44 protein-coding genes and 5 tRNA genes (1 of these 49 only partly in view) are annotated in these 52,560 nt (G+C 54.5%); 35 read left to right on the top strand and 14 right to left on the bottom strand.

Annotated elements, in window-relative coordinates:
- The first annotated feature begins 128 nt into the window (after window positions 1–128).
- The 6 genes from K7B04_RS24480 to K7B04_RS24455 all read left to right on the top strand — a co-directional run bounded on the left by K7B04_RS24480 (window position 129) and on the right by K7B04_RS24455 (window position 7,626).
- Entirely contained in the window at window positions 129–1,601 is a 1,473-nt protein-coding gene (locus K7B04_RS24480; protein WP_223803240.1) for a hypothetical protein, read from the top strand.
- A gap of 136 nt (window positions 1,602–1,737) precedes the next feature.
- Entirely contained in the window at window positions 1,738–3,273 is a 1,536-nt protein-coding gene (locus tag K7B04_RS24475; protein WP_223803239.1) for an N-6 DNA methylase, read from the top strand.
- Complete coding sequence (locus K7B04_RS24470; protein ID WP_223803238.1) at window positions 3,273–4,835, top strand: restriction endonuclease subunit S; 1,563 nt, start codon at window positions 3,273–3,275, stop codon at window positions 4,833–4,835. Before K7B04_RS24475 ends, K7B04_RS24470 begins: the two co-directional genes overlap by 1 nt.
- Window positions 4,836–4,837: 2 nt before the next feature.
- Complete coding sequence (locus K7B04_RS24465; RefSeq protein ID WP_193401947.1) at window positions 4,838–6,586, top strand: AAA family ATPase; 1,749 nt, start codon at window positions 4,838–4,840, stop codon at window positions 6,584–6,586.
- Entirely contained in the window at window positions 6,583–7,389 is an 807-nt protein-coding gene (locus K7B04_RS24460) for a hypothetical protein (RefSeq protein WP_223803237.1), read from the top strand. The genes K7B04_RS24465 and K7B04_RS24460 overlap by 4 nt, the downstream gene beginning before the upstream one ends.
- A gap of 66 nt (window positions 7,390–7,455) precedes the next feature.
- Window positions 7,456–7,626, top strand: a complete 171-nt coding sequence (locus K7B04_RS24455) for a hypothetical protein (protein WP_168733709.1) — start codon at window positions 7,456–7,458, stop codon at window positions 7,624–7,626.
- On the opposite strand, the gene K7B04_RS24450 is transcribed toward K7B04_RS24455, so the two are convergent.
- From K7B04_RS24450 to K7B04_RS24410, 8 genes are all read right to left on the bottom strand, one after another.
- The gene (locus K7B04_RS24450; RefSeq protein ID WP_223803236.1) at window positions 7,623–8,240 is read right to left on the bottom strand and encodes a Fic family protein; all 618 of its coding nucleotides are present in this window, start codon (window positions 8,238–8,240) and stop codon (window positions 7,623–7,625) included. The two genes, K7B04_RS24455 and K7B04_RS24450, sit on opposite strands and share 4 nt — an antisense overlap.
- A 412-nt stretch (window positions 8,241–8,652) precedes the next feature.
- Window positions 8,653–9,900 (bottom strand): low affinity tryptophan permease TnaB, encoded by a 1,248-nt coding sequence (gene tnaB, locus K7B04_RS24445; RefSeq protein ID WP_167575146.1) that lies wholly within the window; start codon window positions 9,898–9,900, stop codon window positions 8,653–8,655.
- Window positions 9,901–10,014: 114 nt separating this feature from the next.
- Window positions 10,015–11,430 carry a tryptophanase gene (gene tnaA, locus K7B04_RS24440; protein ID WP_223803235.1) on the bottom strand — a complete coding sequence of 472 codons (1,416 nt, stop codon included), beginning with the start codon at window positions 11,428–11,430 and terminating at the stop codon, window positions 10,015–10,017.
- Between the two features lie 521 nt (window positions 11,431–11,951).
- Entirely contained in the window at window positions 11,952–12,731 is a 780-nt protein-coding gene (locus tag K7B04_RS24430) for a heme ABC transporter ATP-binding protein (RefSeq protein ID WP_223803234.1), read from the bottom strand.
- Window positions 12,724–13,719: an iron ABC transporter permease gene (locus tag K7B04_RS24425; protein ID WP_223803233.1), complete on the bottom strand. Its 996-nt coding sequence runs from the start codon at window positions 13,717–13,719 to the stop codon at window positions 12,724–12,726. Before K7B04_RS24425 ends, K7B04_RS24430 begins: the two co-directional genes overlap by 8 nt.
- Entirely contained in the window at window positions 13,719–14,534 is an 816-nt protein-coding gene (locus tag K7B04_RS24420; RefSeq protein WP_223803232.1) for a hemin ABC transporter substrate-binding protein, read from the bottom strand. Before K7B04_RS24420 ends, K7B04_RS24425 begins: the two co-directional genes overlap by 1 nt.
- Window positions 14,531–15,562, bottom strand: a complete 1,032-nt coding sequence (locus K7B04_RS24415; RefSeq protein ID WP_223803231.1) for a ChuX/HutX family heme-like substrate-binding protein — start codon at window positions 15,560–15,562, stop codon at window positions 14,531–14,533. Before K7B04_RS24415 ends, K7B04_RS24420 begins: the two co-directional genes overlap by 4 nt.
- A 61-nt stretch (window positions 15,563–15,623) precedes the next feature.
- Window positions 15,624–17,978: a TonB-dependent receptor gene (locus K7B04_RS24410; protein WP_223804220.1), complete on the bottom strand. Its 2,355-nt coding sequence runs from the start codon at window positions 17,976–17,978 to the stop codon at window positions 15,624–15,626.
- A 205-nt stretch (window positions 17,979–18,183) separates the two neighbouring features.
- Here K7B04_RS24410 and K7B04_RS24405 point away from each other — a divergent pair, with 205 nt between their 5' ends.
- Complete coding sequence (locus tag K7B04_RS24405) at window positions 18,184–18,471, top strand: SelT/SelW/SelH family protein (RefSeq protein ID WP_167575153.1); 288 nt, start codon at window positions 18,184–18,186, stop codon at window positions 18,469–18,471.
- A gap of 64 nt (window positions 18,472–18,535) precedes the next feature.
- Window positions 18,536–18,880 carry a nitrous oxide-stimulated promoter family protein gene (locus K7B04_RS24400; RefSeq protein ID WP_223803230.1) on the top strand — a complete coding sequence of 115 codons (345 nt, stop codon included), beginning with the start codon at window positions 18,536–18,538 and terminating at the stop codon, window positions 18,878–18,880.
- 2 nt (window positions 18,881–18,882) lie between these two features.
- On the opposite strand, the gene K7B04_RS24395 is transcribed toward K7B04_RS24400, so the two are convergent.
- Window positions 18,883–19,704 (bottom strand): AraC family transcriptional regulator, encoded by an 822-nt coding sequence (locus K7B04_RS24395; protein ID WP_223803229.1) that lies wholly within the window; start codon window positions 19,702–19,704, stop codon window positions 18,883–18,885.
- Window positions 19,705–19,863: 159 nt separating this feature from the next.
- Between K7B04_RS24395 and K7B04_RS24390 the strand changes: the two genes are divergently transcribed.
- The gene (locus K7B04_RS24390; protein ID WP_223803228.1) at window positions 19,864–20,631 is read left to right on the top strand and encodes a phytanoyl-CoA dioxygenase family protein; all 768 of its coding nucleotides are present in this window, start codon (window positions 19,864–19,866) and stop codon (window positions 20,629–20,631) included.
- Between the two features lie 659 nt (window positions 20,632–21,290).
- Here K7B04_RS24390 and K7B04_RS24385 read toward each other — a convergent pair.
- Complete coding sequence (locus K7B04_RS24385) at window positions 21,291–22,715, bottom strand: 6-phospho-beta-glucosidase (RefSeq protein WP_223803227.1); 1,425 nt, start codon at window positions 22,713–22,715, stop codon at window positions 21,291–21,293.
- A 20-nt stretch (window positions 22,716–22,735) separates the two neighbouring features.
- Window positions 22,736–24,193: a PTS cellobiose/arbutin/salicin transporter subunit IIBC gene (gene ascF / locus K7B04_RS24380; protein ID WP_223803226.1), complete on the bottom strand. Its 1,458-nt coding sequence runs from the start codon at window positions 24,191–24,193 to the stop codon at window positions 22,736–22,738.
- 261 nt (window positions 24,194–24,454) lie between these two features.
- Here ascF and K7B04_RS24375 point away from each other — a divergent pair, with 261 nt between their 5' ends.
- The 5 genes from K7B04_RS24375 (at window position 24,455) to K7B04_RS24355 (ending at window position 31,602) form a co-directional block, all read left to right on the top strand.
- The gene (locus K7B04_RS24375) at window positions 24,455–25,468 is read left to right on the top strand and encodes a LacI family DNA-binding transcriptional regulator (protein ID WP_163446273.1); all 1,014 of its coding nucleotides are present in this window, start codon (window positions 24,455–24,457) and stop codon (window positions 25,466–25,468) included.
- A 144-nt stretch (window positions 25,469–25,612) separates the two neighbouring features.
- The gene (gene hydN / locus K7B04_RS24370; protein ID WP_064543184.1) at window positions 25,613–26,158 is read left to right on the top strand and encodes an electron transport protein HydN; all 546 of its coding nucleotides are present in this window, start codon (window positions 25,613–25,615) and stop codon (window positions 26,156–26,158) included.
- Between the two features lie 35 nt (window positions 26,159–26,193).
- Complete coding sequence (gene fdhF, locus K7B04_RS24365; protein ID WP_223803225.1) at window positions 26,194–28,344, top strand: formate dehydrogenase subunit alpha; 2,151 nt, start codon at window positions 26,194–26,196, stop codon at window positions 28,342–28,344.
- 4 nt (window positions 28,345–28,348) lie between these two features.
- Window positions 28,349–30,574, top strand: coding sequence for a carbamoyltransferase HypF (hypF, locus tag K7B04_RS24360; protein WP_223803224.1), 2,226 nt, complete (start codon window positions 28,349–28,351; stop codon window positions 30,572–30,574).
- An 11-nt stretch (window positions 30,575–30,585) separates the two neighbouring features.
- Window positions 30,586–31,602, top strand: a complete 1,017-nt coding sequence (locus K7B04_RS24355; RefSeq protein ID WP_223803223.1) for a HoxN/HupN/NixA family nickel/cobalt transporter — start codon at window positions 30,586–30,588, stop codon at window positions 31,600–31,602.
- Between the two features lie 118 nt (window positions 31,603–31,720).
- Here the strand turns inward: K7B04_RS24355 and norW are convergent, their stop codons facing one another.
- The gene (norW, locus tag K7B04_RS24350) at window positions 31,721–32,854 is read right to left on the bottom strand and encodes an NADH:flavorubredoxin reductase NorW (RefSeq protein WP_223803222.1); all 1,134 of its coding nucleotides are present in this window, start codon (window positions 32,852–32,854) and stop codon (window positions 31,721–31,723) included.
- A complete protein-coding gene (gene norV / locus K7B04_RS24345) occupies window positions 32,851–34,299 on the bottom strand; it encodes an anaerobic nitric oxide reductase flavorubredoxin (RefSeq protein WP_223803221.1) in 1,449 nt (482 codons plus the stop codon). The genes norW and norV overlap by 4 nt, the downstream gene beginning before the upstream one ends.
- 188 nt (window positions 34,300–34,487) lie before the next feature.
- Here norV and norR point away from each other — a divergent pair, with 188 nt between their 5' ends.
- A complete protein-coding gene (norR, locus tag K7B04_RS24340; protein ID WP_223803220.1) occupies window positions 34,488–36,005 on the top strand; it encodes a nitric oxide reductase transcriptional regulator NorR in 1,518 nt (505 codons plus the stop codon).
- Here the strand turns inward: norR and gutQ are convergent.
- On the bottom strand, window positions 36,002–36,967 hold the full coding sequence (gene gutQ, locus K7B04_RS24335) for an arabinose-5-phosphate isomerase GutQ (protein ID WP_163446265.1): 966 nt from the start codon (window positions 36,965–36,967) through the stop codon (window positions 36,002–36,004). The genes norR and gutQ overlap by 4 nt on opposite strands.
- A 203-nt stretch (window positions 36,968–37,170) precedes the next feature.
- Here gutQ and mltB point away from each other — a divergent pair, with 203 nt between their 5' ends.
- From mltB to K7B04_RS24235, 20 genes are all read left to right on the top strand, one after another.
- Complete coding sequence (gene mltB, locus K7B04_RS24330) at window positions 37,171–38,241, top strand: lytic murein transglycosylase B (protein ID WP_065358289.1); 1,071 nt, start codon at window positions 37,171–37,173, stop codon at window positions 38,239–38,241.
- Between the two features lie 194 nt (window positions 38,242–38,435).
- On the top strand, window positions 38,436–39,146 hold the full coding sequence (locus tag K7B04_RS24325; RefSeq protein WP_223803219.1) for an ATP-binding cassette domain-containing protein: 711 nt from the start codon (window positions 38,436–38,438) through the stop codon (window positions 39,144–39,146).
- A complete protein-coding gene (locus tag K7B04_RS24320) occupies window positions 39,143–40,006 on the top strand; it encodes a metal ABC transporter permease (RefSeq protein WP_167575167.1) in 864 nt (287 codons plus the stop codon). The genes K7B04_RS24325 and K7B04_RS24320 overlap by 4 nt, the downstream gene beginning before the upstream one ends.
- An 8-nt stretch (window positions 40,007–40,014) precedes the next feature.
- Window positions 40,015–40,893, top strand: coding sequence for a metal ABC transporter substrate-binding protein (locus K7B04_RS24315; protein WP_163446261.1), 879 nt, complete (start codon window positions 40,015–40,017; stop codon window positions 40,891–40,893).
- Between the two features lie 138 nt (window positions 40,894–41,031).
- Window positions 41,032–41,529, top strand: a complete 498-nt coding sequence (gene pncC / locus K7B04_RS24310; RefSeq protein ID WP_163446260.1) for a nicotinamide-nucleotide amidase — start codon at window positions 41,032–41,034, stop codon at window positions 41,527–41,529.
- A gap of 80 nt (window positions 41,530–41,609) precedes the next feature.
- Window positions 41,610–42,668, top strand: coding sequence for a recombinase RecA (gene recA / locus K7B04_RS24305; RefSeq protein WP_163446259.1), 1,059 nt, complete (start codon window positions 41,610–41,612; stop codon window positions 42,666–42,668).
- Between the two features lie 69 nt (window positions 42,669–42,737).
- Entirely contained in the window at window positions 42,738–43,238 is a 501-nt protein-coding gene (recX, locus tag K7B04_RS24300; protein ID WP_167575168.1) for a recombination regulator RecX, read from the top strand.
- 253 nt (window positions 43,239–43,491) lie between these two features.
- Window positions 43,492–46,119: an alanine--tRNA ligase gene (alaS, locus tag K7B04_RS24295; RefSeq protein ID WP_167575170.1), complete on the top strand. Its 2,628-nt coding sequence runs from the start codon at window positions 43,492–43,494 to the stop codon at window positions 46,117–46,119.
- Between the two features lie 242 nt (window positions 46,120–46,361).
- Window positions 46,362–46,547, top strand: coding sequence for a carbon storage regulator CsrA (gene csrA, locus K7B04_RS24290; protein ID WP_007370562.1), 186 nt, complete (start codon window positions 46,362–46,364; stop codon window positions 46,545–46,547).
- Between the two features lie 318 nt (window positions 46,548–46,865).
- Window positions 46,866–46,958 (top strand) — tRNA-Ser (locus tag K7B04_RS24285).
- A 3-nt stretch (window positions 46,959–46,961) separates the two neighbouring features.
- Window positions 46,962–47,038: transfer RNA gene (locus K7B04_RS24280), tRNA-Arg, on the top strand.
- A 90-nt stretch (window positions 47,039–47,128) separates the two neighbouring features.
- Window positions 47,129–47,205 (top strand) — tRNA-Arg (locus K7B04_RS24275).
- A 60-nt stretch (window positions 47,206–47,265) separates the two neighbouring features.
- Window positions 47,266–47,342 (top strand) — tRNA-Arg (locus K7B04_RS24270).
- Between the two features lie 34 nt (window positions 47,343–47,376).
- Window positions 47,377–47,453 (top strand) — tRNA-Arg (locus K7B04_RS24265).
- Window positions 47,454–47,613: 160 nt separating this feature from the next.
- Window positions 47,614–47,928, top strand: coding sequence for a BON domain-containing protein (locus K7B04_RS24260; RefSeq protein WP_064543215.1), 315 nt, complete (start codon window positions 47,614–47,616; stop codon window positions 47,926–47,928).
- A gap of 122 nt (window positions 47,929–48,050) precedes the next feature.
- On the top strand, window positions 48,051–48,617 hold the full coding sequence (gene yqaB / locus K7B04_RS24255) for a fructose-1-phosphate/6-phosphogluconate phosphatase (protein ID WP_223803218.1): 567 nt from the start codon (window positions 48,051–48,053) through the stop codon (window positions 48,615–48,617).
- The gene (locus K7B04_RS24250) at window positions 48,614–49,042 is read left to right on the top strand and encodes a YqaA family protein (RefSeq protein WP_064543219.1); all 429 of its coding nucleotides are present in this window, start codon (window positions 48,614–48,616) and stop codon (window positions 49,040–49,042) included. The genes yqaB and K7B04_RS24250 overlap by 4 nt, the downstream gene beginning before the upstream one ends.
- 81 nt (window positions 49,043–49,123) lie before the next feature.
- A complete protein-coding gene (gshA, locus tag K7B04_RS24245; RefSeq protein ID WP_163446254.1) occupies window positions 49,124–50,668 on the top strand; it encodes a glutamate--cysteine ligase in 1,545 nt (514 codons plus the stop codon).
- Window positions 50,669–50,928: 260 nt separating this feature from the next.
- Complete coding sequence (luxS, locus tag K7B04_RS24240; protein WP_064543222.1) at window positions 50,929–51,444, top strand: S-ribosylhomocysteine lyase; 516 nt, start codon at window positions 50,929–50,931, stop codon at window positions 51,442–51,444.
- A gap of 313 nt (window positions 51,445–51,757) precedes the next feature.
- Window positions 51,758–52,560 carry the 5' portion of a glycoside-pentoside-hexuronide (GPH):cation symporter gene (locus tag K7B04_RS24235; protein ID WP_167575172.1) on the top strand. It continues 565 nt past the right edge of the window, so only the first 803 of its 1,368 coding nucleotides appear in the window; its start codon is at window positions 51,758–51,760; its stop codon lies off the right edge, out of view.

Raw genomic sequence — 52,560 nt, 5'->3', positions numbered from 1 at the left:
GCCTCCAATATTATGATCATTATCCAGCATCTGAACCTTGTTGGGTTCACATATGATTTTGAGTAATTCAGTTGTAAATAAACGGGATCAGGGCATGGTGTCCTAGCCTTTATATATACAGGTGAATTATGAAACCATATATTACGCACAACAATATACTTGTGACAGATTCAACGCTGGATTATTTCAAGAGGATTATTTTCAGTATTCCTTATAATGGTGTGCCAAGTCTGCGGCGTCCCTTTTATCGTAATATAGCAGTATTCCTTCAGCATGTTATTTGTGTCGCTACCTGTAGTCGTAAGAACAAGAAGAAAGCAAAGATTAAGGCGAATAAAAAATGGTCTTATTCTGTGCCAGTACCATTTGAGCTGGGTAGAGAGAAATTTCCCGGAGTATTTAAGAAAAGCGGGCCGACCAATGAGCGTGCAATCGAGGCATTGGCAAGCGCGGGAATCATTAAACTAACCGGTTATTCCAATGTTCAGCACTCATGCCGGGAATATGCTGTTTCTCAACGTGTTCTGCGTAAGTTGTTTGGCAACGACCGCGAGGCATACCTTAGCCGTCAGGATCGCTACCATTATCTGACTGACATTTTCACCAAGCGTAAAAGCTACTCATTTGATGATCTGATTGGAGTTGCGATCGACCGTGGGCAGAATGCTAAACATCAGCAGTCTAAACGCGATATCCCCAACGCTGCTTTCAGGGAACGGGTTGTGAGTGTCTGGAACAACCTTGAGCCGCTTGAAATCAATCTGGATGCACTGTTGGATTTCTATAACGAGTATCCCACCAAGAAGAACAAAATATTCATTTTCAACTTCCTGTCGAGACTGGCTGAAACAGGGGGGGATTTGGTGAAGGAGTCACCGTTAACGGTTTCTTACAGACAATCTTATAAAACCGCGTACATTGGCGGGAGATCCTTTGAGGTTGGCACAGGCTTCCAGACTCTACCGTCTAAAATGAAGTGGGCGTGTCTGGCACGTGGTGTGAACTATGACATCAAGGGATGCCAGCTTGAGATACTGCGACATGAGCTGTTGAGTATTGGCATTTCGGCCACGTCGCTGGAGGTGCTGGAAACTCAATATATCTGCCGGGTATTGCGTATTGCTGAAGAACTGGTGAAACAATTCAGGTTTTCCAGCGTATTCAACGCCGGGTTCGTTACGCTATCGCTTAAATCCAGTACCCGACGCTTGTTGAATCATGAGCTAGGTAAGGTAGAAGCAAAGCGAGTACTGAAACGCTGGAAGCACCTTCTGAAACCCCTGAGGCGAGATCTGGCTTTACTGCTGGATCATTACGAAAGCACAGCATTGACCAATCGTTACGGTAAATGCGTTACCAACGCGGTAGGGCAATCTTTCAACATTACCTACAAAGATGTGGCAGCGCGTAAACGCAGGAAGTCAGATGTGATGCGCCGAAAGCTGTTGTCGCACATATTACAGGGTCTGGAAAGCCGGGCTGTCTACGATTACGTAGCCAGCCATAAGGGCGTTTGCGGACTGGAGCACGATGGGTTTGTTTCATATGAAGAGGTCACTGACTGGTCCCATCCATATCTTTTGATTGAGAAAAAGCATTGAAGCAAGTTAAACATTATCTAAATCTGAGAGCTCATAGACAGGGCTGTTGCTCGGTTAAATTATTGTATCTTTTCATTATGTTATAGTGTAGTCTCATTTAAAGTGAGCGCAACTATGTCCTGAGTTAATTGAAAATATGAAGCAAGAAACGATCGTTCAAAAAATTTGGAGTCTCTGCAACATACTAAGAGGTGATGGTATCACCTATTATCAGTATGTTTCTGAACTAAGTTATTTGCTTTTTCTGAAGATTGCTCAAGAGAATGGTTCAGAAAAGCTGATACCTCAAGGCTACCGCTGGGCTGATCTTGAATCCCATCCAGAAGCAGGATTATTAGGGTTTTATCAAGAGATGCTCACCCACTTGGGTGCGCATGTTAAAAATGAAGTCATAAGAGAGATTTACGCATTCCCTACAACCGTTTTCTCCCATTCTGAAAATTTAAAAGCTGTTGTAGATGGTATTTCGAAAATAGAGTGGCACCAAGTAGGAAAAGATGGATTTGGCGACCTCTATAGTGGTTTAATTGATAAAAGTGCTCAGGATACTCGTTCTGGAGCAGGGCAGTATTTCACTCCACGTTCTTTAGTCAATACTATAGTGAGATTAATACAGCCAGAGTGTGGCGAATTAATTCAAGACCCAGCGACTGGAAGTGGCGGCTTCTTAATTTCTGCTGACAGCTATATTCGGAATAAATATTCACGAGAAACTTACAGGTCTAATCCTCCTAAATATCAAGGAGTGGAAATAGAGAAAAATACTCGTCGAATTTGCTTAATGAATACTTTTTTACATAATTTAGACGCAAACATTATTTATGGCGATGCTCTGACTGATGACGTAACCGAGTTGGACAAAGCCGATATAATTGTAGCCAACCCTCCCTTTGGCAATAAGGCTGGGGGGCAACGTCCTTTGCGTAACGATATTCCATTCCCCAATACAAATAAGCAGCTCGCTTTTTTGCAGCATATTTATTTGGGGCTTAGAGCTGGCGGTCGGGCTGCTGTAGTGTTGCCAGATAACGTATTGTTTGAATCCGGTGTCGGTACTGATGTACGCCGCGACTTAATGAATAAGTGCAATTTGCATACAATTTTGCGCCTGCCCACCGGTATCTTTTACGCTCAAAGCGTTAAAACTAATGTCTTGTTCTTTACCAAAGGCTCCGCCAAAGACAAATCTCAGCAGGAGAACTGTACTAAAAACGTCTGGGTATACGACCTACGTACCAATATGCCCAGCTTTGGTAAACGCACACCCTTTGGTAATTCTGACATTGGCTTTGCACCAGAAGACTTTGGCACAGACCCACACCTTGGTGCATTTGAGAGAGTGTTTGGCGACAGCCCCGATGGAACCAGCAAGCGTACAGAAGGTGAATATAGCTTTGGCGCGCAAGAGATTGAAGTAGATAAAGATGCCATAGAAGAAAATAAGGATATTGATGAACAGCTCGCACATTCTCGCTGGCGCTGCTTTAACCGTGAGTGGATTGCTAGTACTAAAGGTGACTCACTGGATATCTCATGGCTGAAAGATAAAGACAGCGTCGATGCGGTTGATTTGCTAGAGCCTGGTGTATTAGCAATGGAAGCAAAAGAGGAATTGCAAGCCGCCTTGAGTGAGCTGGATGGATTATTAGCAGTATTGGAGGGAACGAATTGATGAGCGAAGTTCATTTACCACAAGGATGGTGTACTTCCAAAATCTCCGACATTTCCATAAAAGGCGAACAACGGAAGCCTTCAGGAGCAGAAGCATTTATTTATGTTGATATCGGGAGCATCAATAGAGATTTGAAATGCATCGAATCTCCCCAAAGGCTAATTGGAAAAGATGCTCCAAGCCGAGCCAGAAAAGTTATCAGTACAGGAGATGTCCTTGTATCTCTGACAAGACCTAACCTCAATGCCGTCGCACTGGTACCCAGTGAACTAGACAATCAGATATCGTCGACAGGCTTTGAAGTTATTAAACCGCTATTGGTTGATAGCCGTTATATTTTTTCATTAACTCGCTCAAAAAACTTTATTGACTCTATTAGCGGCGCTGTACAAGGTGCTTTATATCCAGCAGCAAAATCTTCGGATGTGCAGGCTTATACATTCCCGCTGCCTCCTCTTGCAGAACAGAAAGCTATCGCCGATAAACTCGACATCATGCTGACGCAGGTAGAAGCTACCAAAGTTCGTCTCAAACGAATCCCCGAAATACTAAAAGCTTTCCGCCAATCTGTGCTAGCCGCGGCTGTAAGCGGCAAGTTAACAGAGGAGTGGCGAGTCACCAATGCTAAAGTATTTGGTGAGATTAAACCTCTGGCATTTGCAGGGAAAGTAATTGCGGGACAATCACCTAGCAAATCAGAAGTTAATTCTGAAGGTAAAGGTGAGCCATATGTAACTGGCCCAGAACAGTGGGATGGTAGAAAAATATTGCATCACAAATGGACTGAGCATCCGAAGCGAATGGCTCCAGAAAGGTCAATATTTGTGACCGTTAAAGGTGCCGGAGTTGGCACTACATTTCCAGGTTGCTATGCTGCAATTGGGCGAGATGTATATGCATTCGTACCTAATGAAAATATGAACTACACCTATATTCTTTTTGCCATTCAGGCATCAGCAAAAGATGTTGTTTTAAAAGCAAAAGGGCTGATTCCTGGCTTAACTAAAAGCGATATAGTTGACCACGAAGTGTATTTGCCTTCAATCAATGAACAAACTGAAATTGTCCATCGTGTTGAAGAACTCTTCGCCTATTCCGATTCCATCGAGCAAAAAACTAATTCCGCATTGGCACGGGTGAATAACCTTACTCAATCAATTTTAGCCAAAGCTTTTCGTGGTGAGCTTACTACTGATTGGCGAGCAATTCACCCAGATTTAATCAGTGGTGAAAATAGCGCTGAAGCTTTACTTAAAAAAATAAAAATTGAACGAGAGACAATAAAAAAACAGCCGCGTTCTCGTATAGTCAAGAAAAAAAAGGAGAGTTCTACTAATATGGCGAATAAACTTATTAGTGTGCTTGAAGAAACCGGAGATTGGATAGCTGCACAAGAAGCTTTTCGTCTGTGTGGAGTGGCAGATGGAACACCGACTGAGCGAATAGAAGAACTATACTCTGAATTGCGTGATTTAGACAAAGCTGGTCGCTTGAAAATTGATCCCGTGACTGATGAGCAAGGTCGTAAGCTTTATGACCGCTTGAAATTGGTAGGAGTCTAAATATGCGTCTGGACAAACTAACAATTGGAAGTCTTAAAGATAGCCCATCGCATCAGTTTAAAAATCTGAAGAATGTTACTATCGATTTTGCTCAAGGACGTTGGGTGACAGTAGTAATTGGTTGGAATGGCACAGGCAAGTCTAATGTTCTAGAGGCTTTAGCTATTATATTTCGTGACTTAATTGCTAAGAAACGCACTCCAGAATTTGCCTTTCAACTTTCCTACTGCATGGGAGCGGGTAATGACAAGCAAAGAATACGCATTGATGCCGACCCTGACCGTAAGAAAGACGCATTTTTAATTTACGTTACTAACCTAAAAGAAAATGAATCAAATAATAATATCCTTGACGCTCAAGATCTTGACGTTGATGATACAAAACTATCTGAAAAACCGATAAAACTGACTGCGTTCCTTAACTCTGATACACAGTATCTGCCTCATTATGTATTCAGCTATTACTCTGGCGAAAGCTCACGAATGCATGAAGTATTTCGTCCTTATCTAGAAAGTTATGATAGTAAACTGCGTAACGGTGTAGACCCTGGGCTAAAACGCCTATTCTATGCGATGCCAGTACATAGCCAGTTTGTCTTACTAGCCTTTATGATCCAACAATCAGACGATGTACGTGAATTACTTGAAAAAGACATGGGCATTGATCCAGATGAGGGTATTGAATCAGTCCTCTTTGTTCTAAAGCAGCCAGGATGGAGTAAAAGAAGAGGAAATAAAAAAAATAACTCGGACGGAGATGATAGATTTTGGGGTTCAAAAGGTGTCGTTCAAACCTTTTTAGATCGTCTGCAAAATATAGCTATGGCACCGATTAAAGTAAAACGAGACAAGCAAATTACTCTTTGGAATAAGGAATCTACTGAGTTTCAATATCTTTTTATTAAGGATATACAAGCTCTCCGAAGTCTTGTTGATAATCAGTCCCCTGCACAATTTTTCCGTGACTTAGAAAGTACTTATGTTTCTGAGTTAATTGAAGAAGTTCGTATTCGTGTACGCTTAAAGAAAAATGATGGAAGTGTAACTTTTCGTGAGTTAAGTGAAGGAGAGCAACAGTTACTCACCGTATTAGGTTTGCTACGTTTCACTGCCGAAGAAGAAAGTCTTTTTTTGCTTGATGAGCCAGATACACATCTAAATCCTCGTTGGAGTGTGGATTATATCTCTTATCTAAAGAAATTTATCATAGATGGTGCTCAACAAACAGAAACCAGTCATATCCTAATGACAACGCATAATCCACTTGCCATTGCCGAATTAGAGCGCGAACAGGTACAGATTTTATGTATGTCAAAACAAGAGGATCGCCGTCAAATTGTCGCATGCTATCCAGAAATAGCACCTCGAGGAATGGGATATGCTGCGATCGTAACGAGTGACATGTTTGGTATCGCTTCTACATTAGATCAGCCAACCCAGCTTCTACTCGAAGAGCAGAGAGCTTTTGCTGCCAAAGAAACGTTAACTTTAGATGAGCAACACGAATTAGATTCAATTAATGCCAAGCTTGACAGGCTTGGATTTAGATTTTTCCATCCAGATGATGAATATTCACGTTATCTACGATTAAGAAATTCACTTTTGGTTGATCGATTTAATACTGAACTACCTCAAGAATTAGCAAAGCAAGTGGTTGAAATGCCTCGTGCAGAGCGTGAGGAATTAGCTAAGCACTTAATTGCAGAGCTCCTATCGAAACATCCAAATAAGGATGAAGGAGAAAACTCTTGAGATATGTAAGTCGGCTAAAATTATCTATGCCTACAGGTTGGTTACAGCGAGCTCAAAGAGCTACACAAGCGGTTGCCTCTGGGGCAGCCCCTAATGATTACGACCATATTTGGCGTGAATTAAAAGATGGATTAGCAGAATTACTGCACGACAAGTGTTGGTACTGTGAGTCTCCCATAACCCGTTCTGATAATGCGGTAGATCATTTTCGTCCTAAAAATTGTGTTAGTGATGCAATAAATCAACATGATGGCTATAAATGGTTAGCTTTCGATCGATTTAATTTTCGCTATGCTTGTACTTACTGTAATAGCAGGCGCTTAGGTGTTAATACAGCAGGAGGAAAAGCAGATCGTTTTCCTCTAATCGATGAAACTTCACGTGTATATAGCGAAGGTCCCACAGATCAAGAATATCCAATGCTCTTAGATCCTTGTGAACTTACAGATTGGAAATTACTGGGTTGTCATCAGGAAAATGGGCAGCCTTGTGCAACTAGTACAGATCCTATATCCAAACAGCGTGCAGAAGTTTCTATAGAAGTTTACCATTTGAACTATGAGCCTACTTGTAAGCATAGACATACTGTTGCAGTTCAACTTATGGCTGATCTTGATGAAGCTAAACGACTTTTTGAGCTGTCTACCCATGATCAGAGTAGACGAAGTGATTTCATAAGAGTAGCTGAACGTTTACGACGAGCAATAGACCGAGACGCTCCATTTAGTGGTGATATGCATTTTCTCATGCGTGGGCAACGCAGTGCTGCGCACTCATGGATACAAGATCTATTAGAGGCATAATCTGATAATTTTGGTATAATGTTTGAGTGATGTTTTCAGCCCAGATTCCGTTTTTCAGGAGTGATTATGAGCAACAACAAAAAAACGCAGGCAGCCTACGCTAAGCCGTCTCGTGCTGACATCGTTCGCTCGGTAGCAACGTCTACGGCTGTTGAAACAGGGCAGTCCTCCGCGAAGATCGAAGCTTCACTTGAAGCCACGCGCAAAAAATTTGCTCATTTGCGTCTTGCGGTTTAACCCCTTCTTAATGCCTCACTGACCCAGTGTTTCATCGGCTCGTAGTCCATTGATACACCTGCATGGATAGCCGAGATATACTGGGTTTTGTTTCGCTCCCAGCTTTGATAATCCAGCGGTTTGTATCCTCCCTGAACGGCCATCACGTCGGCTAGCAGTCGCGACAGGAGTCCGTTTCCCTCTCTGAATGGATGGATAAGTATCAGCTCGATATGGGTGATGGCGATGGCGGTGATGAGTTGTTCTTCGTCCATACCGCTACACGGCGTGTATTGAGCCAGATACTTGTTGTCGAATTCGCTCAGCAGTTTTGGTAATTGTGCTGAAGGGGCAAACATAAAGCCGCCTTTGCTGATATTGACCGCTCTTTCTTGTCCAGCCCACTCGTAGATGTTACCTAACCAGCGGCGATGCCAGCTTTTTAGCATGGCTACGCTGAGCTGTCCTTCCGGGAACTGTTCTTCAAAAACAGACTGGTAGAGTTGTTCTAACAGGACAAGTTCCGCTTCATCCATCTCATCGGAAGCAGCGATACCCAGTTTATTAGCCAAAACTTGTTCGCCAGAGTCTTTCTCATACTGGCCTTCACTGCTGGATACATGGTATCGGCTCATGGCGATGCCCTGTGTTATTAGAGGGATGGGAAAACAACGGGAGTATAACGCTGGATGAGTACAGCAAACAATATTTTTAAAATCAGATAGTTACAAAAGCGTAGGTTAAAATGTAGTTTTTATTCTATGTTGGAAAATAATCGTTAATAATCAGTATTAACACACCAATGCATCATGGGGGTGTGAGCGTCGAGATTGTCGATTTTACTCATGGGGTGTAATCCAGGTCCCTGGTTAAAAGTGGAAAGCGAACTTTTTCATTTTCGTTTTTGTCGCAGTGGGTGGCTATGATAACGGAGATAGGTATTTCAGGGAAAGCGGTGAAGACGAAAGTGGGAGAGTTGTTCCACCAGGATGTTCGAGATTCGGCGGCAGGCTGAACCGGGCAATTCAGCCTGCCGCCGGAGCGGTGTTAACCGAACCTTGGCAGCAGGTTAAAGGTGCTGCCGAACCAGCACAGAATGACCATCACGCCAAACAGAATCACCACCGCGGGAATCGCTTTGCCGCCCCAGACGGTGAACATTTTGTCCGGGAAGCGCTCGCGCGATTTTAGCGCCAGGAATGCCGGTACGATGACAGCCCAGATGGTTGCGCAGAGCCCCGCGCCGCCGATGGCGTAGATAAACCCGTTAGGGAAAATCAGGTACAGGGCAGCGGGCGGTAAAAAGGTGAGTAGCAGCGTCTTAAATCGCCCGGACGGCGAATTATCCATTTTGAACAAATCCGCCAGATAGTCGAATAGCCCCAGCGTCACGCCAAAGAAAGAGCTCGCAACCGCCAGGTTGGAGAAGATCAGCAGGAAAAATTCAATAATGCCGTGCTGATTGGTACCTAAAAATGACTTCACCAGCGAGTCGACGTTGCCGCCTGAGGCGATGATCTCTTTAAAGTTGCTGCGATGGATATTGCCCATCGTGCAGTACAGCCAGAACAGATAAATGACCAGGGCCAGCAGCGAACCAAAGACGATGCTTTTAATCAACTTATCTTTGCGTTTGCCGTAGCAGATAATCAGGCTGGGAATATTGCCATGGAAACCGAACGAGGCCAGGCAAACCGGCACGGCCATCAGAATATAGGGGAGGTAGGTTTTATTGGCTTCCGGTGCGGCGAGATCGCGCAGGATCGTGTAGTCAACCTGGAAGAAAAACGATCCAAATACCACGATAAAGGCGATGATCTTGATACCAAGAAATAAAGAGGTAATACGGCTGGCAGCCAGCGAACTGACCCACAGAATACACGCGACAAACACCGCGCTGCCGATACCGACGATTCGCGGATTAACGTGCGTTCCGGAATTGATCGCGATAGTTTCGCTGATAATGGCGCCGTTTGCCGAAATATAGGCATAGGTGAGAATATACAGTACGAATGCGACGGTGATTCCGCTTATTATATTCCACTTCGCGCCAATTAAATCTTTGGTAATGGTATTAAAACTGGAACCCACCGGATAGTTCAGATTGGCTTCCAGTAATAATAGCCCGGAGTGCAGCATGGAAAACCAGGCGATAATAAGAATAAACGCGCCCCAAAAAAACCAGGCACCGGCAAGGTCAACCGGTAAAGCAAACATCCCGCCACCGATCACGGTGCCGGCAATCACCATAATTCCCCAGAATGAGGAATGTTTTGTATTTGAATCTTCTTCCATGGCTTTCCCTTATTGATAACGGCGAATGCGTTGTTGTTGTCAGGAATATCGTAATGCCAGGCATGAATAAGCCAGTGGCTATATCCGGGATATAACCACTGGCGCTTAGGTTAATTACACTTCAGTCAGTTTGGCGGTAAAGTGGCGCAGCACTTTAGGCTCGTAGGTAAAGGTTAATCCTTTAATATTGTGGGCATTCTCTTTGACATGTTCGAAGGCCTCAATAATAAAGTCCATATGCGTTTGGGTGTAGGTCGCGCGCGGAATGGTTAAGCGCAGCAACTCTGCCGGACACGGCAGCTGCTTGCCAGTTTTCGGGTCGCGGCCCAGCAGGAATGAACCAATCTCTACCGCACGGATCCCCGCGACTTTATACAGCTCGCAGGCCAGCGCCTGAGCCGGGAACTGGTCAGCCGGAATATGCGGCAGCAGCTTACCGGCATCGACAAACGCTGCGTGTCCGCCAGCCTGCTGACAGGTCACTCCAATGGCTTCCAGCCCGTCGACCAGATACTGAATCTGGGTGATGCGGTAGGCTAACCAGTCCTGATTCATCCCGTCGTACAGGCCCACGGCCAGACGCTCCATCGCGCCGCCTTCCAGCCCGCCATAGGTTGGGAAGCCTTCCTGCACGACGCAGAGGGTACGGCATTCGGTGTACACGTCGAAGAAGCTGTCGTCCTTGATGCACAGCAGGCCGCCCATGGGCACCATGGCATCTTTTTTCGCCGACATCGCGAGCATATCCGCGTACTTATAGGTTTCGCGGGTAATTTCTTCGATACTCCAGTCCTGATAGCCCGGTTCGCGTTGCTGAATAAAGTAAGCGTTTTCCGCAAAGCGCGCCGAATCCATCACCACCGGAATATCGTATTTCTTCGCAATGGCGTACATCGCCTTCAGGTTCGCCAGCGAAACCGGTTGGCCGCCCGCCGAGTTACAGGTAATGGTTGCGACAATATACGGCACGTTATTCGGACCAACGGTTTCAATGCCGTGCTCTAAACCCTGCAGGTCGAAATCACCTTTAAAGTCGTTACGCGCGGTGGTGTCGAACGCCTCTTTAATATAAACGTTGCGCACGGTACAGCCGTTAATCTGGCTATGACCCTGGGTGGTGTCGAAGAAATAGTTGGAGAACGCCACCATTTTGCTGCGGTCGAGGCCTTTTTCCTGCTCGCGTTTTTTGATCAGCACCGGAATATAAATTTGCTCGGCGCCGCGCCCCTGGTGCGTCGGAATAGTGTGCTGATAGCCAAAAATATCTTTTACAGCATTGCACAGCGCATAGTAGCTACGGCTGCCGCTATAGGCTTCATCGCCACGCAGCATCGCCGCCTGCATATTTTGCGTGACCGCGCCGGTGCCGCTGTCGGTGAGCAGGTCAATAAACACGTCTTCGCTGTCGAGCAGGAAGGGGTTCATCCCGGCCTGAATAATGGCGTTTTCGCGGTGTTCGCGGGTGGTGCGTTTTACAGGCTCAATGACGCGAATACGGAACGGTTCTGGCAGATGTTTAAAGTTATTCATGGTGTCATCCTTAAATCTTTATTTTTAGCGCGCGGCTCCCCGCTGGTTATTCATGAAATATGAAAAACCACTTTTTGGCGCAATACGAATACCATCTCTGCTCTCGGTATATTACGGCATCAATCTACACGGCTCGTTAAAAAGGCGTGCAGCGTCGCTGTAATAAAACAGAAAGGCATAGATTTTTATTGGATATCAGAAATAGCGGTTACACCACTATTTACAATGATACAGGCGTGGAGTCGTTCGAGGAGTTAAGGACGGTGATTGACGATGACGTTGTCAATATTAAACCACTTCGAAATTTTATACGTTCTATTCAGGATGTTCATAATGTATGTTCTCCATCAGACACGCCCATACATTATGATAATTTATTTTTTTGTCTATTAACTGTGCATTCAATTGTGAATCTGGTCACGATTGATTATATCTACGCGCTAAAGCAGGGTTATGTTTCCTGAGCTTAATAAATGACAGAATAATCACCTACGCAATCATCCTGTCGCAAGGCCCCATCGCTAGGGGGCCAGATAGACCTGCGGTACCGCCGCGTCAGGGTGTTGGTTCATGCTGATATCGGCACCGTACCAGCGGTGAATCACTGACTGCTGAATCACCTCCTGTGGCGTGCCCTGGGCGACCAGCTTGCCCTGATGCAACAACAGAATAGTGTCGGCCCACAGGGCGGCGAGGTTGAGATCGTGCAGCACAATGCACACGTGCAGCTCGCCGCGGTGGGTCAGCTTCTTCAGCAGTCGCAGCAGGTGCTGTTGATAGAACAGGTCCAGCGCCGAGGTCGGTTCGTCAAGAAACAGCCAGCCCTGCGGACCATCGTCGCGCCACAGTTGCGCCAGACTGCGCGCCAGCTGCACGCGCTGCTGTTCGCCGCCGGAGAGCGACGGATAGAGACGGCCCGCCAGATGGGTACAGCCGGTTTCGGCCATCACCCGCTGGATAAGCGTCGGGTCCACTTCCGCTCCCCACGGCGCGCGCCCCATGGCGATCACCGTTTCCACCGGCCAACTGGCGTTCAGCTGCGTGCGTTGCAGCATCACCGCCCGGCGTCGGGAGAGGGCGGAGGCGGACCACTCGGCAAGCGGTTTGCCTTCAATGTTCTGCTCGCCGCTGTCGGCGTTGAGAAAGCCGGTAAGCAGCCGCAGCAGGGTCGATTTTCCCGCGCCGTTGGGGCCAATCAGCGCGGTGACTTCGCCGCGCCGCAGCTCCAGCGATATGTCATCAATCACCTGACGTTTGCCCAGACGCAGCGACAGCGCGCGGGCAGAATAGTGTTTATCCATGGGGAGATCTCTCCTGACGGAAAATAAGCCACAGGAACCACGGCGCGCCGAGCAGGCTGGTCAGCAGCCCGACGGGCATTTCGGCCGGCGCGGCAATCGTGCGGGCGAGCGTGTCGGCAATCAACAGCAGAATGGCACCCGCGAGCAGCGAGCCGGGGATCAGCCCGCGGTGATCCGGCCCGAGCCACATGCGCATCAGATGCGGGACGACCAGACCGATAAAGCCGATCACCCCACTTATCGCCACCGATGCCGCCACCAGCACCGCGCTACACAGCAATAGCACGCGCTGCAGCACCCGGACGTTCACGCCGAGATAGTGTGCCTCTTCATCGCCCAGTTGAAGCAGATTGAGACGCGCGGCCATCCACCACATCACCAGCGATGATGGGATAATCAGCGTGGCAGAGACCAGTAGCGTCGGCCACTCCGCCTGCCCCAGGCTGCCCATCCCCCACAGCGACAGCTGGCGTAGCTGCGCATCGTTGCTGATCCACGACAGCATCCCCACCAGCGCGCCACACAGGGCGTTAATCGCAATACCGACCAGCAGCAGGCGCGAGAGCGAACCGTCCCCAGCCTTACTGAGCACAAAAATTACCGCCATCACCGCCAGGCTGCCGATAAACGCCGCCAGCATCGGCGCGTACAGCGCCACCAGCACCGGTACGGAAATCGGCAGTACCAGCCAGAATGCTACTGCCAGCGCCGCGCCGCTGCTGATACCGAGCAGCCCAGGGTCGGCCAGCGGATTGCGGAACAGCCCCTGCATTACGCAGCCGGAGAGCGCCAGCGCGCTACCCACCAGCAGCGCCAGCAGCACGCGCGGTAAGCGGATAATGAGCCAGATATGGCGCAGTACCTCATCGCCCGACGGCCAGATACTCGCCAGCGGCAGGCGCATCGCGCCGAGCGTGGTGGCAAACAGCGTCAGGGCCACGAGCAGCAGCACCATCAGCCACAGCGGGCGTGAGGCGGTCGCGTTCATCAGTGCGTCTGCTCCGCTTTCTGACGCAGCGCCATCAGCGCCTGCGGCGTGCGCGGGCCAAAGCCGAGCAGCGCCATATCGTCAATCACCAACACCTGCTTATTGCGCCCGGCGGGCGTTTGCGCCAGACCTGGCAGCTTCCACAGCGAGGCTTCACCGCCCATGCCTTTCAGGCCGTCGGCGGAGATCACCACCAGATCCGGCTCACTGGCAATAACCCCTTCCTGCGACATGGTGCGATAGTGGTCAAAGCCCTGCATCGCGTTTTGCAAACCGGCGAGCCTAATCGCGCCGTCCGCCGCCGTCTGCTGTCCGGCCACCAGCGCCCCGGAGCCGCCGTGGCTGAGGATAAACAGCACGCGCTTGTTCAGCGGGCGCGCCGGGATTTTCGCCATATCGTCATGCAGCGTTTTACGCAGCGCCTCGCCCTGTGTCTGCTTGCCCAGCGCGTCGGCAATCACCTGGACTTTGTTGTCCATCGCCGCCGCATCGTAGCCGCCCGGCACATTCACCACCTTCACCTTGCTGCCTTCCACCTTTTGCAGCGCCAGCGACGGCTGCGCCTGGCTGCTGGCCAGCACCAGCGTCGGGCGCAGGGAGAGAATACCTTCCGCATTGAGCTGGCGCAGGTAGCCAACGTCCGGCAGCGATTGTGACGCCGCCGGCCAGGTGCTGGTGCTGTCGCGCGCCACCAGCTGCGACTGGGCATCCAGCGCATAGACGATTTCCGTCACGTCGCCGCCGAGGGTAATAATGCGCTCGGCGGCGTTAGCCAACAGCGGCAGCGCCGCCAGCAGAATCAGCAGCCGTTTCATACGGTCTGGCCTTCCGCCGTCAGGCTGTCGACCTGAGTGCGCCATTGTTGCTGCTCCGGATGGCCTTCGCTACGCTGCCCGTACAGCTGGGCAATCTGGGTGCCGTCTTTGGCAAATAGCTCTACGCTGGTGACGTGACCGTCAACGGTCGGCTTACGCGTCACCCACACTTCGTCGATGGTCTCTTCGCGCAGGTGCAGGGTGAAGGCGCTATTGAAAATGTTGATCCAGCCGCGCATCGGCGTCAGCTTCTCCAGCACGCCGGTGAAGATTTGCACGCAGCCGCGGTTGCCAACGAAAATCATAAATTCATTGCCGTCCTGTTGCAGGGCCTGCAGCAGGCGCGGCAGGGCATCTGTATTGATGCGACAGGCCAGGTCGTCGTTGACCAGGCGGAAAGCCTGCTGGCGCGAGAGGTTGTATTTGCGCAGCAGCGCGAAGAACTGGTGGACGTCGGTCATTGCGCGCCACTCTTTTTCCAGCGCCACGCCGTCGGCCGTGTCGGCATAGCGCGCGTTTTCCACCGGACGAAGCGCCAGCGGCGCTGGCGTTGATTGGGTCTGTTCGGTAATCAGCGCCTGCCAGGCCGCGCTGTCCGTGTTGTCAGTGGTATAGACCTTCAGCACCGCGTCGCCGTGCGGGTCAAAGAACTGAATGCTCTCGCGCCCTCCATCGTTAACGTGAAACGCGCTGGCCCACTGGCTCAGGAACAGGCGCAGGTCGAGGGCGCGCGGGTTGAGTATCAGGCCCGCGTGGCCGTCGAGGTGCTGGTGGGTGAACGCGCCAACCTGCTCATGCACCGCGTACTCATTGCGGCAGATGCATTTGGTTTCACCGACCTTTTCCAGCGAAGCGAGGATCGCGCGCGCATTATCCTGCAGTCGCACGGCGTCGTGGCCAACGCGTGTTGCGGTCAGTTCCGCTTCGCTCACCCCCATTACGGCGGCGATATCGCGAGCGTATTTGGCGGTGCCTCTGGCTTTGACGTCCTGATAGCGCTGCCACAGTTCAGTTGATGCGTTTTGCATAACTCTCTTCCTTATCATTACCCCGGCCAGCGGCCGGAGGCAGGTTTTGTTGATGTTGTTATCAGAAATCGACGTTGACGCCCAGCTGCCAGGTACGGCCCGGCATCACCGCCAGCGACTTATCGTTGGCGTCCTGATTGGTGGACGTTTCAATGTTGCGGCTGCTCAGGTAGTCCCAGTATTTACGGTCGGTCAGGTTATACACGCCGCCGTTGATACGGACGTTCTTCGCGACGCGCCAGTAGGCCGTCCAGTCGAGCATGCCGTAGCCCGGTACGCGCATGTATTCGCTGGTGGAATCGGTAATCGCGCTGCCGGTGTTGGTGTAGCTCTCACGGTTGGTGGCAGTGGCGCGTTTGCCTTTTACGAAGGTGGCGGTCAGCGCGGTACCGTACACTTTCGACGGATCGTCCCACGCCACGCCGACGATCGCTTTCATCGGCGCAACGCTATCGAGGTCGACGTATTTGTCGCCGTAGTAGCTGGATTTTGACTTCCCTTCGCTGTAGCCGTAGGCCAGCGTTGCGCTAAGGCCGTCAACCTGCTCAAACCAGGTGCCAAAGTTGAACTTCGCGCTGATCTCACCGCCGTAGATATAGGCTTTATCACGGTTTTCCGCCTGATAAATGGTGTAGATGTTCGACGGTACGTTGGCGAACTGGGTTGGGTTGTTGGAACGGGTGTAGCGGGTATAGGCGATAAAGTCTTTATAGCTGTTGTAGAACAACGCGGTACGCATGGTGATCCCTTCGGTCACTTCGCCTTTCATACCCCACTCGACGTTGTCGCTGGTTTCGGTTTTCAGATCGGTATTGCCGATCAGCGCGTACTGACCGCGGCCCGCGTAGCTGGATCCGAGGTTCCATGAGCCGTACAGCTGGCTGGTGTTCGGGAACTCCGCGCCGCGTTTGTACTGCAGGTAGGTCATCATGCGCGGCGTAATGTCGTACTGGAAGGTCAGCGATGGCAGCGCCTGGGTGTCCGAGTTTTTCCCGTACAGGGTCGACACCGAGGATTCGGTCAGTACCGTGCTGTTGGTGGTCAGGCTGGAAAGATTCTCCGGCTTCGTAGACTGATGCACCACGCGAACGCCCGGGATCACCGCAAAGTTATGCCCGTCGAGATCGAAGTTGATCTGATCCTGCAGGAAGCCGCCGATCGTGTACTCGCGGCTGTCCGCTTCCGGCTGCATGATCTCGCTGTAAACGCTTGGGATAGGCGACTGGCTGAACGGACGCTGGGTTTTGGTGGTGCTGGCGTTAAAGCCCGCGCTCAGGTCATGGCGGCCGAGGGTTTTGGCCAGCGCGGTCTGCATACCCCAGGTGTCGGTGTCATAGTTGGAGTACACCGTTTGCATCTTGCTGGTGAAGCTGTCCGGCATATAGGTCCGGTCGTGCGCTTCGGTATGCTGGTAGTAAACCCTGGTCGATGCGCTGTCGATGAAGTCGTTCATCGGCGTCCAGTCATCTTTGAGGCTCAGACCCCAGCGGCGAGTCTGGCTGGTCTGCTGCGCGTCGCCGATGGTTTTGCTACCGCTGTCGTTCCACACATCGTAGTGGGTGTGGTTGGTTTTATGGTAGTAGTCGAGGGTGCTGGTCAGTTTGTGCTGATCGTTAGGTTGCCAGATCCCAGAGGCCATAAACGCGTCGGAGTGCCAGTTCGCCGGGAACGCGTCCACGCTCGAACTGTTGGTGGTGGTCTCCTGGCCATCGCGGCGGCTGTAGACAAAAATGCCGCGCAGCGTTTCGTCGCCGCCCGCTGCCGTCAGACCATTGTGCCAGCTGCGGTCCGCGGAGTCGTAATCGCTGCGGTAGCTAAAAGCGCTGGTTTTGCCCGGATGCAGATAGTCGTCCGCCGATTTCGGCTGGAAGGAGACGTTGCCGCCGATGGAGGTATTGGCGGTCTCGGTGTCGGTCGCCCCAGATTGAATATCCACGCTGCCGTACATGTACGGGTCGATATAGTCGCGGCCAATGCCGAAGGTGTTAAGCCCGGCGCGGCTGACGTAGCTGCGGCCGGTGGCGTTCGGCTGCGCAATGCCGTCGACATCGATGCCGACGCGGTTGCTCTCAAGGCCACGAATGTTGTAGCCGGTGTAGCCGCCGCGGTCGAAGCCGCTTTTGCCGTTGCCGGATCCGCCGCTGGCACCGGTCGCACCGATCAGCGGTTCATAACGCATAATGGAACCAAAATCGTTGGCCCCTTTGTCCTGAAGCTCCTGCGCGCTTATCGCGTGCTGACTGCCCGGTTTAAGTACCGGTGCGGGGGCGGTGACGGTCATCTGTTCCGCGCTGTCGACGGCGGTTTTGTCCTGTGTTTCAGCCGCGCCCGCGGAAGTCTGATAGATTGCTGCGAGCAAAGAGGTCACCAGTAGGCTTTTCTTGCACCACGCCTCTGATTGAATGGATTTGTACATAGTTGCCATGCCTTCATCGTTATTAGTATTGGCTCACGCGTAACTTCCAGAATCTGCTTTTCCTTAAGCATTTTGACGCCCTCCAATTTTATGCAATGCGAATGTTAATGATAGGCATTATCATTTGCAATAATATTTGCAAATAAATCTGCTTGCATGCAACAATTTGATTACAATTTTGTTTTTTGACTCTCCCGAGATAGCGATGACCGAGAAAGCGGCAGTTACCATCACCTACTGTTCCCAATGCAACTGGATGCTGCGTGCCAGCTGGATGGCGCAGGAACTGCTACACACCTTCAGTACCGATATTGCCTGCGTAACGCTGATACCGGGTACCGGCGGGATTTTTACCATTACCGTCGGGGATGAACTGGTGTGGGAGCGTAAGCGTGACGACGGCTTCCCGGACGCCGCCGAGCTCAAGCGTCGGGTGCGCGACGTTTGCTTCCCGGAAAAACCGCTGGGCCATGTGGATAAGCACGAAGGATAAAGCGGCTGCGAACGCGCCATTAAACGTGTATTATTAATGCATCTTTATTGGTGAGGGACCGGGTATGGCAGGCAAACGCATCGATCGTGAAAAACGGACAATCAGCAGCATGATTGCGCTCTATCAGCGCCGTTGTCCGCAGGCGTTGCAGGATGCTGAGCATTACCAGGCACTGAACCATTATGCCGATAAGCGGCTGGATAAATGCGTGTTTGGCGAACAAAAGCCGGCCTGCAAGCAGTGCCCGGTGCACTGCTACCAACCCGCAAAGCGTGAAGAGATGAAACAGATTATGCGCTGGGCAGGACCGCGGATGCTCTGGCGTCACCCGCTGCTCACGATCCTCCATTTGATTGATGACCGCCGTCCGGTTCCCGAGCTGCCGGAGAAATATCGGCGCAAAAAATAGCCTTACAGGGTGCGGCAGTGACGACGATACTCCGACGGCGAGCGGGCAGTATGCTTGCGGAAGATGCGGCAAAAGTAGTTGCTGTCCTCAAAGCCACAGTGGTGGGCAATCTCTTTAATTTTCAGCTCATAGCCGCGCAGTAATTTCTTTGCCAACTCCAGGCGCACGGCGGTGAGGTATTCGTTAAAGCCGACGGTGCTGGACTTCTGAAACAGGTGCGACAGGTAGTTTGGCGTGATGTGAAATTTCTTCGCCACCGTCTCACGGCTGAGCGCCTCGGCGGCGTGTTCGTCGATATATTCCTGAATCGCCAGAAACAATTCTCTGCTTTTGCTGACCGTATCCGCCAGATGGGTAAGTTGATCGATACAGTGGCTGAGCAGGCCGCTGAGGACTATCTGCGTGGTGGGCATCACTGGGCGAATCGCCAGCTCATTCATCGCCAGCAGTAGATACGATCCCACCCGCGGGCCGAGCCGCGCCACGTGCTGCTTGCGGATCTCAACGAATTTTTTACCGTCGAAGCGCTGAAGGCTGAAGCCCAGTTTTTGTTTGCTGAACAAAATGCTCAGCGAAGTTGTCGGGCCGTGCCACTGCGGGGCATTCCAGCGCCCGCCGGGAATATACAGCGCCTGTAGCGGCCCAAGCGGTGCTTCCAGGCAGCCATCCGCCAGCTTGCCTTCCAGCACAATCTCAAGGCGGGGAAATGATACGCTCATCGCCAGCTCCGGCGCGGGTTGGGAGATTTGCGGAAAACGCACCACGAGCTCGTTCTGCCGGGTAAGCAGCTGTTTCAGCACGGGGACGAGGGTTGGTTCTGACATGCTCATGTCCTGTTGTTATTCTGGATTTTGAATCTCATCACACTTTATTTTGCTGTACACAAAAATCCAGCGTTGTGTAGCTATCTCATACAGAATGGCGGCCACGCCTGCAGTAACTTTTCATACATGTTGTGAAATGGTTAACAAAAGAGAGGCGATATGGACAAGCAAGCGGCATTCTGGCTGGATGCACTGGGCGCCAACGGCGAACTGTCAGCCACGATGAAACATGAGCTGGATACCCAGGGCTATACGATCGTTCACGGCGTAGCGGATGCCGACTGGCTGGCCGCGATGCGCGAGCGAATTGATTGTTTGGTGGAACGCGAAGGTGAGAATCTGGCGGTGGAACATCACCAGGAAGAGACGGCGACGCGTGTTGCCAATCTGGTGAACAAGGGCGTGGTGTGGGAGAAAGTGTGGGCGCATCCGCTGATTCTGTCAGCGTGCCGCTATATTTTTGGGGGCGCGTTTAAAGTTTCCAGCCTCAACGCCCGTGAGGCGCTCTACAACGGCGGACACCAACCGCTGCACGCCGACTGGAAAAAGCCGCGTCCGGACTTCCCGAAAGTGCATCTGGTGAACACGATCTGGGCAATTGACGATCTCTCCGCCGCGAACGGCGCACCGCGTATTATCCCCGCCACGCACCTGCGTCCTGAGCTGCCGGAGGAGGTGCTGGACGATGTGGAAGCGCCGCATCCGGATGAAGTGATTTTTGCAGCCCCGGCGGGTAGCGTGATGATTTACAACGCCCATGCCTGGCACGGCGGCACGACTAACCGCGAAGGTTCGCGTCGTCGCGTGCTACACGGCCTGTACATCGACCGGGCAGACGCCGCGCAGCAGGATCAGCGCCGTTGGCTCACCCCGGAAACCGCCAGCCGCTTGACGCCCGCGCAGAAGTGGCTGCTGGATGTGGAGTAGCGTTTCGAGTAGTTCCGTCATCCTTTGTGGGGCTGTCTCTTATACACAAATTCAAGAGACAAGACCTGATATCTGTTAGTAAGGTGCAAGGTTCCGTTCACTTTACGTTGGGTGGAATATGACGTTCTATCACCGGTGAACGGGTCAAGGGGGGCGGCCGCGCCCCCCTTGACAATCCCCGCGGCCCCGCGGGGAAATCGGTGCTTCGCACTACGCTCACCTACGAACTCCAGCCTACGGCACGGCGAAACTCGACGTCCTGTCTCGGTTCGCCTCAGTCCGCCATCCATGGCGTCCTGACCTTGTCTTCCATTCTCCGGTTCGCCGATTTCCAGCGGGGACTCATCGGTTTCAGTGGCTCTGGTTTTTGCTGTTAACTAAAAGACCGCACTGGTGTTGGTGGCGTCTAAATCGCCGAAGCGTTCCCTGAAGGCCGGGGCAGCCCACAGGGATGTAGGCTGAGGGGACCGCGAAGCGGCGACTGGCCGCCCCTTGCGCGCTCCCTGCGCCCGTACAATTTATGTGGCGAGAGCTGAAAAGGAGCGCAACGAAGTGATCAATCCAAATACATCTCCCTCCTAACTGATCACTGTCGCCGGGGAGCTGTGTATAAGAGACAATTGCGGGGGAGTGGCCGCTCGCGTCAACGCTCCGGGCCATTACGCCAAATCTTCCCCGTTGCTGGCAATCACCTTCTTATACCACCAGAACGATTTTTTACGCGTCCGCGCCAGCGTCCCGTTGCCCGAGTCATCGCGGTCGACGTATACGAATCCGTAGCGCTTGCTCATCTCTCCCGTCGATGCCGCCACCAGGTCAATACAACCCCACGTGGTGTAACCGATCAGCGGCACGCCATCTTCGATGGCATCGCCCATCGCGCGGATATGTTCGCGTAAATAGCTGATGCGGTAATCGTCGTCGATCTGTCCATCGGCGTTGACGACGTCCTTCGCGCCAAGACCGTTCTCCACCAGGAACAGCGGCTTCTGGTAGCGGTCGTACATCATGTTCATGGTGATACGCAGGCCGAGCGGGTCGATACCCCAGCCCCATTCGCTGGCCTCAATGTACGGGTTCTTCAGCGACTTCACGATGTTGGCGGCGTTGGTGTTGTTGGCATTCATGTCCGCCGATGCGCAGCGTGAGGCGTAGTAGCTGAACGACACAAAATCGACTGTATGCTTGAGCGCTTCATCGTCGCCAGCTTCTTTGGCGATGGTCACGCCTTTCTCGCGGAACACTCGAGCCGAGTAGGCCGGGTAGCGGCCGCGCGCCTGCACATCGATAAAGAACAGGTTCTCGCGATCTTTCTCCAGCGCCGCCCACACGTCTTCCGGCTTGCAGGAGTAGGGATAGAAGTTGCCGCCCGCCAGCATGCAGCCTACCTGGTTCTGCGGGTTGATCTCATGGGCGATTTTGGTGGCCAGCGCGCTGGCCACCAGCTCGTGGTGCGCGGCCTGGTACTTCACCTGATCCTGATTTTCGCCTTCTTCGAACACCAGCCCGGCCCCGGAGAACGGGCTGTGCAGCATGATGTTGATTTCATTGAAGGTCAGCCAGTATTTCACCAGCCCGTCGAATGCTTCAAAGCAGGTGCGGGCGTAGCGGGTAAAGAACTCCACCATCTTGCGGTTACGCCACGAGCCGTACTCGGTCACCAGGTGCATCGGCACGTCGAAGTGGCACAGCGTCACCAGCGGTTCGATACCGTACTTTTTACATTCGCGGAACAGATCGCGATAGAAGGCGATACCTTCCTCATTCGGCGTCAGTTCATCGCCGTTCGGGTACAGACGGCTCCAGGCGATGGAGGTGCGGAATACGCCGAAGCCCATTTCCGCCATCAGCGCGATATCTTCTTTATAGCGATGATAGAAGTCGATCGCCTGGTGGCTGGGATAGAACTCATCATCGCGCAGGGCGAAACGCTTCTCCTGGCCCAGTTTGACCGGCAGACGGTTGACGCCGTGCGGGATCATATCCACGGTGGTCAGCCCTTTACCGCCTTCAAGATACGCTCCTTCTGCCTGGTTGGCGGCAATGGCGCCGCCCCAGAGGAATCCTTGCGGAAATGTCGACATGCGTTACCTCGCTAATAAATTTATGAAATCTGTGCGGCTGCGGCGTTGACTGGCGCACTTGCCTGACGTTTGCGTGCTTCGGCGGCGGCGTCTTCTACCGGAATGTCCTCAAAGCCGAGGATCAGCGTCAGTACGAACGACAGCACCACCGCCAGCGCCATCACGCCGAACACCCAGACGATGGTCATCGGGTTAGCCGGGTCGAAGAACTGCACGCTGGTAAACAGCCCCGGCGCGGCCATGGAGTGGCTGGCCAGCCCGGCGATACCTGCGACCGCGCCACAGATAAAGCCGCTAATCAGGCTGGCGATCAGCGGACGCTTCAGGCGTACGGCGACCCCGTACAGCGCCGGTTCCGAAATGCCGGCCAGAATGGCGGACGCGGCGGCGGCCAGCGCGGTCTGGCGTAGTTCCGGGTTTTTGGTTTTCCACGCGACCGCCAGCGACGAACCGCCGAGCGACAGGTTGGCGCCGATTTCCGATGGCATCACCATGCCTTCTTTGCCGGTTTCGGCGATGGTCTGAATGATGGTTGGGGTAAAGACGCGGTGCATCCCGGTCATCACCAGCAGCGGCCACAGCGCCCCCATAATGGCGACCGACAGCCAGCCCAGATAGCCGTGAATGGTGTACACCAGCGCGGAGATGGCGCTACCGATCCAGATCCCAATCGGGCCAATCAGCAGGATCGCCAGCGGCGCGGCGATCAGCACGATCAGCATCGGCTTGAGGAAGTTTTTAGTTACCGCCGGGGTGATCCTGTCGACCCAGCGTTCAATGTACGAGAGGCACCAGGTCATCACCAGCGCCGGGATCACCGTGTAGGTGTATTTCACCGCGGTCACAGGAATCCAGGCAAACTCGACGTGCTCACCCTGCGCGGCTTTCGCCATCAGTTCAATAAAGCTCGGGTGGACCAGCACCCCGGCGATAGCAATCGCCAGCGACATGTTAGTTTTGAATTTCACTGCCGCAGAGGCGGCGACCATCAGCGGCAGGAAGAAGAATGCGCCGTCGCCGATGACGGTCAGAATAGTAAGCGTCGGCGCGCCTTTTGGCAGCACGCCGGTCATTTCGAGGATCATCGCCAGCAGCTTAACCATCGATCCGCCGATAATCGCCGGGATCAGCGGCGACATGGTGCCGATCAGCGCATCGAGGATCCCGGCGCCAATGCGACGCAGGGTCAGCTTCGGTTTCCCGACCGGAGCGGCTGGCTGCATGTCGTTCGGCAGCAAGTTGACCACTTCACGGAAGGCCTGCGAGACGGTGTTGCCAATAATCACCTGGCACTGGCTGTCGGTGCGTACCACGCCCATCACACCGCTGATGCCTTTAAGCGTGGCGCTATCGACCAACGTGTCATCTTTCAGTACGAAGCGTAGACGGGTCATGCAGTGGGTGACGGCGGAGATATTCTCCACGCCGCCAAGCGCGCTCATCACAGATTGCGCCAGAGCCGCATAATTTTTAGCCATCGGAAAATCCTGTTTTATCAGTAGGGTACTTATCGTTCATCGCCTGAATGCTTCAAAGATGAAACGTTGTATAGGAAACCGGTTCCACATAATCATCATGTGTTTATTTTGTTGCTACAAGATCTAAATTTTGTTTTTGATTGATTCGTGAAACCGATCACAGGAAATAACCCTGATGAAAGATTCACCCGTTTCACCATTGCTGAAAATCGCCAGGCGGTGCAGTACACTGCGGACAGATAATTTCTCAAAGGTATGAATATGACGACGATGCTAGAGGTGGCACGACGGGCGGGCGTATCGAAAGCCACCGTGTCCCGGGTGCTATCGGGCAACGGTTATGTCAGTCAGGAGACGAAAGACCGGGTGTTTTTGGCCATCGAAGAGAGCGGCTACCGGCCGAATCTTCTGGCGCGTAATCTGGCCACTAAAAAAACGCAGACGCTCGGCCTGGTGGTGACCAACACTCTCTACCACGGTGTGTACTTCAGCGAGCTGCTGTATCACGCGGCGAGCATGACGGAAGATCAGGGGCGTCGTCTGGTACTCGCGGACGGTAAACACAGCGCCGAAGAGGAACGTGAGGCGATTCAGTATCTGCTCGATTTGCGCTGTGATGGCATTATTATTTATCCACGTTTTTTAAGCGTCGACGAAATTGACGATATTATTCAGCAGCAGCAACAGCCGGTGATGGTCATTAATCGTCGTCTGCGCCGAAATAGCAGCCACTGCGTTTATTGCGATCAAAAATCCTCCAGCCAACAGGCGGTGGAAAAATTAATTACGCTCGGCCATCGCGATATTGCCTTTATTACCGGTTCGCTGGATTCCCCGACCGGCGTTGAGCGTCTTTCCGGCTATAAGGATGCGCTGGCGAAACACGGCATTACGCTACGTAATGAGCTGATTGTGGAAGGAAAATGGACGCCCGCCACCGGCGCGGCAGGTGTCGATATTCTGCGTGAAAGGCAGGTGACATTCAGCGCGCTGGTGGCCAGTAACGATGATATGGCGGTGGGGGCAATCAAGCGGCTTCATGCTCACGGAATAGCGGTGCCGCAGCAGGTATCGGTGATTGGCTTTGACGATATTGCGTTAGCGCCGTATATGATTCCGTCCCTCTCGAGCGTGCGTATTCCGGTTACGGAAATGATTAAAGAGACGATTCACCGTCTTATTTTTATGCTCGACGGCGGCGATTTTAAATATCAACAAACCTTCCCCGGCGAATTAATCGAGCGCGAGTCCATCGTGGCAGGGCCGCATCGCTAACGTCGTCAGCTGTCATCGTCATTAGTGACGATGACAGCCCATTCTCAAAGTCACCTCAGTAAATACCTTTACAAATCAACTAAGTAAAAGTTGGCTCGAATAATGCATTCTCCCGCGCAATCACTGTCATAGCTGGAGAAGTTGATGAACCGTTTCATCATCGCTGATGCGAGTAAATGTATTGGCTGCCGTACGTGCGAAGTCGCCTGCGTGGTTTCTCACCAGCAGGATCAGGACTGCGCCGCGCTGACGCCACAGTCTTTCCTGCCGCGTATTCACGTTATTAAGGGCGTAGATGTCTCTACGGCCACCGCCTGCCGCCAGTGCGAAGACGCGCCGTGCGCCAACGTCTGCCCGAACGGCGCGATTGTTCGCGACAAAGGGTTTATCCACGTGATGCAGGAGCGCTGCATTGGCTGCAAAACCTGCGTGGTGGCCTGCCCGTACGGCGCCATGGAAGTGGTGGTGCGTCCGGTTGTGCGCGACAGCGGCGCGGGTCTGAAGGTGCGTGCGGAAAAAGCGGAAGCCAACAAGTGCGACCTTTGCTTCCACCGTGAAGAAGGCCCTGCCTGTATGGAAGCGTGCCCGACCCACGCATTGTTCTGCGTAGACCGCAACAAGCTGGAACAGCTTAGCGCGGAAAAACGCCGTCGCGCCGCGCTGGAAAGCGCTGCGTCTATCTCTCTTTAATCATCCCTATTTCTCTTTTAACAGGTCTGTTACTGATGAAAAAAATCACGAGTGTATGCCCTTATTGCGGTGCTGGTTGCAAACTGAAGCTGGTCGTCGACCACGGTAAAATTATTCGCGCCGAGGCGGCTGACGGGCAAACGAACCAGAATGAGCTGTGCCTGAAAGGCTACTACGGTTGGGATTTTCTGAACGATACCCAACTGCTGACGCCGCGTCTGACGCAGCCGATGATCCGCTATGAAAAAGGGGGCAAATTCACCCCCGTGAGCTGGGATGAAGCCATTCGCTACACCGCGAAACGGCTGAGTGAGATCAAAGCCAAATACGGGCCGCGCGCCATTATGACTACCGGGTCATCGCGCGGTACCGGTAATGAAACCAACTATGTAATGCAGAAATTCGCCCGCGGCGTGCTGCACACCAATAACGTCGATTGCTGCGCCCGCGTGTGCCACGGCCCATCGGTTGCCGGGTTGCAGGAAGTGCTGGGTAACGGCGCGATGAGCAACAGCATCGGCGATATTGAAAACTCCCGTTGCCTGCTGGTCTTTGGCTACAACTGCGCGGATTCGCACCCGATCGTGGCGCGACGCGTGATTAAAGCCAAAGATAAAGGGGCAAAAATTATCGTCTGCGACCCGCGCAAAATTGAAACCGCGCGCATCGCCGACCAGCACCTACAAATGCGTAACGGTAGCAATATGGCGCTGGTTAATGCCTTTGCCCATGTGCTGCTGGAAGAAGAGCTGTACGACAAAGAGTATGTTGCGCGCTATACCACCGGGCTGGATGAAATGCGTGAAGTCGTTAAAGACTACGCGCCCGAAGCGGTGGAAGAACTGACCGGTATTCCTGCCGCACAGGTTCGTCAGGCGATGCGCACTTATGCGGCGGCGCCGTCGGCGACCATCATGTGGGGCATGGGCGTCACCCAGTTCGGCCAGGCCGTTGACGTGGTGAAAGGGCTGGCAAGCCTGGCGCTGCTGACCGGTAACCTCGGGCGCGAAGCCGTCGGCGTTGGCCCGGTGCGTGGGCAGAATAACGTGCAAGGCGCGTGTGACATGGGCGTGCTGCCAAATCAGTTCCCTGGCTATCAGGACGTGACGGACCCGCAGGTGCGTGAAAAATTCGCCAATGCCTGGGGGATTGATGCCAGCGTGATGGACGACAAAGTCGGCGTGCGCATTACCGAAGTGCCGCATCTGGCGATGGAAGGCAAGATCAAAGCCTACTACATCATGGGCGAAGATCCGCTGCAAACCGAGGCGGATTTAGGGCTGGTACGCAAAGGCTTCGAAGCTCTCGATTTCGTGGTGGTGCAGGATATTTTCATGACCAAAACCGCCGAACAGGCTGACGTGCTGCTGCCAGCCACTTCCTGGGGCGAGCACGGCGGCGTCTTTACCTGCGCTGACCGAGGCTTCCAGCGCTTCGATAAAGCCATCGACGCGAAGTACAACGTCAAGCGCGACTGGGAGATTATCAGCCTGATCGCCAGCGAAATGGGCTATCCGATGCACTACGACGACAACCAGCAAATCTGGGACGAAATGCGCGAGCTGTGCCCACTGTTCTACGGCGTGACCTACGAAAAAATGGGTGACATGGGCCACGTGCAGTGGCCTTGCCCAACGCTCGATCATCCCGGCACACCGTACCTGTATGAAGGTAATCAGTTTGCTACGCCGGACGGCAAAGGCCATCTGTTCGCCGCACCGTGGCGCGCGCCGGCGGAAACCCCGGATGCCGACTTCCCACTGGTGCTGTGCACCGTGCGCGAAGTGGGGCACTACTCCTGTCGCTCGATGACCGGTAACTGCGCGGCGCTGCAATCGCTCGCCGATGAACCCGGCTTTGTGCAGATGAACCCGCAGGATGCCAGACTGCTTGGTATCCATGATAAGCAGCTGGTGTGGGTTGCCTCGCGTCGCGGCAAGGTAATTAGCCGCGCCTGCGTGAGCGAACGTATCAACCGCGGCAGCGTGTATATGACTTATCAGTGGTGGATCGGTGCGTGCAACGAACTCACGCAGGATAATCTTGATCCTATCTCGAAAACACCGGAAACCAAGTACTGTGCGGTCAAGGTTGAGCCGATTGAGGATCAGAACTGGGCGGAAACCTTTGCGCTGGACAGCTATCAGTCGATGAAAACGCGGCTGAAAGCGGCAATTAACGGGTAATCAGATGAACGCAAACGGCGTGCAGATCCGCATCTGCGGAAAAGTACAGGGGGTGGGTTTCCGCCCCTTCGTCTGGCAGCTGGCGCAGCAGCGCGGCTGTCTGGGCGATGTCTGTAATGACAGCGCCGGGGTTCTGCTGCGCCTGTACGGCGATGAAGCGGACTTCATCGCCGCGCTGTACCAGTACTGCCCGCCGCTTGCACGCATCGACAGTACCCAGGTTAAGCCGTTTGACTGGCCGACCATCCCAACCGACTTTACTATCCGCCAGAGCGGAAGTGGGGCGATGAGCACGCAAATTGTTCCCGATGCGGCGACCTGCCCGGCCTGTCTGGCGGAAATGAACGACCCGCAGGAGCGGCGCTACCGCTACCCGTTTATCAACTGCACCCACTGTGGGCCACGTTTTACCATTATTCACGCTATGCCGTATGACCGGCCTTTCACCGTGATGGCGGCATTCCCACTTTGTCCCCAGTGCGAGGCGGAGTATCGCAACCCGTATGATCGACGCTTTCACGCCCAGCCGGTGGCCTGCGGCGAATGCGGCCCGTGGCTGACGTGGCTTAGCGGTAGCCAATGCGCGCAGAAAGAGGATGCGCTTCAGGCCGCCGTCGCGCTGCTGAACGCTGGCGGCATCGTCGCCGTGAAAGGGATTGGCGGTTTTCATCTGGCCTGCGACGCCAGCAACGAAAGGGCTGTTGAACGGCTGCGTGCCCGTAAGCATCGCCCGGCGAAACCGCTGGCGGTGATGTTGCCGAATAGCGACGGGCTGCCAATCGACGCAAGATCGCTGTTGAACACGCCCGCCGCGCCGATTGTGCTGGTGGATAAAGCGCGTATGACGGGGCTTTGTGACCTTATCGCGCCGGATCTGGCTGAGGTAGGCGTGATGCTGCCCGCCAACCCGCTCCAGCATTTGCTGATGCAGGCGCTGGGTCGCCCGCTGGTGATGACCTCAGGCAATCTTAGCGGTAAACCGCCCGCCCTCAGCAATGATCAGGCGCTGGCGGATCTCGCTGCCATCGCCGACGGTTTTTTGCTGCATAACCGCGATATCGTCCAGCGCATGGACGACTCGGTGGTGCGCCAGAGCGGAGAAATGCTGCGCCGTTCACGCGGTTTTGTGCCGGATGCGCTGCCGCTGCCGCCGGGCTTTCATCACGTGCCGCCCATGCTGTGTCTTGGTGCTGATATGAAAAACACCTTCTGCCTGGTCCGTGGTGATCAGGCGGTCGTCAGCCAGCATTTTGGCGATCTGACCGACGACGGTGTTGAAAGCCAGTGGCAGCAGGCGCTGGGATTAATGCAGGCGATATACGATTTTACGCCGCAGGCCGTCGTCGCCGACGCGCACCGTGGCTACCGTTCCTCACATTGGGCAGATGCGAGCGCATTGCCGCAGCAACGCGTGCTGCACCACCATGCGCATATCGCCGCCTGTCTGGCCGAGCACGACTGGCCGCTCGACGGGGGCGAGGTTATTGCGATGGCGCTGGACGGTATCGGAATGGGCGAGAACGACGCGCTGTGGGGCGGCGAGTGCCTGCGCGTGACCTACCGGGAATGCGAGCATCTGGGCGGCCTGCCGCCGGTGGCGCTGCCGGGCGGTGACCTGGCGGCGAAGCAGCCGTGGCGCAATCTGCTGGCCCACTGCCTGGCGTTCGTTCCCGACTGGCGGACCTTCGCTGAAACCCAACCGCTGCAACAACAAAACTGGCCGTTGCTGAAGCAGGCGATCGCGCGAGGGTTGAACAGCCCACAGGCCTCCTCCTGCGGCCGCTTGTTTGATGCGGTAGCCTGCGCGCTGGGCTGCGCGCCGCAGATGCTGAGCTATGAAGGCGAGGCGGCGTGTCGGCTGGAGGCGCTGGCGACCAGCTGCCCGGGCGTCGCTCATCCGGTGACGATGCCGGTGCGTGAAGGCCAGCTAGACCTCGCCACCTTTTGGCAAACGTGGCTGCGCTGGCAGGCGACGCCTGCGCAAAAAGCCTGGGCGTTTCATGATGCGCTGGCGTGCGGTGTGGCGGCCTTAATGCGTCAACATGCTGAACCAGCGGCAATTTCCACGCTGGCGTTTGGCGGCGGCGTGCTGCACAACGCGCTGCTGCGCGCGCGGTTAATGCACTATTTACACGATTTCACTTTGCTCTTTCCGAAGCGCTTACCCGCGGGTGATGGGGCGATTTCATACGGGCAGGCCGTGATTGCGGCAGCTCGTCATCAGCTTTAAAGGAGTTATTCATGTTGTGGAATGTTCTTCGTCAACAGCCGCGGGCATCGCTGCTGGTGTTGGTTCTGGTGTTAGCGAACCTACTGGCCTGGGGCTGGGCGTGGCAGTCATTTGGCCATAATGGCGCGCTGATGGCCGCCAGCCTGCTGGCGTGGGGCTACGGTCTGCGCCATGCGGTGGACGCTGACCATATCGCGGCGATTGATAACGTCACCCGCAAAATGATGCAGCAGGGCAAGCGCCCGTTTGGTGTGGGGGCCTGGTTCTCGCTCGGCCACTCTTCCATCGTGGTGCTGGCGTCGGTGGCGATTGCCGCCACGGCGACCGCCTTCCAGCATAAGATGAGCTGGTTCCACGAAACCGGCAGCATTATCGGCACCACGGTTTCTGCCGTGTTCCTGCTGGCGATGGCGCTGGTAAACCTGGTTATCTTACGTGGCGTATGGAGCAGCTTCCAGGCGCTGAAAAAAGGGGAGTCGGTTTCTGCTGACGTTCCGGTGACCGGTGGGTTGATGAATGCGCTGTTCAGCCGTACTTTCCGCCTGATCGGCAAAAGCTGGCATATGTATCTGGTTGGCTTCCTGTTCGGCCTTGGCTTTGATACGGCAACCGAAATCGGTGTGCTCGGCATCTCTGCCGCCAGCGCTTCCAGCGGCATGTCGATGTGGTCGATTATGGTCTTCCCGGCGCTGTTCACGAGCGGCATGGCGCTGGTGGATACGCTGGATAACATCCTGATGGTCGGCGCCTACGGCTGGGCCTTCAACAAGCCGCAGCGCAAACTGTATTACAACATGACCATTACCGGAGCTTCCGTGGTCGTCGCGCTGTTTATCGGTGGCCTGGAAGCGTTGGGGCTGATTATCGATAAATTTGACCTGACGGGCGGTATCTGGAGCGGCGTATCGATGCTGAGCGACAACCTCGGCAACGCGGGCTTTGTGGTGATTGGTCTGTTTGCGCTGTGCTGGCTGGTGTCGATGGTGAACTACCGCTGGCGCAATTATGACGCGCTGGTGGTGCGCTAAGCGCAGAGAAGCCTCAACCGCAAAGCAAAAAAAGCCCCGGGGCACCGGGGCAAAATCAGACTTCAGTACTTCCATGTGCTTGAGGGTTAAGTAAAACAGTGGACAGAGCGCTGACTTCTTAACTGGCGAGCGACTTCAACAAACTAAATGCTTCTTTCATTCTTTCCTCGCTGACCACGAACGCCCGTAACTGCTGGCTTTCGTCGTAGCCCTGCGCCAGCATGCCCTCGGCGCGGGTTTCAATGGTCCAGTTCAGATCCTGACGGCGGGTTTCTCCGGCCAGATGCAGCGGCAGATCCGGAGTTTTCACCTTCACCAGCATATTGGGCAGTTTCAGCTCGCCGGGCTGGCCGAGAATGTTTTTCGCCAGGCACATGGCGCTGAGCAGAATCGGTTGCAGGAACGGCATCACCGTACCGTTAATTTCCGCACAGTCGCCCAGCGCGTAGATATCCGGGTGGCTGGTGCGCAGGGTGCTATCGACCTTCACACCGCGGTTAATCTCAAGGCCAGCCATTCGCGCCAGCGCCGTTTCCGGACGCAGGCCGGTGGCTGCCACTACCGCATCAACCTCAACGTGGCGGTCGCGGTCAAAGCTGGCGCGAATGCCGGTGGCGGTCTGTTCAAGCGACTGGAGCTGCGTTTTCAGCAACAGATGGATACCCATGTCGGTCAGGCGATGCTGGAGGCGACTGCTGACTTCCGGCGGCATCAGTGAGGCCAGTACGCTGGCCGAATTGTCGACCACGGTGACGGCTTTGCCAGCGCGACAGAAGTCCATCGCCAGCTCGCTGCCGATCAGCCCGCCGCCGATAATCAGCACCCGTTGGGCATCGCGCAGCGTACTTTGTGCCGCGCCAAATTCCTGCTGGCTGTTGAGGGTTAACATCAACTCTTTGCCCGGCACCGGCGGAACGATTGCCGCCGCGCCGGTGGCAAGGACCAGTTTGTCGTACTGCCATTCATGATGCTGGCTTTTGACTACGTGCGCCTCGGCGTCGATGTGGGTGACCCAGGTTTGCGGGAACAGGTTCAGATTGTACTGTTCGGCAAACTCACCGGCGGTTTGCAGGGTGAGGTCAGCGGCGGTTTGCCCCCGGCTCACCACGTGGCTCAAGTCTGGTTTGTTGTATTCGTCAATGCTGTCGGCGGCGATGAGCGTCAGTTTGACGCTCGCATCCTGTTTACGGATGTTTTTCACCAGTTGGCGGGCCGCGAAGCCCGATCCAACGATCACAATGCCATGATTCATTTTGCCTCCGTTGCCAGTACGTCGAACACGTCTTTGCCTAATGAGCATTCCGGGCACAGGAAGTTATCCGGAACGTCGCTCCACGGGGTTCCTGGCTGGACGTCCTGGTTCGGTTCGCCTTTCGCTGGGTCGTAGATCCACTGGCATACGCTGCACTGCATGCTTGGGCCGAGGTCGGCTGCTGCCGCCGCGGCACAGGCGCACGCTGCTTTCGCTGTGGCTGACGCGGTGTTCATTTCCGGCAGCGGCGCCAGCGCCCACTGACGGGCGATTTCACGACCATGCTGACGGCACAGTTCCAGTGCATCCAGATCCGGACGCCATTTGGCTTTCAGGCTCAGGGACATTTCGAAACCGGCATCTTGTAAGCGGGTAGACAGGCGGTCAACCGCGCCGCCGCTCCAGCCGTGAGAGCCGAAGGCGCTGGCGCGTTTGTTGCGAAAGCGCAGGCCGGTCATCTCTTCCACCAGGCCGGCGATTTTCGGCATCATCACATTGTTCATGGTCGAGGTGCCGACCAGCACGCCTTTGGAACGGAAGACGTTGGTCAGGATTTCGTTTTTATCACTGCGGGCGACGTTAAAGATTTTCACCGCCACGTTCGGGTCAACTTCGTTGATACCCTGGGCAATGGCGTCCGCCATCATGCGGGTGTTGTTGGACATGGTGTCGTAGAAGATAGTGATGCGATCTTCCTGATAGTCAGCGGCCCATTTCAGGTACAGCTCAACGATCTGCGTTGGGTTGTCGCGCCATACCACGCCGTGAGAGGTGGCAATCATGTCAACCGGCAGGTTGAAGCCGAGGATTTCGGTAATTTTCGGCGTCACCAGGCGGCTGAACGGCGTCAGAATGTTAGCGTAGTAGCGCTGGCACTGTTCGAACAGTTCGGTCTGGTCGACTTCGTCGTTGAACAGGCGTTCGTCGCAGTAGTGTTGACCGAAGGCGTCGTTACTGAACAGCACCGCGTCGCCGGTCATGTAGGTCATCATGCTGTCAGGCCAGTGCAGCATCGGTGTTTCCACGAAGATCAGCTGTTTGCCGTTGCCGATGTCCAGCGAATCGCCGGTTTTCACCACGTTGAAATTCCACTCCGGGTGATGGTGGTGGCCGGTGATGGAGTCAATGGCGTTGGCAGTGCAGTAAATTGGCGTATCGGGAATCTGAGTCATCAGTTCGGTCAGCGCGCCGGCATGGTCTTCTTCCGCGTGGTTAATGATGATGTAGTCGATATCGGCAAGGTCGATTTCGCTGCGCAGGTTCTGGACGAATTCACGACTGAATTTATGGTCAACGGTATCAATCAGGACGTTTTTGCCTTCGCGAATCAGGTAGCTGTTGTAGCTGCTGCCGCGCAGGGTTTTGTATTCAGTCCCGTGGAAATCACGTACTTCCCAGTCACGTTGGCCAACCCAATGAATGTTATTTTTAACCAGAATAGACATAGCAACCTCAATTAATTCAGCGTTTTCAAAAAAGATGTATTGCTTATTGCAGGTTGCATGCCAACTTTTTAATTGATTGATTTTATTGTTTTATTTTGTTTTTACTCCTTTCTTGTTAGTCAAAATGACTATGCATAAAATTGTCAATATGACATCATGCATTGTCGAAATGACTATTTGAGGTTGCCATGAGCTTTTCTGTTGACGTACTGGCGGGCATCGCCATTGAACTCCAGCGCGGCGTCGGCCATCAGGACCGCTTCCAGCGGCTGATTTCCACGCTGCGTCAGGTGCTGGAGTGCGATGCTTCGGCGTTGCTGCGCTACGAGGCGCGGCAGTTTATTCCGCTGGCGATCGACGGCCTGGCGAAAGATGTACTGGGCCGCCGTTTTACCCTGGAAGGGCACCCGCGGCTGGAGGCTATCGCCCGCGCGGGCGACGTGGTGCGCTTCCCTGCTGACAGCGATTTGCCGGATCCCTACGATGGCCTGATCCCCGGCCAGGAGAGCCTGAAAGTGCACGCCTGCATCGGCCTGCCGCTGTTTGCCGGGCAGAACCTGATTGGCGCGCTGACTCTCGACGGCATGTCGCCGGATCAGTTCGACGTCTTCAGCGATGAAGAGCTGAGGCTGATTGCCGCACTGGCGGCAGGGGCGCTCAGTAACGCGCTGCTGATTGAACAGCTTGAAAGCCAGAATATGCTGCCCGGCTCGGCAAGCGACTTCGAGCAGGTTAAAGAGACGCAGATGATTGGCCTGTCGCCGGGCATGATGCAGCTGAAAAAAGAGATTGAAATCGTCGCGGCCTCCGATCTCAACGTGCTGATCAGCGGCGAAACCGGCACCGGTAAAGAGCTGGTGGCGAAGGCGATTCATGAAGGCTCGCCGCGCGCGGTGAGCCCGTTGGTTTACCTGAACTGCGCCGCGCTGCCGGAAAGCGTGGCCGAAAGCGAGCTGTTCGGCCACGTGAAGGGGGCGTTTACCGGGGCCATTAGTCACCGCAGCGGCAAGTTTGAGATGGCCGATAACGGCACGCTGTTTTTAGATGAAATTGGCGAACTGTCGCTGGCGCTTCAGGCCAAGCTGCTGCGCGTGCTGCAATACGGTGATATTCAGCGCGTCGGCGACGATCGCAGCCTGCGGGTCGACGTACGCGTGCTGGCAGCGACCAACCGCGACCTGCGCGAAGAGGTGCTGGCGGGCAACTTCCGCGCCGACCTGTTCCATCGTCTGAGCGTATTCCCGCTCTCGGTGCCACCGCTGCGCGAGCGGGGTGATGACGTAGTGCTACTGGCGGGCTATTTTTGCGAGCAGTGTCGGCTGCGATTAGGCCTGTCCCGCGTGGTGCTGAGCAGCGGCGCACGCGCGCACCTGCAAAGCTACGGCTGGCCAGGCAATGTGCGTGAGCTGGAACATGCGGTTCACCGCGCGGTGGTGCTGGCGCGGGCGACCCGCAGCAGCGGAGAAGTGGTGCTGGAAGCGCAGCATTTTGCCTTTCAGGAAGGGGCGCCAGCGGCGGCAGTAGAGGAGCGGTCAGTAGCGGCGGCGGTGCATAATTTACGCGACGCGACGGAAGATTTTCAGCGGCGGATGATTCGCCAGGCGCTGGATGCGAACCAGCACAACTGGGCGGCGAGCGCGCGAGCGCTGGAAACAGACGTCGCCAACCTGCATCGGCTGGCGAAACGTCTGGGCCTCAAGGATTAGAGAATCCCGGCCTGGTAGAAGTTTTGCAGGTTAATCGCGCCGACCAGACGATGATTTTCATCCACCACCGGCGCGGCGCTGATTTTCAGCTTCATCAGCTTCTCTTTGGCGTCGACGGCGCGCGCTTTGTCGTGAATCGTCACGCCGCCTTTGGTCATTGCTTCGTTGACGCTGTCGGCAAGCGAGCCGCCGCTCACCAGCCAGCGGCGCAGGTCGCCGTCGGTAAACACGCCATGCACCTGCAGCACATCGTCACAAACCGCCACCATCCCCATCCCGGTGCGGCTCAGTTCCAGCATGGCGTCCATGACGCTGGCGTGCACGTTGACCTGCGGAATATCGGCCTCTTTACGCATCAGGTGATGCACGCGGTTGAGCAGACGCGCACCGAGCGCCCCGGCCGGATGCGAACGGGCAAAATCTTCCTCATTAAAGCCACGCGCCTGCATTACGGCGATGGCCAGCGCGTCGCCCATCATCAGCGTGTTGACGGTGCTGGAGGTGGGGGCCAGGTGCATCGGGCAGGCTTCGCGTTCAACGGAGATATCCAGCACCGCGTCGGCTGCCAGCGCCAGCGGCGAATTCGCTTTGCCGGTCATCGCCAGCAGCACGACCGATTTCTCCTGCAGACGAGGGATGAGGTAATCCAGCTCTTTGGCGCTGCCGGAATAAGAGATAAACAGCATCACGTCGCGGCTTTCAACCATGCCCAGGTCGCCGTGCAGCGCTTCTGCCGGGTGGACAAAGAAGGCGGGGGTGCCGGTACTGGCAAAGGTGGCGGCCAGCTTTTTGCCGATATGACCGGACTTACCCATTCCGGATACGATCAGTTTGCCTTTGCAGTCGAGAATGGCTTTTGCGGCCTGCACAAAGGTCTCGTCAAGACGGTCGGGGAGGCGGCTGGCTTCCTGTAATTCCAGTAACAGGGCCTTACGCCCGGCGTCTAACAAAAAATCACTCATGACTTTCTCCGATAATTAGCGCGTCACACGGTCCAGTTTTGCGCGGCGATGATAAAACATTCCACCCATTGAGATCATCGATTGCATCATGATTGTTCGGAGTCGGAGATTTTTTTTCCCGCCGGACCAGAAGGCGCTTCCTTGCAGCGAGGCGGATGCTTTACCATATTTAACTCTTGCTGATATTGTTAAACGGAAGTCCCATGTTGAAGCGTCGCGTTCTGGCTTTACTCCCCCTGTGTGTCCTGCTCGCTGCCTGTAGCAGTAAGCCGAAAACGGCTGAATCGCCGGCAACCACCTCCGGCGGTTTTCTTCTTGAACCCCAGCATAATGCGTTGATCCCGACCGGTGATTTTGCCAATAACCCGGCGGCAGAACAGTTCATCGACAAGATGGTGAGCAAGCACGGATTTGACCGTCAGCAACTGCACGAAATTCTCTCCCAGGCCAAGCGTCTGGACTACGTGCTGCGCCTGATGGACAGACAGGCCCCGACCGGCCTGCCGCCAACCGGCCCGAACGGCGCGTGGCTGCGCTATCGCAAACAATTTATTACCCCGGATAACGTGCAGAACGGCGTGGCTTTCTGGAACCAGTATCAGGGGGCGCTACAGCGCGCGCAGCAGGTTTACGGCGTACCGCCGGAAATCATCGTGGGGATTATCGGTGTTGAAACCCGCTGGGGCCGCGTGATGGGGAAAACCCGCATTCTTGACGCGCTGGCAACGCTCTCCTTCAACTATCCGCGCCGCGCCGAATACTTCTCCGGCGAACTGGAAACCTTCCTGTTGATGGCGCGTGATGAAAAAGACGATCCGTTGGATCTGAAAGGCTCGTTCGCCGGCGCGATGGGCTATGGGCAGTTCATGCCATCGTCTTATCGTCAGTACGCGGTGGACTTTAACGGCGATGGTCACATCAACCTGTGGGATCCGGAAGATGCCATCGGTAGCGTGGCGAACTACTTCAAACAGCATGGCTGGGTGACGGGCGACACGGTAGCGGTGCAGGCGATGGGGCAGGCACCGGGGCTGGAAAACGGCTTCAAGACCAAGTACAGCGTGTCGCAGCTGGCGGCGGCGGGCTTAACCCCGATGCAGCCGCTGGGTAACCATCAGCAGGCCAGCCTGCTGCGCCTGGATATTGGCACCGGTTACCAGTACTGGTACGGTCTGCCGAACTTCTACACCATTACCCGTTACAACCACAGCACCCACTACGCGATGGCCGTCTGGCAACTGGGGCTGGCGGTGTCTCAGGCCCGCGGTCAGTAATTTTCCTTTCTTGCCCCTCTCCGTCCGGGGAGGGGCTTGTTACATTTTGCATCATTTCTCGCCGTTTACATCTTAGATCTCATCTTGTATTGTTATGTTATAACATAATGCGATGAGGCAAAGATGTTGACTCCTGTTTTTATGGCGTCCAGCGCGACGCGTCTGTTGTTGGCCTGCGCGCTGTTAGCCGCGCTTTGGCTGGCGGTTTGGTGGGCGGTCACGCTGCCATGATTGAACTGGACAACCTGGTCGCAGGATATGAAGGCGCGGCGATCACGCCTGCGCTGAGCGGCGTGATTCACAAAGGTAGCATGACGGCCATCGTCGGTCTGAACGGCTGCGGTAAATCCACCCTACTAAAAACGTTGGCCGGATTTATTCCGCCAGTGAGCGGCGTGGTGCGCTGGTCGCCGACGCGCCCGACGATTGGCTGGCTGGCGCAGCGTCACGCGCTGGAGTCGCAGTTTCCGCTGACGGTGCTCGATGTTGTGAGTCAGGGGGCGTGGCCGCGTATTTCGCTGCTGCGCGGCCTGCGTAACGACGTGCGGCGGCGCATCCAGGCCGCACTAGCGCGTGTGGGGCTGACTGAGATGGCGAAAACGCCGATCGAAGCACTCTCCGGCGGCCAGTTTCAACGCATGTTGTTCGCCCGTGTGCTGGTTCAGCGCGCGCCGCTGGTGATGCTCGACGAACCCTTTACCGGCATTGACGAGAACACGACCCATGATCTGATGGGGGTGATTCAGGAGATGCATCAGCAGGGGCAGACCGTGCTGGCGGTGTTGCACGATAACCAGCGGGTCGCGGACTATTTCCCGGAAACGCTGCTGTTGGCGCCGCAAAATGCCTGCTGGGGGCCAACTCATGAGGTGCTGCCCGCGTTTCGCTCCGTGAGGCACGCATGATCTGGCATACCTTTTTTCAACCGTTTATTGAGTTTGGCTTTATGCGCCGCGCGCTGGTGGTGTGCCTGGCGCTGTCGCTGAGCACCACAATTCTCGGCGTATTTCTGTTGCTGCGGCGTATGAGCTTAATGGGCGACGCATTATCGCACGCCATTCTCCCCGGTGTGGCGGTGGGTTATCTGGTCAACGGCATGTCGCTGCTGGCAATGACCGTCGGCGGCTTTATCGCCGGGATTGCGGTGGCGCTGGTGGCGGGGTGGGTGAGCCGGCGCACGCCGCTGAAGGAGGATGCCAGCTTCGCCGGATTCTATCTTGGCTCGCTGGCGCTGGGCGTCACGCTGGTGTCGCTGCGCGGCTCAAACGTCGATCTGCTGCATCTGCTGTTTGGCTCCATTCTGGCCGTTGATAACGACGCGGCGCTGTTTGTGGCGGGCGTTGCCAGCCTGACACTCATCTGCATCGCGTTGTTTTATCGCGGGCTGGTGAGTGAAGCCTTCGACAGCGCCTGGCTACAGGTCAACGCGCGCTGGCTGCCGGTTCTGCTGCACGGCCTGTTTCTGGCCTTACTGGTGCTTAACCTGGTGGCGGGTTTTCAGGTGCTCGGTACGCTGATGGCGGTGGGGGTCATGATGCTGCCTGCCGTGGCGGCACGTTGCTGGGCGAGGACCCTGCCGGGAATTTTACTGCTGGCGGCGTTGATGGGCAGCGTCTGCGCGTGGATGGGGTTGAGCCTGTCGTGGGCCGCCAATTTACCCGCCGGTCCTTCGATCGTGTTGACCGCCAGCGGCGTCTTTTTGGTCTCGGTGTTTTTTGGCAAGCGAAGCCGGCTGACCGTCAGCTGGCAAAAACTCACAAGATAGGGGAAAACATGAAACGTATTGGGGTGATTCTGGCGCTGGCATTGGGGCTCTCGGCGCAAGGGGCGATGGCGAAAACGCTGAATGTGGTCAGCAGCTTCTCGGTGCTGGGCGATATGGTGCAGCAGGTGGGCGGTGAGCACGTGCATGTCGACACGCTGGTCGGCCCGGACGGCGACCCGCATACCTTCGAGCCGTCGCCGAAAGACAGCGCGCTGCTCAGCAAGGCGGACGTGGTGGTGGTTAACGGGCTGGGGCTGGAAGGGTGGATCGACAGGCTGATTAAAGCTTCCGGTTTCAAAGGCGAGCTGGTGGTGGCCTCTACCGGCGTGAAGACGCATACGCTGGATGAGGACGGGAAAACCGTGACCGATCCCCATGCCTGGAACAGCGCAGCTAACGGTGCGCTGTATGCGAAAAATATCATGAACGGGCTGATAAAAGCCGACCCGGAGGATAGCGCAGCGCTGAAGGCTTCCGGTGAACGCTATATCGCCCAGTTAAACGATATTCATCATTGGGCGAAAAGTCAGTTCGACGGTATTGCGCAAGCGAAGCGTAAAGTCCTGACCAGCCACGATGCTTTTGGCTACTTCTCCCGCGCTTACGGTGTAACTTTCCTGGCTCCGCAGGGGCTGTCGTCGGAAAGCGAAGCTAGCGCGGCGCAGGTGGCAGCGCTGATCAAGCAGATTAAAGCTGACGGCGTGCACACCTGGTTTATGGAAAATCAGCTCGACCCGCGGTTGGTGAAGCAGATTGCTACTGCCACCGGTTCACAGCCGGGCGGCGAACTGTACCCCGAAGCGTTGTCTGCGCCCGGCGGCGTGGCGGACAGCTACGTGAAGATGCTGCGTCATAACGTGAAGCTGATTGCGGATAGCATGCGCTGAGTCTTACTCTTTTTGCCCCGGTTTAGCCGGGGCGATACATTTTCTGAAGCCCCCTCGTAAAATCGTCATCCCGTCCCCACATCTCTGTTGAAAGTGCTATCTTTGATGGCCTCTTTATCGGGCTTAAGCGGAGCGACAATGACAGATTCAGAATTACTGCTGCTAAGCGAGCAGGTAGGCCTGGCGCTGAAGGCGCGCGGCGCGACCATGACCACCGCAGAGTCCTGCACTGGCGGCTGGATTGCGAAAACTATCACCGACGTGGCGGGCAGCTCCGCGTGGTTTGAGCGCGGTTTTGTCACCTACAGCAATGAAGCGAAATCGCAGATGATCGGCGTACGTGAAGTGACGCTGGAGCAGCACGGCGCGGTCAGCGAACCGGTCGTTGTCGAAATGGCGATTGGCGCACTGCGCGCGGCGCGCGCCGACTTCGCGGTCTCGGTCAGCGGCATCGCCGGGCCGGACGGCGGCAGTGCGGAAAAGCCGGTCGGTACCGTCTGGTTTGGCGTTGCTAGCGCGAACGGGCAGGGCGTGACCCAGCGCGAATGCTTCTCTGGCGACCGTGAATCGGTGCGTCGTCAGGCGACTGCTTACGCGCTAAAACTCCTCTGGCAACAATTTCTACAAAATACTTGATACTGTATGACCATACAGTATAATTGCCTCAACAGAACAGAATTCACTATCCGGTAACACCCGGTATGACAGGAGTAATAATGGCTATCGACGAAAACAAACAGAAAGCGTTGGCGGCAGCGCTGGGCCAGATCGAAAAGCAATTCGGTAAAGGCTCCATCATGCGTCTGGGTGAAGATCGCACCATGGATGTGGAAACCATTTCTACCGGTTCGCTGTCCCTGGATATCGCGCTGGGCGCTGGCGGCCTGCCAATGGGCCGTATTGTCGAAATCTACGGGCCAGAATCCTCCGGTAAAACGACGCTGACGCTGCAGGTTATCGCCGCGGCGCAGCGCGAAGGTAAAACCTGTGCGTTCATCGATGCGGAACACGCGCTGGATCCAGTGTATGCGCGTAAGCTGGGCGTCGATATCGACAACCTGCTGTGCTCCCAGCCGGACACCGGTGAGCAGGCGCTGGAAATCTGTGACGCGCTGGCGCGTTCTGGCGCGGTAGACGTTATCGTGGTCGACTCCGTCGCGGCGCTGACGCCGAAAGCGGAAATTGAAGGTGAAATCGGCGACTCTCACATGGGCCTGGCGGCGCGTATGATGAGTCAGGCGATGCGTAAGCTGGCGGGTAACCTGAAGCAGTCCAATACGCTGCTGATCTTCATCAACCAGATCCGTATGAAAATTGGCGTGATGTTCGGTAACCCGGAAACCACCACCGGCGGTAACGCGCTGAAATTCTACGCCTCCGTTCGTCTGGATATCCGTCGTATCGGCGCGGTGAAAGAAGGCGATAATGTCGTCGGCAGCGAAACCCGCGTGAAGGTCGTGAAAAACAAAATCGCGGCGCCGTTCAAACAGGCTGAATTCCAGATCCTCTACGGTGAAGGCATCAACTTCTTTGGCGAGCTGGTCGATCTGGGCGTGAAAGAGAAGCTGATTGAGAAAGCGGGCGCCTGGTACAGCTACAACGGCGACAAAATTGGTCAGGGTAAAGCGAACGCTATCTCCTGGCTGAAAGAGAACCCGGCGGCGGCAAAAGAAATTGAGAAGAAAGTTCGTGAACTGCTGCTCAATAACCAGGACGACAAACCTGACTTCGTTGTTGATAACAACAGCGTTGAAGAAACCAACGAAGACTTCTGATAACCTCGGAATCGACACTAAGGGCTGCTTATGCAGCCCTTTTGCATTTATCACGATGGCAGGATAACGATGACCGAAAACTCACCGCGCCGTTCCGCCTACGCTCGCCTGCTGGATCGCGCTATCCGTATTCTGGCGATGCGCGACCACAGCGAACAGGAGCTGCGGCGCAAGCTTACCGCCCCGGTGATGGGGAAAAATGGTCCGGAGCCTATCGATGCGCCGCCCGAAGATGTTGAAAAGGTGGTGGCATGGTGCTTTGAAAACCGCTATCTCGATGATAGCCGCTTCGTGCAGCAGTTTATGGCCGGGCGCAGCCGCAAAGGTTATGGGCCCGCACGCATTCGTCAGGAGCTGGGCCAGAAGGGAATTGCCCGTGAGGTGATTGAACAGGCGATGCGTGAATGCGAAATCGACTGGGCTGCGCAGGCGCGCGAACAGGCCCAGCGAAAATATGGCGAACCGCTGCCAACCGTCTTCGCTGAGAAGGTCAAAATTCAACGTTTTTTGCTTTACCGCGGCTACCTGATGGAAGATATCCAGGAAATATGGCGAAATTTTGCTGATTGACCCCACTCGGGATTTTACTTCCCACTAAAGAAAACTTATCTTATTCCCACTTTTTCCGTCCGGGCGCAGGTCGTTTTATCGCGATTAGCGTCTACGACGAATATTCCTTAAATACACAAAATCATTCAAGCCGCACCAAGGCGGCAAGTGAGTGAACCCCCTGAGCGTGCATCAGTAGGTGACTGGGGTGAACGAGCGCAGCCAACGCAGAGGCGGTTTGAAGGATGAAGTGTAGCTTGATTTCAGGATAATTATGAGCAAGAGCACCGCTGAGATCCGTCAGGCGTTTCTCGACTTTTTCCATAGTAAAGGCCACCAGGTAGTTGCCAGCAGCTCCCTGGTACCGAATAACGACCCCACTCTGTTGTTTACCAACGCCGGGATGAACCAGTTCAAGGACGTGTTCCTCGGTCTCGACAAACGTAATTATTCTCGCGCGACCACCGCGCAGCGTTGCGTGCGTGCGGGCGGTAAACACAACGACCTGGAAAACGTCGGCTACACCGCGCGTCACCATACCTTCTTCGAAATGCTGGGTAACTTCAGCTTCGGCGACTACTTCAAACACGACGCTATCCAGTACGCATGGGAACTGCTGACCGGTGAAAACTGGTTCGCCCTGCCGAAAGAGCGTCTGTGGGTCACCGTGTATGAAACCGATGATGAAGCATACGAAATCTGGGAAAAAGAAGTCGGTATCCCGCGCGAGCGCATTATCCGTATCGGCGACAACAAAGGCGCGCCGTACGCATCCGATAACTTCTGGCAGATGGGTGACACCGGTCCCTGCGGCCCGTGCACCGAAATCTTCTACGACCATGGCGACCATATCTGGGGCGGCCCTCCGGGATCTCCGGAAGAAGACGGCGACCGTTACATTGAGATCTGGAACATCGTCTTCATGCAGTTCAACCGTCAGGCTGACGGCACCATGGAACCGCTGCCGAAGCCGTCCGTGGATACCGGTATGGGCCTGGAGCGTATCACCGCTGTCCTGCAGCATGTTAACTCCAACTACGAAATCGATCTGTTCCGTAAGCTGATTGATGCCGTCGCGAAAGTGACTGGCGCAACCGATCTGAGCAACAAATCGCTGCGCGTTATCGCGGACCATATTCGTTCCTGTGCTTTCCTGATCGCCGACGGCGTGATGCCGTCTAACGAAAGCCGCGGCTACGTGCTGCGTCGTATCATTCGTCGCGCAATCCGCCACGGCAATATGCTGGGCGCGAAAGACACCTTCTTCTACAAGCTGGTTGGCCCGCTGGTAGAGGTGATGGGTGCCGCAGGCGAAGAGCTGAAACGTCAGCAGGCGCAGGTTGAGCAGGTTCTGAAAACCGAAGAAGAGCAGTTTGCTCGTACCCTGGAGCGCGGTCTGGCGCTGCTCGATGAAGAGCTGGCAAAACTGACCGGCGATACGCTGGACGGCGAAACCGCTTTCCGTCTGTACGACACCTACGGCTTCCCGGTTGACCTGACGGCGGACGTTTGCCGTGAGCGCAACATCAAAGTTGACGAAGCGGGCTTCGAAGCGGCGATGGAAGAACAGCGCCGTCGCGCGCGTGAGTCCAGCGGTTTTGGCGCGGACTATAACGCAATGATCCGTGTTGACGGTGCGTCCGAATTTAAAGGCTACGACCATCTGGAACTGAACGGTAAAGTCACTGCGCTGTTTGTTGATGGTAAAGCGGTAGAGTCTATCGCTGCGGGCCAGGAAGCCGTTGTCGTTCTGGACCAGACGCCGTTCTACGCGGAGTCCGGCGGCCAGGTTGGCGATAAAGGTGAGCTGAAAGGCGCGGGCTTTAGCTTTGCGGTCAGCGATACTCAAAAATATGGTCAGGCTATCGGCCACCTCGGCAAGCTGGCAACCGGCGCGCTGAAAGTGGGTGATGGCGTGCAGGCTGATGTCGATGAAGCGCGTCGCGCTCGCATCCGTCTGAACCACTCCGCAACGCACCTGATGCATGCGGCGCTGCGCCAGGTTCTGGGCACTCACGTTGCGCAGAAAGGCTCTCTGGTTAACGATAAAGTGCTGCGTTTCGACTTCTCTCACTTCGAAGCGATGAAGCCGGAAGAGATTCGTGCTGTTGAAGATCTGGTCAACGCCCAGATTCGTCGCAACCTGCCTGTTGAAACCAACATCATGGATCTGGAAGCGGCGAAAGCGAAGGGTGCGATGGCGCTGTTTGGTGAGAAATATGACGACCACGTGCGCGTACTGAGCATGGGCGACTTCTCAACCGAGCTGTGCGGTGGTACTCACGCTTCCCGTACGGGTGATATTGGTCTGTTCCGCATTGTGTCCGAATCGGGTACTGCGGCAGGTGTACGTCGTATTGAAGCCGTAACCGGTGAAGGTGCCATTGCCTCTGTGCATGCGGAAAGCGATCGCTTAAGCGACATCGCCCAACTGCTGAAAGGCGATAGCCACAATCTGACGGAGAAGGTTCGTACCGTTATCGAGCGTACCCGCCAGTTGGAAAAAGAGCTTCAGCAGCTGAAAGAGCAGGCGGCAGCACAGGAAAGCGCGAATCTTTCCAGCAAAGCTGAGACGATTAACGGCGTTAACCTGCTGGTGAGCGAGCTCGCTGGCGTTGAGCCGAAAATGCTGCGTACCATGGTCGACGATCTGAAGAACCAGTTGGGTTCTGCGATTATCGTGCTGGCGACGGTAGCGGAAGGTAAGGTTTCTCTGATTGCCGGTGTGTCTAAGGATGTAACAGACCGTGTGAAAGCAGGGGAGCTGATTGGTATGGTCGCTCAGCAGGTGGGCGGCAAAGGGGGCGGTCGTCCGGATATGGCGCAAGCTGGCGGTACCGACGCGTCTGCACTCCCTGCTGCACTGGCCAGCGTGAAAGGCTGGGTAAGCGCTAAACTGTAATAACAATAAACGCACGCAGACGCCTTAACGTTATCTGTTACGGCGTCTTGCATATGCGGTACTGATAACGATAAAGTCAGGTTGAAGTCATGTAGATCGGCTAGACTTACATTTAACAGAATGTGATGCCGTGACTGCTTACACGTGAAGGTGTTTGTCATCGCTGACCTTTTGGCGTTATATGATGGAAAATGCCGGGATACAGAGAGACCCGACTCTTTTAATCTTTCAAGGAGCAAAGAATGCTGATTCTGACTCGTCGAGTTGGTGAGACCCTCATGATTGGAGATGAGGTCACTGTGACAGTTTTAGGGGTGAAGGGTAACCAGGTGCGCATCGGCGTAAATGCCCCGAAAGAAGTCTCTGTTCACCGTGAAGAGATCTACCAGCGTATCCAGGCTGAAAAATCCCAGCAGTCCAATTACTAAGTTCTCGCGTCTCACCCAGTGGGTGAGACGCAAATCCCACCGCTTCTCTCGTTTTATGCTCTGTATTAACCATTTTTTCTTCTGCTTATCTCTTTGATGTCATTTTCCCTGGTTACCGTTTTGCGGCCTTCATCGCGTTTTATCTGTTGATAAAACATCCGTTCTGCTTTTTTTAACACCTGATTGTCTGTGAAATGTGCAAACGAAAAAAATCTGCGGAAAATTGTTTGACTTATAAGTCCCAGAAAGTAATATGTGCGCCACACAGCGACGATGAGCAGAAACAAGTTCTTCGAAGCACTCGCAAGAGGTGTTGTTGGTGAGGTGGCCGAGAGGCTGAAGGCGCTCCCCTGCTAAGGGAGTATGCGGTCAAAAGCTGCATCCGGGGTTCGAATCCCCGCCTCACCGCCATTTGCATCCGTAGCTCAGCTGGATAGAGTACTCGGCTACGAACCGAGCGGTCGGAGGTTCGAATCCTCCCGGATGCACCATCTTCTCTGCAATAGCGCATTAGCGTTGTTACAGAAAATGATAGCGCTTTAGCGGCGATATCAAATCTGCAGTAAAGTAAGTTTCCCGATGCATCCGTAGCTCAGCTGGATAGAGTACTCGGCTACGAACCGAGCGGTCGGAGGTTCGAATCCTCCCGGATGCACCATCTCTTACTTGATATCATCTCTCATGATATCAATATCGGCAGTAAAGCAAGTTTCCCGATGCATCCGTAGCTCAGCTGGATAGAGTACTCGGCTACGAACCGAGCGGTCGGAGGTTCGAATCCTCCCGGATGCACCATTCTTTGTTTTGCACGATACTTAGCTTTTCCGATGCATCCGTAGCTCAGCTGGATAGAGTACTCGGCTACGAACCGAGCGGTCGGAGGTTCGAATCCTCCCGGATGCACCATCTCATCGAAGTCGCCTACCTTTTCTTATTTTCCTCGAATTAGTCTTTTTAACTAAAAAATCTTCTTCACACTTTTCCCATTGGCAACTCATTCTTTCCTCTATAATTTATCCTTGTATACACCCTTATTCTGGTGACATGACTGCAAGGAGAGAAATCCATGAAATGGTTCAAAGCAACGTCTGCGTTTTGCGCTGCGCTTCTGATGGCTATCTCGCTGTCCGGCTGTGCTGGCTCGTCAACGAAGGAGAGCACCGGTGGCTACATTGACGATACCGTCATTACCACCAAAGTGAAAACGGCGCTGTTTAGCGACAAAGATATCAAGTCCAGCGAGATTAACGTGCAGACCTTTAAAGGCCGCGTGCAGTTGAGCGGCTTTGTGTCGTCGTCCGCTGACGCTAAGCGTGCCGTCGAGGTAACCCGTAAGGTCCAGGGCGTGCGCGTCGTTGAAAACGATATGCAAATAAAATAATCCGTGGCATGCGAATCATGATAAGGCGCTGAAAGGCGCCTTTGTTGTCTCTGCGGCTAACAGCGACAATCATCCCCATTTACGATAAAGTAACGTCACATTATCCGATGGGTGAGAAGACGATGTACGAACGCTACGCTGGATTGATTTTTGATATGGATGGCACCATCCTTGATACGGAACCGACGCACCGTAAGGCGTGGCGTGCGGTTTTGGGTCGCTACGGTATGCGTTTCGATGAACAGGCGATGGTGGCGCTTAACGGTTCGCCCACCTGGCGTATTGCGCAGGCGATCATTGAAAGTCATCAGGCCGATCTGGATCCCCATCTTCTGGCGCGAGAAAAAACCGATGCGGTGAAATCAATGCTGCTGGACTCGGTTACGCCGCTGCCGCTGATTGACGTCGTGAAAGAATGGCATGGTCGTCGACCGATGGCCGTCGGCACCGGTAGCGAAAGCGCGGTGGCCGAGGCGCTGCTCGCTCATCTGGGCCTGCGCCACTATTTTGCGGCCGTTGTCGCCGCCGATCACGTTAAACTGCATAAACCCGCACCGGATACCTTCTTACTGTGCGCGGAGCGTATGGGCGTGGCGGCGGAACGCTGCGTGGTGTTTGAAGATGCCGATTTTGGCCTTCAGGCAGCCGCCGCTGCGGGAATGGATGCTGTCGACGTTCGACTGCTGTGAATGAACTTCTGGCGTTGGGATCGCTGTTTGCGAGCAGCTTTCTCAGCGCAACGCTGCTGCCAGGCAACTCCGAAGCCGTGCTGATTGGCCTGCTGCTAGCGGGCGCAAGTAAGCCCTGGCTTCTGGTAGTAATAGCAACAATGGGTAATAGCCTTGGCGGGGCTACAAACGTTATTCTTGGTCGTTTTTTTCCATTACGCAAAACATCGCGTTGGCAGGAAAAAGCGGTGGGCTGGTTGCGGCGCTATGGCGCGGCCACGCTTCTGCTGAGCTGGATGCCCGTTATCGGTGATTTGCTGTGCCTGCTCGCAGGCTGGATGCGCATTTCCTGGGGACCGGTACTCTTTTTTTTATGCCTGGGTAAAGCGCTGCGCTATATCGCAGTCGCGGCGCTGACGCTGCAAGGCATGACGTGGTGGCACTAATTGGATGGCTTGTGGAAGAGTCCTCATCTCCACGATGACAATTATGCTTAATAAAATGAATTCGACAGGCGGGAGGTCAATTTGATCCCGGACGTATCACAGGCGCTGTCCTGGCTGGAAAAACACCCTCAGGCTCTTGAAGGGATCCAGCGCGGTCTTGAGCGCGAAACCCTACGCGTTAATGCAGATGGTTCTCTGGCAACAACCGGTCATCCGGAGGCGCTGGGCGCCACGCTGACCCATAAATGGATCACTACCGATTTCGCCGAAGCGCTGCTGGAGTTTATTACTCCGGTCGACGGCGACATCAACCATATGCTGACGTTTCTGCGCGATGTGCACCGTCACACAGCGCGTCAGCTCGGCGACGAGCGTATGTGGCCGCTGAGCATGCCATGCTACATCGCGCCGGGTCAGGATATTGAGCTGGCGCAATACGGCACGTCGAACATTGGCCGCTTGAAAACGCTGTACCGTGAAGGGCTGAAAAACCGCTACGGCGCGCTGATGCAGACCATCTCCGGCGTTCACTACAACTTCTCTTTGCCGATGGCTTTCTGGCAGGCGAAGTGTGGTACAGAGGATAAAGAAGCGATTTCAGCCGGTTATTTCCGCCTGATTCGTAACTATTATCGCTTTGGCTGGGTGATTCCGTATCTGTTCGGCGCTTCGCCGGCGATCTGTTCTTCCTTCCTGCAGGGCAAACCGACGACGCTGCCGTTTGAGAAAACCGAATGCGGCATGTACTACCTGCCGTACGCCACCTCGCTGCGTCTGAGCGATCTGGGTTATACCAATAAATCGCAAAGCAATCTCGGAATTACGTTTAACGAATTGCACGAGTATGTGGCAGGATTGAAGCGCGCGATTAAAACGCCGTCGGAAGAGTATGCCCGCATTGGCCTGGAGAAAGATGGCAAGTATCTGCAGATCAATAGCAACATTCTTCAGATTGAAAACGAGCTATATGCGCCGATTCGCCCTAAACGTGTGACCCGCGACGGCGAAACGCCGTCCGATGCGCTGCTGCGTGGCGGTATTGAATATATCGAAGTGCGCTCGCTGGACATCAACCCGTTCTCGCCAATTGGCGTCGATGAGCAACAGATTCGCTTCCTCGATCTGTTTATGGTCTGGTGCGTATTGGCCGATGCGCCGGAGATGAGCAGCGATGAGCTGCTGTGTACCCGTACCAACTGGAACCGCGTGATTCTGGAAGGGCGTAAGCCGGGGCTGACGCTGGGCATTGGCTGCGAAACCGCGCAGTTCCCGCTGACCAAAGTGGGCAAAGATTTGTTCCACGATCTGAAACGTGTGGCGCAGACGATGGATAGCATGAATGGCGATACCGCCTACCAGACAGTTTGCGATGAACTGGTGGCCAGCTTCGATAATCCGGAGTTAACCTTCTCCGCACGCATTCTGCGTTCTATGCTTGATCAGGGGATTGGCGGAACCGGCAAGGCCCTGGCGGAACAGTATCGGACAATGCTGCGTGAAGAGCCGCTGGAGATTCTCAGCGAAGAGGATTTTGCGAAGGAGCGGGATGCTTCCAGAGCGCGTCAGCGTCAGATTGAAGAGGCGGATAACGAATCGTTTGAAGCGCTGCTGGCGAGACACGCCTGATACAAAAGAAAAAGGCCACATCACTGTGGCCAAAATATACATCTCTGAATCAGGGATGATGATAACAAATGCGCGTCTTTCATATAGTAAGACTGGCATGGGAACAAAGAGTTCAGTTTATTTTTAAAAAAATCACATTATCCTGAAGCAGAACGTGGTGGGTTGCATAAAACATAGTTTATTCAATAAGTTAAATGTTTTTATCTTAATGAAAAAAATGCAGCGCCCGGGAGCAAGAAGGTGATATCGGAGGTTACGAAATGCCGTTGTTAGATAGCTTCACAGTCGATCATACCCGTATGGAAGCCCCAGCCGTTCGCGTGGCGAAGAAAATGAACACCCCGCACGGCGACGCGATCACGGTTTTTGACCTGCGTTTTTGCGTACCGAACAAAGAAGTGATGCCGGAAAGAGGGATCCACACTCTTGAGCACCTGTTTGCGGGCTTCATGCGCGATCATCTGAACGGTAATGGCGTTGAGATTATCGACATTTCCCCGATGGGCTGCCGTACCGGCTTCTACATGAGCCTGATTGGTACACCGGACGAGCAGCGCGTAGCGGATGCCTGGAAAGCGGCGATGGCCGACGTGCTGAAAGTGCAGGATCAAAACCAGATCCCGGAACTGAACGTGTACCAGTGTGGCACCTACGAGATGCATTCTCTGAGTGAAGCGCAGGAGATTGCGCGCCATATTATTGAACGTGATGTGCGCATCAACAGCAATGATGAACTGGCGCTGCCGAAAGAGAAACTGCAGGAACTGCACATCTAGTTGATACGTGGATGTGGCGATAAATAAAACCCTGGGGCTAGCCTCGGGGTTTTTTATTTTCTTTCGCGGGTTGTAATGATTTGTTATTTGAATGAGCGAAAGTAATACATATCTTAAATAAACATTTCTGTTTTTATTTTGTGAGCTGTTAAACAAAATGATTTTGAATGCCGGCATTAATCCGTTTGTCGATCACATAAAATGAAAAACGTAATCGAATAGTCGAAAAACATAATGGAATCCCGCCCCGTAACTGTCAAAAATACCTCCAAAGAAACCGGTTTCATGACCAAAAATTAAAACGGGAGTGTATATGTCTACAGGGGATAGAATTTCTATTCGGGAGAAGATTGGCTATAGCCTTGGGGATGCCGCCAGTCATATTGTTTTTGACTCGTCAGTGGCTATTCTGGCCTATTTTTACACCGATATTTACGGCCTGCCGCCTGCGGTAATGGGCACTATGTTCCTGCTGGTCCGGCTGCTGGATGCGATAACCGATCCGATTATGGGGGCCATCGCCGATGCGACTTCTACGCGCTGGGGGCGTTTCCGTCCATGGCTGCTGGCGATTTGTGTGCCGTTTGCCGTCAGTTGCGTGCTGGTCTATTCCATCCCGTCTTTCTCGGATACTGGCAAAGTGGTTTACGCGGTCGCGGCGTATATCTTTATGACGCTGATGTACACCGCGATTAACATCCCTTACTGCTCGCTGGGCGCGGCGCTCACCTCCGACCCGCGCGAAAGCCTGTCTTTGCAGTCCTGGCGCTTTGCTATTACGCCGATTGGCGGCGCGCTGGGCACCGCGCTTATTCTTCCGCTGGCCGATTTCCTCTATCCGGGCGATCGGGCGACTGGCATCCAGGTTTCTATGGCTCTGTTTGGGGTGATTGGCTGCCTGATGTTTATCACCTGTTTCTTCACCACCAAAGAACGCGTTCAGCCGATCAAAGAAGAGAATCTCAATATTGCGCGCGACGTTAAAATTCTCTTCAAAAATGATCAGTGGCTGATTCTCTCCGTCTATAACTTCATGATGCTGGTTGCCGTGGTGCTGCGTGGCGGTGCGGTGGTGTATTACATCAATACGGTGCTGAATAAAGGCGCTGATATTAT

Source organism: Kluyvera sp. CRP (assembly GCF_019930565.1).
Taxonomy (GTDB): Bacteria; Pseudomonadota; Gammaproteobacteria; order Enterobacterales; family Enterobacteriaceae; genus Kluyvera; species Kluyvera georgiana_A.
This window is presented reverse-complemented; position numbering and strand designations above follow the sequence as displayed.

Coding starts and splice junctions, on each gene's coding strand:
- K7B04_RS24320 (WP_167575167.1), top strand. CDS start 39,143: ATGATCTGGCATACCTTTTTTCAACCGTTTATTGAGTTTGGCTTTATG.
- K7B04_RS24315 (WP_163446261.1), top strand. CDS start 40,015: ATGAAACGTATTGGGGTGATTCTGGCGCTGGCATTGGGGCTCTCGGCG.
- K7B04_RS24455 (WP_168733709.1), top strand. CDS start 7,456: ATGAGCAACAACAAAAAAACGCAGGCAGCCTACGCTAAGCCGTCTCGT.
- norR (WP_223803220.1), top strand. CDS start 34,488: ATGAGCTTTTCTGTTGACGTACTGGCGGGCATCGCCATTGAACTCCAG.
- norV (WP_223803221.1), bottom strand. CDS start 34,299: ATGTCTATTCTGGTTAAAAATAACATTCATTGGGTTGGCCAACGTGAC.
- K7B04_RS24390 (WP_223803228.1), top strand. CDS start 19,864: ATGGACAAGCAAGCGGCATTCTGGCTGGATGCACTGGGCGCCAACGGC.
- csrA (WP_007370562.1), top strand. CDS start 46,362: ATGCTGATTCTGACTCGTCGAGTTGGTGAGACCCTCATGATTGGAGAT.
- K7B04_RS24355 (WP_223803223.1), top strand. CDS start 30,586: ATGTTGTGGAATGTTCTTCGTCAACAGCCGCGGGCATCGCTGCTGGTG.
- K7B04_RS24475 (WP_223803239.1), top strand. CDS start 1,738: ATGAAGCAAGAAACGATCGTTCAAAAAATTTGGAGTCTCTGCAACATA.
- K7B04_RS24450 (WP_223803236.1), bottom strand. CDS start 8,240: ATGAGCCGATACCATGTATCCAGCAGTGAAGGCCAGTATGAGAAAGAC.
- ascF (WP_223803226.1), bottom strand. CDS start 24,193: ATGGCTAAAAATTATGCGGCTCTGGCGCAATCTGTGATGAGCGCGCTT.
- yqaB (WP_223803218.1), top strand. CDS start 48,051: ATGTACGAACGCTACGCTGGATTGATTTTTGATATGGATGGCACCATC.
- hypF (WP_223803224.1), top strand. CDS start 28,349: ATGAACGCAAACGGCGTGCAGATCCGCATCTGCGGAAAAGTACAGGGG.
- K7B04_RS24385 (WP_223803227.1), bottom strand. CDS start 22,715: ATGTCGACATTTCCGCAAGGATTCCTCTGGGGCGGCGCCATTGCCGCC.
- K7B04_RS24480 (WP_223803240.1), top strand. CDS start 129: ATGAAACCATATATTACGCACAACAATATACTTGTGACAGATTCAACG.
- K7B04_RS24465 (WP_193401947.1), top strand. CDS start 4,838: ATGCGTCTGGACAAACTAACAATTGGAAGTCTTAAAGATAGCCCATCG.
- K7B04_RS24410 (WP_223804220.1), bottom strand. CDS start 17,978: ATGTACAAATCCATTCAATCAGAGGCGTGGTGCAAGAAAAGCCTACTG.
- alaS (WP_167575170.1), top strand. CDS start 43,492: ATGAGCAAGAGCACCGCTGAGATCCGTCAGGCGTTTCTCGACTTTTTC.
- K7B04_RS24375 (WP_163446273.1), top strand. CDS start 24,455: ATGACGACGATGCTAGAGGTGGCACGACGGGCGGGCGTATCGAAAGCC.
- K7B04_RS24260 (WP_064543215.1), top strand. CDS start 47,614: ATGAAATGGTTCAAAGCAACGTCTGCGTTTTGCGCTGCGCTTCTGATG.
- K7B04_RS24425 (WP_223803233.1), bottom strand. CDS start 13,719: ATGAACGCGACCGCCTCACGCCCGCTGTGGCTGATGGTGCTGCTGCTC.
- mltB (WP_065358289.1), top strand. CDS start 37,171: ATGTTGAAGCGTCGCGTTCTGGCTTTACTCCCCCTGTGTGTCCTGCTC.
- K7B04_RS24430 (WP_223803234.1), bottom strand. CDS start 12,731: ATGGATAAACACTATTCTGCCCGCGCGCTGTCGCTGCGTCTGGGCAAA.
- K7B04_RS24470 (WP_223803238.1), top strand. CDS start 3,273: ATGAGCGAAGTTCATTTACCACAAGGATGGTGTACTTCCAAAATCTCC.
- fdhF (WP_223803225.1), top strand. CDS start 26,194: ATGAAAAAAATCACGAGTGTATGCCCTTATTGCGGTGCTGGTTGCAAA.
- tnaB (WP_167575146.1), bottom strand. CDS start 9,900: ATGGAAGAAGATTCAAATACAAAACATTCCTCATTCTGGGGAATTATG.
- K7B04_RS24405 (WP_167575153.1), top strand. CDS start 18,184: ATGACCGAGAAAGCGGCAGTTACCATCACCTACTGTTCCCAATGCAAC.
- norW (WP_223803222.1), bottom strand. CDS start 32,854: ATGAATCATGGCATTGTGATCGTTGGATCGGGCTTCGCGGCCCGCCAA.
- K7B04_RS24415 (WP_223803231.1), bottom strand. CDS start 15,562: ATGCAAAACGCATCAACTGAACTGTGGCAGCGCTATCAGGACGTCAAA.
- K7B04_RS24420 (WP_223803232.1), bottom strand. CDS start 14,534: ATGAAACGGCTGCTGATTCTGCTGGCGGCGCTGCCGCTGTTGGCTAAC.
- pncC (WP_163446260.1), top strand. CDS start 41,032: ATGACAGATTCAGAATTACTGCTGCTAAGCGAGCAGGTAGGCCTGGCG.
- tnaA (WP_223803235.1), bottom strand. CDS start 11,430: ATGAATAACTTTAAACATCTGCCAGAACCGTTCCGTATTCGCGTCATT.
- gutQ (WP_163446265.1), bottom strand. CDS start 36,967: ATGAGTGATTTTTTGTTAGACGCCGGGCGTAAGGCCCTGTTACTGGAA.
- K7B04_RS24400 (WP_223803230.1), top strand. CDS start 18,536: ATGGCAGGCAAACGCATCGATCGTGAAAAACGGACAATCAGCAGCATG.
- hydN (WP_064543184.1), top strand. CDS start 25,613: ATGAACCGTTTCATCATCGCTGATGCGAGTAAATGTATTGGCTGCCGT.
- luxS (WP_064543222.1), top strand. CDS start 50,929: ATGCCGTTGTTAGATAGCTTCACAGTCGATCATACCCGTATGGAAGCC.
- recA (WP_163446259.1), top strand. CDS start 41,610: ATGGCTATCGACGAAAACAAACAGAAAGCGTTGGCGGCAGCGCTGGGC.
- K7B04_RS24395 (WP_223803229.1), bottom strand. CDS start 19,704: ATGTCAGAACCAACCCTCGTCCCCGTGCTGAAACAGCTGCTTACCCGG.
- recX (WP_167575168.1), top strand. CDS start 42,738: ATGACCGAAAACTCACCGCGCCGTTCCGCCTACGCTCGCCTGCTGGAT.